We start from the raw sequence: 57,671 nt of genomic DNA, 5'->3' as shown, positions 1-57,671 counted from the left end.
TGAAAAAAAGCATTTAAGTCATGAGGAGGATTTAAAAATGGGATTTAATATTCCAAGGGGAACACAAGATATTCTCCCAGGAGAATCGGAACGCTGGCAATACGTCGAAAAGATTGCGAGAGAAACGTGTCATGCGTATCAATATAAAGAAATCCGGACGCCTATTTTTGAACATACAGAACTATTTTCCCGCGGGGTGGGAGAATCGACCGATATCGTGCAAAAGGAAATGTACACATTCGCAGACAAAAAAGGAAGAAGCCTGACGCTTCGTCCTGAAGGCACTGCATCTGCAGTACGCTCTTTTGTGGAAAACAAACTTTTTGCTAATCCGGTTCAGCCGACGAAACTTTACTACATCGGACCGATGTTCCGCTATGAAAGGCCGCAGACAGGCCGCTACCGCCAATTTTATCAATTCGGCATCGAAGCGATCGGTTCGAACGACCCGGCGATTGACGCGGAAGTCATTGCCTTGGCGATGAGCGTATACCGGAAAGCGGGTCTCAACAATCTGAAGCTGGTCATTAACAGCCTCGGCGACAAAGAGAGCCGAACCGCTCACAGAGAAGCGCTGATCCGCCACTTTGAGCCGAGGATCGACGAGTTTTGTTCAGACTGTCAAAAACGGCTCCGGCAAAATCCGCTGCGGATTCTCGACTGCAAAAAAGACAGGGATCATGAACTGCTGAAAACGGCTCCTTCGATTCTTGACTACTTAAATGAAGAATCCAAAGCCTATTTTGCGAAAGTGCAGCAATATCTGACCGACATCGGCATTGCGTTTGAGGTCGATCCGAATCTGGTGAGAGGGCTTGACTATTACAATCACACGGCTTTTGAAATCATGAGCAATGCCGAAGGCTTCGGAGCGATTACGACGCTTGCTGGCGGAGGGCGCTATGACGGCCTTACCGAGGAGTTCGGCGGACCGAAAGCGCCGGGCATCGGCTTTGCGATGAGCATCGAACGCCTTCTCGCCGCACTGGACGCGGAAAATGTGAAAGTCGGAGCGGATGAAGGCATTGACTGCTATATCGTGACACTTGGCGACAAAGCCAAAGACTATTCTGTATCCCTCCTTTATAAATTGAGAGAAGCAGGGATTTCCGCCGAAATCGACTATGAACAGAAAAAAATGAAAGGCCAGTTTAAATCCGCCGACCGTCTCAATGCGAAATATATCGCTGTTTTGGGCGAGGATGAACTGAGCCAAAATCAAATAAATGTCAAAGATGCGAAAACAGGAGATCAACAGGCCATCGGCCTTGATGAATTCATCCGTTTCTTGAAAACAAACACTGAAAGTTAAAGGAGAGGACCGCTTTGTTTGGACGAACATATTATTGTGGCGAAATAACGGAGAAGGCGATCGGAGAATCCATCGTTTTAAAAGGATGGGTTCAAAAAAGACGCGATCTCGGAGGCTTGATTTTTATTGACTTGAGAGACCGCACCGGCATTGTGCAGGTTGTATTTAACCCCGACGTTTCCAAAGACGCCCTTGAAACAGCTGAAAGCATCCGCAGCGAATATGTGCTTGACATTACAGGAAAAGTCGTTGCCCGTGAAGAAGCAACAGTCAATCCGAACTTGAAAACCGGAAGAATCGAAATCCAGGCGGAATCGGTCAATGTGCTGAGTGCGGCCAAAACGCCGCCTTTTGCGATCAGCGACCAGGCTTCAGAAGTGTCTGAAGACATCAGGTTGAAGCACCGCTATCTCGACTTGCGCCGTCCGGAGATGTTCAACACCTTAAAAATGCGGCATAATGTTACAAAAGCTGTCCGCAGCTTCCTTGACGACAACGGCTTTATCGATATTGAAACACCAGTGTTGACAAAAAAAACGCCTGAAGGAGCGCGCGACTATCTCGTACCGAGCCGCGTCCATGAAGGCGAATTTTACGCGCTGCCGCAGTCTCCGCAGCTTTTCAAGCAGCTGTTGATGGTATCCGGCTTTGACCGCTATTATCAAATCGCCCGCTGCTTCAGGGACGAAGATTTACGCGCCGACCGCCAGCCGGAATTTACGCAGATCGATATCGAAATGTCATTTATGAGCCAGGAAGACATCATGAAGCTCGCTGAAGAAATGATGGCGAAAGTCATGCTCGAAACGCACGGTGTGGACATTTCTCTGCCGCTGCCGAGAATGTCATATCAGGATGCGATGAACCTTTACGGATCCGACAAACCGGATACCCGCTTTGACATGCTGTTGACCGATGTATCAGAAAGCGTAAAGGATTCCGATTTTAAAGTGTTTGCGTCAGCTGTGGCAAACGGAGGCGCGGTTAAAGCGATAAACGTTAAAGGCGCTGCATCTAAATATTCGCGGAAAGACATTGACGCACTCGGCGAATTCGCCGCAAACTACGGGGCGAAAGGGCTGGCATGGCTGAAAGCTGAAGCGGACGGACTGAAAGGTCCGATTGCGAAGTTCTTCCAGGGCGAAAAACAGCAGGCGCTCATTGAAGCGCTTGACGCCAAGGAAGGGGACCTCATCCTCTTTGTCGCAGACCGGCTGGAAGTCGCCAATGACGCGCTCGGCGCGCTGCGCTTAAAGCTCGGAAAAGAATTGAATCTGATCGATGAAAGCTTGTTCAACTTTTTATGGGTCGTTGATTGGCCGCTTCTTGAGTATGATTCAGAAGAAGGACGTTTCTATGCGGCGCACCACCCGTTCACGATGCCTGTCCGGGAAGACCTTGATCTGGTCGACACGAATCCGGAAGACATGAAAGCGCAAGCCTATGATCTTGTCTTAAACGGCTATGAGCTGGGCGGCGGATCGATCCGTATTTTTGAAAAAGATGTTCAGGAGAAAATGTTTGCGCTTTTGGGCTTATCTGAGGAAGAGACGAAAGAACAGTTCGGCTTCCTGCTTGAAGCATTTGAATACGGGGCTCCCCCGCACGGCGGAATCGCGCTCGGCCTTGACCGGCTTGTGATGCTGCTCAGCGGCCGCACCAACCTGAGAGATACGATCGCATTCCCGAAAACGGCAAGCGCAAGCTGTCTGTTGATGGAAGCACCTAGCGAAGTGGACAGCGCCCAGCTCGATGAGCTGCACCTGTCAATCAACCGCAAAGTTCGACAGTAAATTGTAAAATATACGGCTGTACATCCCATTGAAAATCAAAGGGACGTATGATATCATTTTTAACAAATAAAGTCCTGATGTGTTTGTTGTACACCTAGTTTTGACCGAACATTTTTTTACTTGGGAGTTCGACGTTTCCAAATGGAGCAAATGCCTCTTCTCACTCGTGTGCTCAAGAGGACTTGCAAAGTTTGGAACAGAACACCCACCTGCCGAGAGCGGGATCAAAACGAAGGAATACGACAACGGCACAATCGGGACTTTTTTTGTGCTTGAAAAGGCCTTTTTCGGCCATACATAGGATAATCTATGAGGCGAAGCGAAAAAATATGACGGGAAAATGAAATAGACCGCTTGTTTAATCACCCGATTATGATAAGATACTATCGGTAACTGTTAATAAAGATGGAGTGAGATTCTTGTTACATCAGTTTTCGCGCAATGAATTAGCGATTGGAAAAGAAGGTTTAAATATTTTAAAAAACAGCACGGTCGCCGTTTTAGGCGTCGGCGGGGTCGGCTCTTTCGCCGCGGAAGCGCTCGCCCGTTCTGGTGTCGGCAGAATCGTGATGGTCGATAAAGATGATGTTGACATCACCAATGTCAACCGTCAGCTGCCGGCTTTACTTTCAACGGTCGGACAGCCGAAAGTTGACTTAATGAAAGCGAGAATCGCCGATATTAACCCGGAGTGCGATGTCATCGCTTTAAAAATGTTCTATACCGAAGAGACGTATGAACAGTTTTTTGCTTATGAACCGGATTATGTGATCGACGCGTCAGACACGATTCATTATAAAATTCACTTAATGAAAGAGTGCCTGAAGCGGGACATCAACATCATTTCAAGCATGGGAGCGGCCAATAAAACAGATCCGACAAGGTTCCAAGTGGCCGATATTTCTAAAACCCACACCGATCCGATTGCAAAAGTCATCCGGACGAGGCTTCGCAAGGAAGGCATTACGAAAGGCGTTAAAGTCGTCTTTTCTGACGAAAGCCCGATCGTGATCCGCGAAGACGTACGCCAAGTCGTTGGAAATGACGAGGCGAAAATCCGCAAAGCCCAGATGCCGCCGTCTTCAAACGCTTTTGTTCCGTCAGTCGCAGGCTTGATCATGGGCGGCCATGTGATCATGGAGCTTTTGAAAGATATTCCGATCAAAAGGGTGAAAGATAAGTAATACAAACGGCAAAGGTGCTGTCGTTTAAGATTGTTGACAAAATCCCAAAACTAAAAGCCGTTTTGGGATTTTGTCATTCTTTAAAGCTTAGCGTAAGGAAAAACAGCCTGTCCCCCATATGAAAAGGGAACAGGCTGTTTGTTATTTTTGTTTCATTAGCTTGTCATATACTTGTTTCAGCGCGAGCTCAAATTTTCCTGTCTGCTTCGGCTGATAGTAAACTTTGTTTTTCAGCGGATCAGGCAGGTACTGCTGTTTGACCCAGCCGTTCTCGTAATTGTGCGGATATTTGTATTCGATGCCTCTGCCAAGCTCTGCGGCTCCTTTATAATGGGCGTCTTTTAAATGGTTCGGCACATCGCCGATCTTTCCGGAGCGGACGTCTGACAGCGCTTCGTCAACCGCAAGGATCGCCGAGTTTGATTTAGGAGACAGGCAAAGCTCGATCACGGCGTTGGCGAGCGGAATCCTTGCCTCCGGAAATCCGATTCGTTCCGCCGTTTGAATAGCTTGAAGCGTTCTTCCTCCAGCCTGCGGACTCGCCAGGCCGACATCTTCATAGGCGATAACAAGCAGCCTCCGTGCAAGGCTTTCCAAATCCCCCGCTTCAATGAGCCTTGCCAGATAATGAAGTGCAGCATTGACATCAGAGCCTCTGATCGATTTTTGGAAAGCGGAAATGACATCATAATGCGCGTCTCCATCTTTGTCGTGGACAAAGCTTTTTTTCTGCAGGCATTCTTCTGCGATTTCCAATGTAATGCGGATGGTTCCTTCGCTGTTTTCCTTTGTGGACAATACGGCAAGCTCGAGTGCATTCAAAGCGGAGCGGACATCGCCGCCGCAGCCGCGGGCCATATGGTCAAGCGCTTCATCATCGAGGGCAACATCATACGAACCGAGGCCTCTGTGTTCATCCTCAAGCGCCCGTTTAATGGCCGCTTTGATTTGTTCAGAGTCTAATGGCTGCAGCTCGAAAATCTGCGTTCTGCTTCTGATCGCCGGATTGATCGCATGGTACGGGTTGGCTGTCGTCGCCCCGATCATGATAATCATGCCGTTTTCCAAATACGGAAGGAGAAAGTCCTGCTTGCCTTTGTCAAGCCGGTGCACCTCATCAAGGATTAAGATGACCTGCCCCGACATTTTGGCTTCGGCGGCAACGGCTTCCATGTCCTTTTTATTATTGATGACAGCGTTCAGCTTTCGGAAAGCGATGCTTGTGCTGCGGGCAATCGCCGTGGCGATCGACGTTTTGCCGATGCCCGGGGGGCCGTACAGAATCATAGATGAGAGGTGTTTGGCCTGCACCATCCGATGAATGATCTTTCCTTCTCCGACCAGATGATCCTGGCCGAGAACCTCTTCGATTTTTGTAGGGCGCATTCGAAATGCGAGTGGTTTCATGATTGATCTCTCCCGAATGTATTCTTTTTATAGAGTAACGGAAAAAAGACGATTAGAAAAGAAATGAATATGGCAAGCTGAATATAGGGCCGAAAATGAAAGTTTATATAAAGTGTGCTATAATAACCTGTAATCTATCAGAAGGGCAAGGCCGGAACCTTGCCCCAACCGAGTTTTTAATATATAACAGATGTTTGAAACCGACAGCCGGCTTGCACCGGTGTTTCATCTTGGAGAACGGCTAATGCCTTGATAGGATGTGCCGGGCGCCTTTGCGTCCGAACGGGACTCGGCTGCGCGCTTTTACCTCCTGCTAGGAACGCCGAGTGCTTCGTCTTGGTGAGAAAGGAGACTCGGCTAAAGGCTTTCGCGTCCTGCTAGGAACGCCGAGTGCTTCGTCTTGGTGAGAAAGGAGACTCGGCTAAAGGCTTTCGCGTCCTGCGAGGAACGCCGAGTAGCTTTGTTCTGGTGAGAAAGGAGACTCGGCTAAAGGCTTTCGGCTCCTGCGAGGAACACCGAGTAGCTTTGTTCTGGTGAGAAAAGGAGACTCGGCTAAGAGCTTTCGCGTCCTGCGAAAAACGCCGAGTACCTTCGTCCTGAAGGCATGATTTATTATAGGTTAGAGGTGTTTATTTTGAAAATATCAACTAAAGGCAGATACGGGCTGACGATTATGATTGAGCTTGCTAAAAAGCATGGGGAAGGCCCGACTTCTTTGAAAAGTATTGCTCAGACAAACGATTTATCGGAACATTATTTGGAACAGCTTGTTTCACCTTTGCGGAACGCAGGGCTTGTGAAAAGCATCCGCGGCGCGTACGGCGGCTATATTCTGGGTGACGAGCCTGAGGCGATTACGGCGGGCGATATCATTCGCGTTCTGGAAGGACCGATCAGCCCGGTGGAAGTGCTTGAAAATGAGGAGCCTGCAAAGCGCGAGCTGTGGATCAAGATTCGCGACGCTGTCAAGGAAGTGCTGGACTCCACGACGCTTGAAGACTTGGCCAGCTATACAGAGGGCGAGCAAGAAGCGTATATGTTTTACATTTAAGATCGAGGTGTAATGGCAGGATGGAACGGATTTACTTAGACCATGCAGCGACTTCTCCGACTGACCCCCGGGTAGTGGAAAAAATGCTGCCTTACTTAACGGAAAACTTCGGAAACCCTTCAAGCATTCATTCCTTTGGGAGGGAGAGCCGAAAATGGCTTGACGGCACGAGGGAGCTGATCGCTCGGGAAATCGGAGCGCATCCCAATGAAATCGTTTTTACGAGCGGGGGAACCGAAGCCGACAATATGGCGATTCTCGGAAACGCGCTGGCGAGAGAGCAGCAGGGCCGCCACATCATCACGACAAAGATCGAGCACCACGCCGTTCTGCATACGTGCAACAGGCTTGAAGAAATGGGATTTGACGTCACATATCTTGATGTCGACGAAAGCGGAAGAATCTCCGCCGAGCAGGTGAAAGACGCGCTGCGGGACGATACCATCCTGGTGACGGTAATGTATGGAAACAATGAAGTGGGAACGATTCAGCCGATAGATGAGATCGGCGATCTGCTAAAAGACCATCGGGCGCTGTTTCATACAGATGCGGTTCAAGCCTTCGGCTTTTTGCCGATTGATGTACGAAAAAACCGCATCGATATGATGTCAGTCTCCGGACATAAACTGAACGGGCCGAAGGGGACAGGCTTTTTATACGTCAACGAAAACGTGAAGCTCAGCCAGCTGCTTTTCGGAGGAGAGCAGGAACGCAAACGCCGGGCGGGAACGGAAAATGTCCCGGGAATCGCGGGACTCGGTGAAGCCGTTTTGCTCTCAGGTCAGGAAAGAGAAGAAAAATCGGCGCTTTACCGCCGGTTTAAAGACATCGTCATTCGTACGCTGGAAGCAGATGGCGTCTCCTTCGATGTGAACGGCAGCAGAGAGCACAGCCTGCCGCATATTTTGAATCTGTATTTTCCGGGAGTATCTGTTGAATCGCTGCTCGTCAATCTCGATATGGCGGGAATTGCAGTATCGAGCGGATCAGCGTGCACGGCCGGATCTGTGCTTCCGTCTCACGTTCTCTCCGCCATGTTTGGCGAGGAAGACGATCGGCTGACGTCATCCATTCGGATCAGCTTCGGCTTTGGCAATACAGAGGAGCAAGTGGAGCGGGCCGCGAAAGAACTTGCGGCAATTGTTCAGCGCCTGTCATAAATGTCGGGAAGCGACGCTCCGAGCTAAAGATTCGCCTCTTGCCCGATAATGATGATATGATCTGAAAGGACAAGTTTTTGAATTGATTTATTGGAGTTGATGAAAATGACGAAGCGGCCTGAAGATACACGGGTGGTCGTCGGAATGTCCGGAGGCGTTGATTCCTCTGTGGCGGCTTTGCTTTTGAAAGAGCAGGGCTATGATGTCATCGGAATTTTTATGAAAAACTGGGATGACACAGATGAGAACGGTTTTTGCACAGCGACGGAAGATTACGAAGATGTTATAAAGGTATGTAATCAAATCGGGATTCCGTATTATGCGGTGAATTTTGAAAAGCAGTATTGGGAAAAGGTTTTTCAATATTTCCTTGATGAATATAAAGCGGGCAGAACGCCGAACCCGGATGTGATGTGCAACAAAGAGATTAAATTCAAAGCCTTTTTGGAGCACGCTTTGTCACTTGGAGCCGATTATTTGGCCACCGGCCACTATGCGCGGGTCGACCGTACGGACGGGCGTGTTAAAATGCTCAGAGGGCTGGACGAAAATAAAGATCAGACCTATTTTCTAAACCAGCTGACAGAAGAGCAGTTAAGCAAAGTGCTGTTTCCGATCGGCGAGCTTCAAAAAAGCCGCGTCAGGGAAATCGCAAAAGAAGCGGGGCTTGCGACAGCTGCCAAAAAAGACAGCACAGGCATCTGCTTTATCGGAGAACGGAACTTCAAAACGTTTCTCAGCCAGTACCTTCCAGCACAGCCGGGAGAAATGCGGACGATGGAAGGCGAAGTCAAAGGCCGCCACGATGGTTTAATGTACTATACGATCGGACAAAGGCACGGCCTCGGCATCGGCGGAAGCGGAGACCCTTGGTTCGTCGTCGGAAAAGACCTCGAAAAAAACATCTTGTATGTTGACCAAGGATTCGACAATCCGCTTCTTTTCTCCGATAAGATCACGGCGACAAACGTAAGCTTTGTGCATGACGGCGTCTTCGGCGGCGAAGACGAGCTCACCTGCACGGCCAAATTCCGCTATCGCCAAGCCGATCACGAAGTCACTGTCAGAATGACCGGGACAGATGAAGCAGAGGTCGTCTTTAAAGAGCCGGTCCGCGCCGTTACGCCGGGACAAGCGGTTGTCTTTTACAGAGGCGAAGAATGCCTTGGCGGCGGAACGATTGATGATGTGTTTAAAGACGGACAACAACTTTGGTATGTATAAAACCGGGGCTCTGGATAACACCCCGGAGCTTCTCGAACGGCTGCCGGCAATGTCGGCGGCCTTTTTAAAATAGTTCGTGAAAGGGAGAGGGCTTTTGGATTACAATCAAATTGGAATAGATGCTATGCAAAAAGGCGACTTTGAAAAAGCCGCAGAAGCCTTTACAAAGGCAATTGATGAAAACAGCGGCGATCCGGTGCCTTATATCAACTTTGCTAACCTGCTTTCTGCAGTCGGCGAATTGGACAGGGCGCTTAAGTTTTACGACCGGGCGGCTGCTTTGGACGAGAAAGCGGGGGCAGCTTATTATGGAGCCGGGAATGTCTATGTCATGAAAGAGCGGTATCAAGAAGCGAAGGACATGTTTGAAAAAGCGCATTGGACGGGCATGGAAAACAGCGACTTATATTATATGCTCGGGACGACGCTTGTGAAGCTTGAGCAGCCGAAGCTCGCGATGCCGTATTTGCAAAGGGCCGCTGAGCTGAACGATGCGGATGTCGAAGCCCGTTTTCAATATGCGATGTGCCTTGCCAATGAAGGGATGCTGGACGAAGCGATCACGGAGTTTTCAAATGTAACTGAGCGCGACCCGTCCCATGCAGATGCTTTTTATAATTTAGGCGTTGCCTATGCGTTTAAGGAAGATCGGGAAACAGCGCTTGCCATGCTGAACAAAGCGCTGGACATTCAGCCGGACCATATGCTCAGCATTCGCGCCAAGCAGCTTTTGGAAGAAGCTTGATTATTCAAGGGCCGTCATGCCGGATTTTGAATGGAGAGGGGGATAACAGTGATGCAGCGCCATAACCCGGACCAAATCGAAATGGAAGAAGCTTCATTTGTAAAAGGAACGGTTGCGGCTGTCATTTATCATAATGAAACAAACCTGTATACCGTATTAAAAGTAAAAGTGGAAGAAACATCGGAGTCTTTTGAAGACAAAACCGTTTCTGTCACCGGTTACTTTCCTTTGATCCATGAAGACGATATCTACACTTTTTACGGAAAAACCGCCTCCCATCCGAAATTTGGCCTGCAATTTCAAGCGGATCATTTTAAAAAAGAAGTGCCGACAACGAAAGAAGGCGTGATCCAATACTTGGCCAGCGATTTATTTGAAGGAATCGGCAAGAAAACGGCCGAGGAAATTGTTAAAAAGCTTGGGGAAGGTGCGATCAACAAAATTTTAAGCGACGGCGCCGTCCTGTATGATGTTCCGAAGCTCTCCAAAAAAAAGGCGGATAAGCTTGCCGCTGCCCTGCAGCAGCATCAGGGGCTCGAGCAGATTATGATCTCCCTGAGCGAATTCGGTTTCGGCCCCCAGCTGTCCATGAAAATTTATCAGGCGTACGAAGCGGAAACGCTTGATAAAATCCGCGAAAATCCGTACCAGCTTGTCAAGGATGTCGAAGGAATCGGCTTTATCAAGGCGGACGAACTGGGCGGCAGAATGGGGATCTCAGGCAAACATGAAGAGCGGATCAAGGCGGCGATTTTATACACGGTTGAAGCGACATGCCTTCAAGAAGGGCATACGTACATAGACACGAGACAGCTCATCATCGAGACGCAAAAACTGTTAAATCAGTCTGCAGGTGATGAAAAAGTAACCGAGATGGATGTGGCGGACGCGATCATTTCTCTAGGGGAGCAAAAAGAGCTGTTCATTGAAGATGAAAGGTGTTACTATCCGTCCCTTTACTACGCTGAACAAAGCTTTGCCAAAAGGGTGCAGAAAATCGTCGGACAGACCGAATACGATGACCAGTTTCCCGAATCGGAATTCCTGCTCGCTTTAGGGGAGCTTGAAGAACGGATGAAAGTGCAGTACGCGCCAAGCCAAAAAGAAGCGATTCAAAAAGCGCTGATGTCGCCGATGCTGCTTTTGACAGGCGGACCGGGAACCGGGAAAACGACCGTCATCAGGGGAATCGTCGAGTTGTACAGCGAGCTGCACGGCTTAAGCTTAAATCCGGCTGATTACAAAAAGGATGAAACGTTTCCGTTTGTGCTGGCAGCACCGACCGGCCGGGCCGCTAAGCGGATGAGCGAGTCGACCGGGCTGCCGGCCGTGACGATTCACAGGCTTCTCGGCTGGAATGGAGCCGAAGGATTTACGCACGATGAAGACAATCCGATTGAAGGGCGGCTGCTCATCATTGATGAAACGAGCATGCTTGATATATGGCTCGCCAACCAATTGTTCAAGGCGATTCCCGACCGTATTCAGGTTATCATGGTTGGAGATGAAGACCAGCTTCCGTCCGTCGGTCCCGGACAGGTGCTAAGGGATCTTTTGGCATCGACTGTCATTCCTTCTGTCAGATTAACCGATATTTACAGGCAGGCTGAAGGCTCTTCAATCGTTGAACTGGCGCATGAAATGAAACAAGGAAAGCTTCCGGAAAACTTGACCGCGCCGACAAAAGACCGTTCTTTTATTCGCTGCCGCCAGCAGCAGATTAAAGAAGTCGTCGAAAAAGTCGTCAAAAACGCGCTGCAAAAAGGATATTCGGCCAGGGATATTCAGATTTTGGCTCCGATGTACAGGGGAGCGGCCGGCATCAATGAGTTAAACGCGCTTTTGCAGGGCATACTGAATCCCCCGAAGCCGAAAGGCAGGGAACTGAAGTACGGCGATGTCGTGTACCGTACCGGCGATAAAGTGCTCCAGCTCGTCAATCAACCGGAACACAACGTGTTTAACGGTGATATGGGTGAGATCGTCTCGATTTTTTATGCAAAAGAAAATACGGAAAAAGAAGATATGGCCGTCGTCTCTTTTGACGGGAATGAAATGACCTTTACAAAAAAAGATTTTAACCAATTTACGCACGCCTATTGCTGTTCGATCCACAAATCGCAGGGCAGCGAATTTCCGATCGTCATCCTTCCGGTCGTCAAAAGCTATTACCGGATGCTGAGAAGGAACTTGCTTTACACGGCCATCACAAGAAGCAAGAAATTCCTGATTCTGTGCGGGGAAGAAGAAGCCCTTGAATGGGGCGTGAAAAATAAGGAATCATCAGAAAGGCAGACATCGCTTAAAAGAAGGCTTCAGCAGGCGGCGCATGAAGAGGATGAAGAGCTCATGGCGCTGCAAAAAGAGCTGCCTTTCAGCGTCTATGACGCCAATATCGGGATGGAAGGCATTACACCTTTTGATTTTATGGAAAAGGAAGCAGAATAAGTGTTTTTCATGGAATCCATTTCATCGTATGAGTCGCGTCGCAACAGCAGATCATAAGAGTGTTCGTAAAAAGGTGGTTGATCACACTTTGAGAACATGCAATGAGCTGGAAGGACTCAATGTTTACGACAGACAATCTTTCCTCCCGCTTGGGGTGGTAACAGATATCTGTTTTTCTCACGAAGGGACATGTCTCGGATTGATTATGGAAGAGAAGCGGCGCTTTTACAATCCCCGTTCGCTTCTTCCGCTTCCCGCTGTCACCGAAATCGGACGTGACGGCGTATACGTTGATTTCACCGAATTCAAGCCGATGCAAGTTCCGAAGCAGAGTCTTTCTTATGACCAGATGAAACAAAAAATGGTCAAAAACGGAGCAGGAGACACGCTGGGCATGCTGGAAGATGTATACTTTTCTTCCGACACGGGCATAATCGTAGCATATGAACTATCAGACGGTTTTTTTGCCGATTTGTCAGGCGACAAAAAGCAGATTCACTCATCTGGGGAGCCGCTTGAAGTAGGCAGAAGCACAATCGTCTTGAACGAATAAGAGGTGTGTGTTCAAATGCTCGTTTGCCCGAATTGCAAAAGCAAAAACATCGGCAAAATCGGTGTAAATCAATATTACTGCTGGGGATGCTTTATTGAGCTGACCCTTTCAAAAGGAAAAATTTCGACTCATCAAGTCGAAGAGGACGGAACATTGAGCAGCCTGGACGATCTGTTTTCAGATGACGAACGAACGATTAACCTTTGAATGGAGGTTAGAAAGTTGAATCGTACAATGACTTCTCTCATTTCTTTAGGAGCCGGAGCTTTGATGTACTACATGGCGTCTCAGAACGATATGATGAACAAGCGAAACATGAGAAAGCTGAGAAGACGCGTCATGAAAATGTTTTAAGCAGAAGGGATACCCTTAAAAGGGTGTCCCTTTTTTCTTCGGGAATAATTACAAGCAGAAATCAAAAGCTAACAAGGGGTGAAAAAAATGCTGAAAAAACCGCTGCAGCTTTTAATGTGGGTCTCGATCTTCATGCTTTTGCTATTAACCGTCTATATCTTTTTGCAGCTGAGAATGATTTGGGAGCCTGTCTGCGTGCTGCTGAAGTCGATTCTGATCCCGCTTGTGATTGCGGTTTTTATCACCTATCTGCTTTTGCCTGTCGTTGAAAAGATACACCGGGCCGGCGTGCCGAGAACATTGAGTATTTTGCTGATTTATGTTCTGTTTTTTGCCGGTCTCGGCTACGCCTTTTACAAAGGGGTGCCGATTCTCATTAAACAGCTGACAGAGCTATCAGAGGGAATTCCGTTTCTTGCCGCATCTTACGAAAGCATGCTGGATCAGCTGCATCATCATACAGACGGCTGGCCCGACGGCATGCACGACAGGATCGACAGGTTCGTCAATCAGACGGAAGAATTCGTAGCAAGCTGGGTGGAACGGACGATCAGAAGCATCCGGTTCGTTTTTGATTATATGCTCGTGGCTGCGATTATTCCTTTTTTAGTATTCTACATGGTGAAAGATATTGATACGATGAAGAAGGCGGTATGGTATTTGACGCCTTCTTCATGGAGGGCGAGAGGCAGCGAATTCATCCGCGATGTTGATGATTCTCTTGGAGACTACATCAGAGGACAGCTTTTTGTCTGTCTTGTCATCGGCTTGGGAGCGAGCCTGTCATTTTGGTTTTTTGACCTGCCCTATCCGCTGATCCTCGGCCTTGTCATCGGCGCGACAAATGTCATCCCGTATTTCGGTCCCGTCATCGGCGCGATTCCCGCCGTCATGGTGGCTGCCGCTTTATCGACGAGGCTCGTTTTCGTGGTGATCATTACGATTTTGGTGCTGCAGTTTATCGAAGGCAATATTCTCGGCCCTCTTGTCGTCGGCAAAAGCCTGCATATGCATCCCGTCGTCATTATGCTTGGTTTGCTGGCGGGCGGGGAGCTTGCCGGCATCATCGGCATGATTCTCGCTGTGCCCGTCATGGCCGTTATCAAAGTGATGTTCGTCCATTTTTTAGCGGCAAGAAAAGCTTGAGCGGCAGAAGTTTGACATAACGGCTTCAGTTGTCTATAATTTCGAAATAGACATACATACGTATCTCGTTTGACGGATCCGAGTATACTGAAGCCCTGTTTGATAGAGAGAAGCTCCATTGCGGTGAAAGAGCTTTAACAGAAGATCAGTAGAAGCTAATCCTGAGTGCAGGCGAAAACCTGCCGTCTTCATCCGGCGTTATTCGGATATCAAGGTGATGGGCGTTTTGTTACGCGCATAATCAGGGTGGTACCGCGAGAGGAGCTCTCGTCCCTGTGTAAACGATGTTTGCATAGGGCGGGGGCTTTTTAATTTGCATGTGCATCATTAAAGGAGGAAAAAAAATAATGAAGACATTAACATCCGCACAAGTGCGCCAAATGTTTTTAGATTTTTTTAAAGAAAAAGGGCATGCCGTTGAACCGAGCGCCTCTCTTATTCCGCATGAAGATCCCTCCCTGCTTTGGATCAACAGCGGAGTCGCGACGCTGAAAAAATATTTTGACGGACGGGTTGTGCCGGAGAATCCGCGCATCTGCAACGCTCAAAAATCAATCAGGACGAACGATATTGAAAATGTCGGGAAAACAGCCCGCCACCATACGTTCTTTGAAATGCTCGGGAACTTTTCGATCGGCGATTATTTCAAAGAAGAAGCGATCGAGTGGGCCTGGGAATTTTTAACCGATCAAAAATGGATCGGCTTCGATCCCGAACGCCTGTCAGTCACGGTCCATCCGGAAGATGACGAAGCGTATGAATTATGGTCAAAAAAAATCGGCGTTCCTGAGGAACGGATCATCAGACTGGAAGGGAACTTCTGGGATATCGGTGAAGGCCCGAGCGGACCGAATACCGAAATTTTCTATGACCGCGGTGAAGATTATGGAAATGACCCGTCTGATCCGGAACTTTACCCGGGCGGGGAGAACGAGCGTTACCTTGAAGTATGGAACCTTGTGTTCTCCGAGTTCAACCACAATCCTGACGGAACATACACACCGCTTCCGAAGAAAAACATCGATACGGGGATGGGGCTTGAACGGATGGTATCTGTTATTCAAGACGCCAAGACGAACTATGATACGGATTTGTTTATGCCGATCATCAAGGCGACAGAAGCCATTTCAGGAGAAAAGTACGGAACATCTGCTGAAAAAGATACGGCATTTAAGGTTGTGGCCGACCATATCCGGACGGCTGCGTTTGCGGTCGGCGACGGAGCGCTTCCGTCAAACGAGGGGCGCGGCTATGTCATCAGAAGGCTGCTTCGCCGTGCTGTCCGCTATGCGAAGTCCATCAATATCAACCGTCCGTTTATGTATGAGCTCGTTCCGGTAGTTGCCGACATCATGGCCGCATTCTACGGCGAAGTCAAAGAAAAAGCGGACTTTATCGCGAAAGTCATCAAAACAGAGGAAGAACGCTTCCATGAAACATTGCACGAGGGCTTGGCGATTCTCTCAGAAGTGATTCAAAAGGAAAAAGCAAAAGGAAACCGCATCATTTCCGGGGAAGATGTCTTTAAACTGTATGATACGTATGGATTCCCTGTTGAACTGACCGAAGAATACGCCGAAGATGAAGGCATGGAAGTCGATCATGACGGATTTGAGCGCGAGATGGACAAGCAGCGCGAACGGGCCCGGCAGGCGCGCCAGGACGTCGGCAGCATGCAGGTTCAAGGCGGCGCTCTCCGCGATATCATGACAGAAAGCGAGTTCATCGGCTATTCCGATATCAAGACGGAAACGAAAATCGCCGAGCTTCTTCAAGACGGGGAACTTGCCGACCTCGTTCAAGAAGGCAAGAAGGTTCAGTTTATCCTGGAAAAAACCCCGTTCTATGCTGAAAGCGGCGGACAAATCGGTGATAAAGGCTGGGTTAAAAGCGGGGATGCCGCTATTCGCGTCACAGACGTTAAAAAAGCGCCGAAAGGCCAGCACCTCCATGAAGGGATCGTGGAAAGCGGCGCAATTAAAAGAGGCATGAGCGTGACCGCAGAAGTCACGGAGCGGCTCAGAAAAGACATCGTCAAAAACCATACCGCGACACACCTGCTTCATCAGGCGCTGAAAGATGTGCTCGGTACGCATGTCAACCAGGCCGGCTCGCTAGTCACTGACAGCCGTCTGCGCTTTGACTTCTCTCACTTTGGACAGGTGACTAAGGAAGAACTCGAACAAATTGAAACAAAAGTGAACGATAAAATTTGGGCATCGATTCCTGTGCAAATCGACTTAAAACCGATTGATGAAGCGAAAGCGATGGGAGCCATGGCGCTGTTTGGCGAAAAATACGGAGACATCGTCCGCGTCGTTCAGGTCGGCGACTACAGCATCGAGCTGTGCGGAGGCTGCCACGTGAGAAACACAGCTGAAATCGGCCTCTTTAAGATCGTGTCCGAATCAGGCATCGGGGCCGGCACCCGCAGGATCGAAGCGGTAACAGGGCAGGGCGCTTACGAAGAGATGAACGCCAAACTGGAGCTTCTCGAGCAGGCGGCAGAAGTCCTGAAAACCAACGTGAAGGAAGTTCCGAAACGGATCGAAGCGCTCCAGTCTGATCTGAGAGAAGCTCAGAGAGAAAACGAATCTTTATTGGCGAAACTGGGAAATAAAGAAGCCGGAGAGATTTTAGAAAAAGTAAAAGAAATTGACGGAATCAAACTGCTCGCAGAAAAAGTGAATGCCAAAGATATGAATCACCTGCGCACAATGGTTGACGATCTGAAGGCGAAACTGGGCTCAGCCGTCATCGTTCTCGGGGCGGTTCAAAACGAAAAAGTGAATATTTCCGCCGGAGTTACAAAAGATTTAATAGAGCGGGGTTTCCACGCAGGCAAGCTTGTCAAGCAAGTCGCAGAAGCATGCGGAGGCGGCGGAGGCGGCCGTCCGGACATGGCGCAGGCGGGAGGAAAACAGCCTGAGCGGCTTGCTGAAGCATTAGCATCTGCGGAAGAATGGGTAAAATCCGTTTTATAAATAGCCGTTGTGGTGTAGAATGGTGATTAGAAGGTAATCAGGCTGAAACTTTGCCTGCGAATTTGGGAAAGAGGTGCAAAACGGTGAGCTCATTTGATAAGACGATGAAATTTAACTTTTCCGACGATTCGATGGAAACCAATGTAAATGAAGTGCTGATAACCGTCCATGATGCGCTTCAGGAAAAAGGCTACAACCCGATCAACCAAATTGTCGGATATCTGCTATCAGGAGATCCCGCTTACATTCCAAGGCATCGAGATGCACGTAACCTGATTCGGAAAATAGAAAGAGACGAGATAATCGAAGAATTGGTTAAATCGTACTTAGAACAGCATAAAGAGGCGTAAACAAGCATGCGAATATTAGGTCTGGATTTAGGTTCGAAAACGCTCGGCGTAGCGCTGAGTGATGAAATGGGCTGGACGGCTCAAGGGATAGAAACGATTAAAATCGACGAGGCGGGCGGTGACTACGGCTTGAACCGCCTCGCCGAATTGACGAAAGACTATGTGATTGACAAGATTGTACTCGGTTTTCCCAAAAACATGAATGGAACCGTCGGCCCGAGGGGGGAAGCGAGCCAGAAGTTCGCGGAAGTGCTTGAAGAAACGTTTCAAGTTCCCGTCGTGCTTTGGGACGAGCGCCTCTCGACAATGGCGGCCGAAAGAATGCTGATTTCAGCAGATGTAAGCAGGCAGAAAAGAAAAAAAGTAATTGATAAAATGGCGGCCGTGATGATCCTTCAAGGATATCTCGACAGCCTAAACTTATGAGGTGATCAAGATGGAACACGGAGAAAAAAACATTACGATTGTAGACGACAAAGGAAACGAACAGCTGTGTGAAGTGCTCTTCACATTTGACAGCGATCAGTTTAACAAGTCATACGTGCTTTATTATCCGGTTGAAGCACAGGACGAGGAAGAGATCGAGATCCATGCTTCAAGCTTCGTACCGAATGAAGCCGGAGAAGACGGCGAACTGATGCCGATTGAAACAGAAGAAGAGTGGGATATGATCGAAGAGACGCTGAACACGTTTTTAGCGGATGAAGACGAAGAAGAATAAAGCAGCGGCTGAACCGCTTGGCAAAATCCTAAAACTTAAACCGTTTTAGGATTTTGTCATTTTTAAATGGGCATCTTGCAATCATTTGCGCCCTGCTGCCGACAGGCGGCTTTTTTTATTAAATCTTTTTGTAATAAATTGCCGAATGATAACGAATCATGTAGTATAGACCGTGGGAGGAGAGGAGGACACCAATGTTTGAAGATCAGACTAAGAAACCGTTTATAAAAAGACTCCTTAAACATAGAATAAAGTTTTGGCTGACTGTGGCCGCGGTTCTGCTGATTTTAACCACAGGCGCTGTTTCGCTCTACATCAAATCGGCGCTCGAACCGGTCGATAAAAATAATGCAAAAACGGTCAGCGTCTATATTCCGGAAGGATCGACCGTTACGTCGATCGCCGCCAAACTGAAAAAAGAGGACTTAATTAAAAACGAAAAAGTATTTATCGCTTATGTGAAATTTAAAAATGCCTCCGGCTTTCAAGCTGGGAATTTTCAGCTCAGCCAGGCGATGGATGCGGCCGGCATGGTCAAAAAGCTGACAAGCGCTTCGCATGTACCGGCATTTAAAATTACCGTTCCTGAAGGGAGGCAGCTCCAGGAAATCGCAGCTATCATCGCCGGACAAACCAACTACTCGGAAGCGGACATTATGAAAAAGCTGGATGACCGCGAATTCATCAGCCGATTAAAACAGAAGTATCCGAAATTGATCACCGACGACGTGCTAAACAAGAATATCAAGCATCCGCTTGAAGGATACCTGTATCCTGCGACATATCCGTTTTACGACCCTGAGACGAAGCTGGACGCAATCATCGAAGCGATGATCAAACAGACAGATCAGCTGGCTGAAAAGTATGAAAAGCAGATGAAAGACAAAAAGATGTCCGTCCACAAAGCCTTGACGATGGCTTCGTTAATTGAAGAAGAAGCTACCGAAAAAGCGGACCGGCACAAAATTTCAAGCGTCTTTTACAACCGCATCAGCAAAAACATGCCATTGCAAACGGATCCGACCGTTTTATATGCGCTGGGAGAACATAAAAACCGTGTCATGTACAAAGACCTTGAAGCGGATTCCCCGTATAATACGTACAAACATACCGGTCTTCCGCCCGGGCCGATTGCGAACGCGGGAGAAAGCTCCTGGGAAGCGGCCTTAAATCCGGAGCAAACAGACTATGTCTATTTCCTTGCAAAGAAAAATGGGGAAGTCGTCTTTACAAAAACGCTTGAAGAACACAATAAAGCAAAAGCCAAATACATTACGAACACGCAGGACGAGGAAAAAGGAGAGTAAAAATTACTCTCCTTTTATTCGCAAATACAAAGGTTTTATGATAAAATATATCGGGTTGTTTATTGAGAAAAGACAGTCGACTGCTTTAGGAGAGTGCTGCACATCTGACCTAAGGCTCTTTTTTATGAAAGGGAGGCCATCTGCCCGTGAAGATTGGACACGAAGAATTGACCGGCTATCTTGAAAAGCTGCTGAAGCAAAGGCCGGCTGATATTATGAAACTGGAGGCCTATGCCGAAGAGCATGGCGTGCCCATTATGGAACCGACAGGAATCGAAGTGCTCCTGCAGCTTCTTTCACTTAAAAATCCGAAAAAAATTCTTGAAATCGGTACCGCCATCGGTTATTCGGCGATTCGGATGGCACTTGCCCTTCCCGAAGCTGAAATCTTTACGATCGAGCGCGATGAAGACAGGTATCGGGAAGCGCTGAAAAACATCCGGTCATTCCAGCTTGAAAACAGAATTCACGTGTTCTTCGGCGATGCGCTCAGCGAATCGGACGCCGTTCAATCGATGGCTCCTTATGATGCGCTTTTTATCGATGCCGCAAAAGGCCAGTATCAGAAGTTTTTCAGTATATATGAAAAAATGCTCGCCGATGACGGCATCATTTTTACTGACAATGTCCTTTTCAAAGGCCTTGTCGCATCAGATTACAATCAGATCGAAAACAAGCGCATCAAAAAGCTTGTATCGAAAATAGATCATTACAATCATTGGCTGATGGAGCATCCTGACTACCACACGGCGATCATGCCTGTGGGCGACGGATTGGCCGTCAGCCAAAAAAGAGGTGAACGGATATGAAAAAACCTGAACTGCTTGTGACGCCGACGGCTGTTTCGGATATTAAGCCTTTGGCAGAGGCAGGCGCCGATGCGTTTATCATCGGTGAACAAAGGTTCGGTCTGCGTTTAGCCGGGGAGTTTTCCAGAGAGGAAGTAAAAGAAGCCATCATTCAGGCTCATCAAAAAGGCGCAAAAGTATATGTTGCGGTGAATGCGATTTTTCACAATGACCGGGTGCCAGAACTGAATGACTACCTTTCTTTCTTGGCAGAGGCAGGCGCCGATGCGGTTGTCTTCGGCGATCCCGCTGTACTTATGGCTGCACGGGAATCAGCGCCGAATATGAAACTTCACTGGAATACGGAAACGACCGCAACCAACCATTATTCCTGCAACTATTGGGGGCGAAAGGGCGCGAAGCGCGCGGTGCTCGCAAGAGAGCTCAACATGGACAGCATCGTTGAGATTAAAGAGAAAGCAGAAGTCGAGATCGAAATTCAGGTTCACGGCATGACATGTATGTTCCAGTCAAAGCGCTCCCTGATCGGCAACTATTTTGAATACCAGGGAAAAGTCATGGATATCGAAGGAAAGAAAAAAGAAAAAGGCATGTATCTTCATGATAAAGAACGCGGTAACAAATATCCGATTTTCGAAGACGAAAACGGCACGCACATCATGAGTCCGAATGACGTCTGCATCATTGATGAGCTTGAGGATTTAATCGATGCCGGCGTCGATTCATTTAAAATTGAAGGGATTTTAAAATCGGTCGAATACATGACTGAGGTAACGGCCATGTACCGCGAAGCCATCGACCTTTGCATCGCAGACAGAGAAGCATACGAAGACAAGAAAGAAGAATGGATCGAGCGGATTGAACAGCTGCAGCCTGCAAACCGCAGCATCGATACCGGATTCTTTTTCAAAGAAACAGTATACTAAAAGGAGGGATAGCCATGTCTGCAGTAAAAGATAAAATTTCCAAAATCGTTGATGGAAAACGCGTCATTACGAAAAAGCCAGAACTTCTTGCTCCGGCGGGAAATTTGGAAAAACTGAAAATCGCTGTCCACTATGGCGCAGACGCTGTATTTATCGGCGGACGTGAATATGGACTCCGCTCAAACGCAGATAACTTTTCAATTGAAGAAATGGCTGAAGGTGTCGAATTTGCGAAAAAATACGGCGCCAGAATTTATGTGACGACAAACATTTTTGCGCATGAAGAAAATATCGACGGGCTAGAAGACTATTTGCGCGACCTCGAGGGAGCAGGCGTGTCAGGCATTATCGTCGCTGATCCCCTGATCATTGAAACATGCCGCAGGGTCGCGCCGAAGCTGGAAGTGCATTTGAGCACCCAGCAGTCCCTTTCAAACTGGAAAGCCGTTCAGTTCTGGAAGGAAGAAGGCCTTGAGCGGGTCGTGCTCGCGCGCGAAACGAGCGCACTTGAGATCAGAGAAATGAAAGAAAAAGTGGATATTGAAATCGAAACATTCATACACGGTGCGATGTGCATCGCTTATTCCGGCCGCTGCGTGCTCAGCAACCATATGACGGCCAGAGACTCTAACCGCGGAGGCTGCTGCCAGTCATGCCGATGGGACTATGATTTGTATCAGACGGACGGGGCGAATGCACTGCCGCTATATGAAGAAGGCGATGCACCGTTTGCGATGAGCCCGAAAGATCTGAAGCTGATCGAATCGATTCCGCAAATGATTGAAATGGGTATTGACAGCCTGAAAATCGAAGGCCGGATGAAATCGATTCACTACATTGCGACAGTCGTCAGTGTGTACAGAAAAGTGATCGATTCTTATTGCGCTGACCCCGAAAATTTCGTCATCAAAGAAGAATGGCTGAAAGAACTGGACAAATGCGCCAATAGAGACACGGCGCCTGCTTTCTTTGAAGGAACGCCCGGATATGAAGAGCAAATGTTCGGCGTTCACGGCAAAAAGACAACATACGACTTTGCCGGACTTGTCCTTGATTATGATGAAGAGACAAAAATGGTCACGCTCCAGCAGCGGAACTTCTTTAAAACCGGAGATGAAGTCGAATTTTTCGGTCCGGAAATCGAAAATTTCACATGCAAAATTGACACGATATGGGACGAAAAAGGCAATGTGCTTGATGCAGCCCGCCATCCCCTGCAGATCGTCAAATTTAAAGTGGACAACAAGATATATCCTAGCAACATGATGAGAAAGGGGCAGTAATGGCATGGGGAAAAAACCGGTAGTTATCGGCATAGCGGGAGGCTCCGGATCTGGAAAAACGAGCGTCACCAGATCCATTTATGAACAGTTTAAAGGGCATTCGATCTTGATGCTGGAACAGGATTTATATTATAAAGATCAGAGCCATCTGCCGTTTGAAGAGCGGCTGAACACGAACTACGACCATCCGCTTGCATTTGATAATGACTATTTGATCGAGCATTTAAATGAATTGCTTGCCTACAAGCCGATCAAAAAGCCGATTTACGATTACAAGCTGCATACGCGTTCAGAGGAAGTCGTGCACGTCGATCCGAAAGATGTTATTATTTTGGAAGGAATCCTTGTCCTCGAGGATGAAAGGCTCCGCGACTTAATGGACATCAAGCTGTATGTCGATACGGATGCCGACCTGCGGATCATCAGAAGGATGGTCAGAGACATAAAAGAAAGAGGACGTTCGATCGATTCTGTCATCGAGCAGTACATCTCAGTCGTCAGACCGATGCATAACCAGTTTGTCGAACCGACGAAACGCTATGCCGATATCATTATTCCGGAGGGCGGACAAAACCGCGTCGCCATCGACCTGATGGTAACAAAAATACAAACTATTCTTGAACAAAACGCGATTTTATAATAACATAGCATAGACAAACACAACTCTGACCATATTATGTATAGAAATTGAAGGGTTCTCATCCTGAGCCCTTCTTTAACTGTATAAGCACCATTTACCGGAGCCTTCCATCCGGTTTATATGATACTTTACAAATATGGGAGAGAAGAAGGGGACAAGGGTTGTCCTCATTCTTGTATATTCAAGTCTATACCTCACATACAAGTGATGAGGAACCAACTAGAAGGAGTGAAGGAACATGGCACAAGAGAAAGTATTTCCTATGACAGAAACGGGAAAGAAAAAACTGGAAGAAGAACTTGAGTATTTGAAAACGGTTAAACGTAAAGAAGTTGTTGAACGTATTAAAGTGGCAAGAAGCTTCGGAGACCTCTCCGAAAACTCCGAATACGATTCAGCAAAAGAAGAACAAGCTTTTGTAGAAGGGCGCATCACAACCCTTGACAATATGATCCGCAACGCAAAGATCATCGAAGACGATGGTGCAAACTCAGATATCGTCGGCCTCGGAAAAACCGTTACATTTACGGAGCTTCCTGACGGTGAAGAAGAATCTTATACCATTGTGGGCAGCGCGGAAGCCGATCCGTTTGAAGGAAAAATCTCGAACGATTCCCCAATCGCGAAAAGCCTTCTCGGCAAACAGGTCGGGGACGAAGTGACCGTTCAAACACCGGGCGGCGAAATGCTTGTAAAGATTGTGAAAATTTCATAAAATTTGTTTAGCAAACGATGACCTCGTCCACAATGTGGATGAGGTGTTTTTATTATGAAATGGCAAAAGCGCATGAAGTGGGTGTCGATTATCATTTCGGCTGCCCTGTTATTTCTGCTGATCAGGCTCGCTGAAATTCAACTGTTTTTTACCGAATCCTTTTCTAAACGGAATGTGAACTTAATCCAGGAAAGCGTCAAACAGCGCACTGAGGAAGTTCGGATTTCAGACGGGAGAGGATCTTTTTTAGATCGGAACGGCGAACATTTGTCCGTCACCCAAAAACCGGCCATCGTCTTATTTCCTTTTTTAAAACATCAGCCATGGCCGGCCGAAGAAGCAGCCGAAATTTTAAACATGACAAAAGATGAGCTCGAGAATAAGCTTGAGCATGCGAAAAAACCTGTGATTCTTACAAAACATGAAGGAGCGTCCATTTCAAAGACGGCTCTCGAAAAAATCAATAAACTGAAATATCCCGGCGTTTACGGCGTATACATAGAAGAAACAGAAAAGAACAGGCTGGCTTCGCATACGCTCGGTATGACCAATCAAGACCCGGACCTTCTCCGACGAAAATATCCCGATAAAGAGGGCCTCTCCATCAGCACGAAAATCGGCACCTTCGGCATGGAGCGGACATTTGATGAATTCCTGCTGCCTGAACAAGATACAAAACTGTTGTATCATGTGGACGGATTGGGAAACCCTTTGTTCGGTATGGACGTCAAATATACGGCAGATGCAAATCCGTTTTACCCGCTGCAAGTCAAAACAACGATCGACAAAAAGGTTCAGCGGGCAATGGAAGATGTACTGGCTGACCATCAGCTTGATAAAGGCGGAGCGGTTCTGATTGACATCGAGACGAACGGCGTGGCGGCGATTGCGAGCAAGCCCGATCTCAACATGGCATTGCAAAAAACAAGGCAAAACTATATGCTGACACCGGTATATCCCGGCTCGGTTTTTAAAACCGTGATTGCTGCGGCAGCGATCGAAAACGGCTTGGACCATCCGTCAAAAACCTTTAACTGCAATTTGAACCTGTACGGTGAGGCCGGAGAAGACAAAGGGAAGCTCAGCTTGGAAGACAGTTTTGCGGAAAGCTGCAACTACACGTTTACAAATCTTGCTGGGCAGCTCGTTGAAAAAAACAGCTCCGTGATCGAAGATACCGCCGCAAAGCTTGGGCTGACCGGACGGGTCGGCTGGGAAGGGAAACTGTATCATGAAGATGAGTTCAGACAGTTTCATTATGAAACTGCCGGATCAATCTGGGGGGATGAAAAGGACAAAAAAGTCAAAAAAGCTGTAGCCCAGACCGCCATCGGCCAAAAAAATGTGAAGCTGACCCCGTTGGAAATCGCCAACATGATGGCGACCATTGCAAGAGGCGGAGAGAAAAAACAAGTCAAGATCGCAGACCAGATCGAATATAAAAACGGCACATTGATGACGGCTTTTAAAGATCACAAGCTCCCCGGAGAGAAAATCGATCAGTATACCGCGCAAAAGCTGCAGAAACTGCTCAGAAAAGTCGTCACGTCTGAAAAGGGGACAGGCCGGCGCTTCAGAGATCTTCCGTACGAAGTAGCGGGCAAATCGGGCACAGCTCAGACAGGCCGGACGGCAGATGACAAAAAATCGCTCTATCATAAATGGTTCGCAGGTTATTTTCCGGCGGACAAACCGAAATATGCGCTCGTCGTCGTCCATATGGATACGCCGGATAGCAAGGCTGCGACAAATGCCGTATTTTATGATATTGTTAAAAAAGTATATGAAATTGAAAAGAACCAGACATAGAAGAATGCCTCAGGTGATGATAAAATAGAAAGCGAGGCAAGAGGGAAAAAGGAGTGCAATGAACTTGAGCGAAACAAGGGAATCTCGTTTTGAAAATCGTGATAAGCGCAGGAAAGCGAATCTTGTGCTTAACATTTTAATAGGCATCGTATTGGTATTAATCGTTGTCGTCGCCAGCAGTCTGATGATGAACAGCCCGAAGGAGCAGGCGCAGCAAGATGCTTCGAAAAACGATTCTGAACAGACGACAGAAGCACCTGCTTCCGACAATAAGAAACAAACGTCTGACGAAGATGTAAAAGATGAGGACAAAGGAAAAAGCGATTCTGCCGACAAAGAAGACAGCGATTCCGACTCGGACAAGGATAAAGACTCTGTTTCAGACGAGGACAAATCAACATCAGATGATCCGTTTGAAGGAGCCGAAGTGAAAGAAGGCGGTTCAAGCGCCAATGTTGAAAAAACGATCATCAATCCTGACTGGAAGCCTGTCGGCACACAACAGAGCGGACAGCATACCGCAACATATGATTCGTCTTCACAAGACTGGAAAGAAATGCTTGAAGCCATTTCATATGCGACAGGGGTTTCCCAGGATAACATGACGTTGATCTGGCTCGGAAACAACGGCAGCCCGCAAGATGCGAAAGGAACCATTCAGGCGAAGGACACCGGCGTCAAATACCAGGTAGCCATTACTTGGGTTGACGGGAAAGGCTGGAAGCCGACAAAAGTTGAACAGTTGAAATAAAGAAAAAAGCGTCCGGTTTTAACAACCGGGCGCTTTTTTTTATGATTCGGCTTTAAAATGCACGACTGCGCTGTAGTGGATCCGTCCGTCAATGACCGCCGTCTGATGGGAAACCGAATGGACCCTCAGCAAAAGCGCCTGGTTGTTTTCAATCTGCTGACTGATCTTTTTTTCAAGCTCCTCTAAGCTCAGCGCCTCAAAAAACTCAATTTTATCTTTGATCAGATCGAGCCCGAAGTTCATAAACCAATCCTCCATTCGTTTCAAGTCATTTTTTATTAAAGCAAAGAAGCGTCCGGGTGACAAGGGAAATATAACCAAGCCTTTTTTGTACCCAAAACGAATGACTTGTGGTAGGATAAGAACTAATCAACCAAATAAATCATACTATACTTATAGGAATTGTAAAAATAGATGGAGAGTGACGATAAAATGGGAAGAGAGTTCATTCCTTTATTTGAGAACTGGGCAAATTCTTATGATGATACAGTAGTTGGCCGCGATCTTCAGTACAAAGAAGTGTTTCGCAACTACGACGGCATTCTGGATGATGTCGTCAGCCGCTCCGGGCATAAAGTTCTTGAATTCGGCGTCGGCACTGGCAATCTGACTGCAAAATTGCTGGCAGCCGGAAAGGGAGTCACAGGTGTAGAACCTTCAAAAGCAATGAGGGAAATTGCCGAGGCAAAGCTAGCGGAGAATGCAGTGATCGTTGACGGAGACTTTCTCGACTTTCCGGAACCGCCGTTTTCTCCCGACACGATTGTCAGTTCCTATGCGTTTCACCACCTGACAAACGAAGAGAAACGGGAGGCTGTGAAGCGATATGGAAAAATGCTCGGAAAGCATGGTAAAATAGTGTTTGCTGATACCGTCTTCAAGGATCGGGAAGCCTTCTCTGCCGCTGTTAAAAAAGCGAAGGAAAAAGGGTTCCTGCAATTGGCGGAAGACCTTGAAACGGAACATTATCCGACGCTTTCGGAAATGGAAATGATCTTTACCTCAGAACAATTCAGTATCGCCTTTCAAAAGCATAATGATTTTGTCTGGGTAATGGAAGCGGCAAAATTGTAATTTGAAGGGAAGTTTTAAGATATGAAAATCGCAGTTATCGGAGCAATGGAAGAAGAAGTCACGATTTTGCGAAGCAAGCTCGAACAGACGAACCAAGAAGTCATCGCAAACTGTGAATTTACCAGCGGATTTTATGAAGGAAAAGAAGTCGTACTTTTAAAGTCCGGCATCGGCAAAGTCAATGCAGCCATGAGCACGACGATTCTGCTCGACCGCTTTAAACCGGACGTTGTCATCAACACCGGATCAGCCGGCGGCTTCCATCATTCGCTTAATGTCGGAGACATCGTCATCTCGACCGAAGTCCGCCATCATGATGTCGATGTCACGGCATTTGATTATGAATATGGACAGGTTCCGAATCTGCCGGCCGCATACAAGGCCGACAGTACATTGATCCAAGCGGCGGAAGCCGAAGCGTCTGAACTGGGACACATTCAGGTTGTCAAAGGAACGATTGCAACAGGCGACTCCTTTATGAGCGATCCTGACCGCGTGGCATTCATCCGCGGCAAGTTTGCAGATCTTTACGCGGTTGAAATGGAAGCGGCTGCTGTCGCACAGGTTTCCTATCAATTTAATACGCCGTTCGTTGTCATCAGGGCGCTTTCAGACATCGCCGGAAAAGAGTCTGAAATTTCATTTGACCAATTTTTGGAGCAGGCTGCCAAGCATTCGACAGATCTTGTGCTCCGCATGATCAAAAGAATCAATTAAAAACAGGGGGGAGCCCCCCTCTGTTTTGCACCTCTTGAAGGAGGAAGGAACATGAATGTGATCAAGGACATCACCCAATTGATCGGTAAAACGCCGCTTCTGCAGATTTTGAATTTTCATATCCCCAGCGGTGTTAACATATATGCAAAGCTTGAAATGATGAATCCGGGAGGCAGCATTAAAGACCGGCTCGGAGAAGTGATGATTGCTGAAGCCGTCGATTCGGGAAAGCTGAAACCCGGTGGAACGGTCATTGAGGCGACAGCAGGCAATACGGGAATCGGCCTTGCCCTCGCCGCCAGAAAGCACAGGATTAGACCCGTTTTTTGCGTGCCCGAGCATTTCAGCATGGAAAAACAGTCGATCATGAAAGCGCTCGGCGCTCGAATTGTTCATACCCCCAGAAGTGCCGGAATGAAGGGTGCGATTGAAAAGGCACTTGAACTTGAGAAGGAGATTCCTGATTCTTATTGCATTTTGCAGTTTAAAAACCCAGTAAATCCATTGGCTTACTATAAAACGATCGCCCCGGAAATATGGGATGATCTTGAGGGCCGGATTGACGTCTTCGTCGCCGGTGCGGGATCAGGCGGGACATTTGCGGGAACCGCCAAGTTTCTAAAAGAAAAAAATCCGTCCATTAAAACGGTTATTGTTGAACCTGAAGGCTCGATTTTAAACGGAGGAGAACCGCACGGACATAAAACCGAAGGAATCGGAATGGAATTCATTCCGGAATATATGGACGAAAGCCATTTCGATGAGATTTACACCGTGCTTGACGAAGAGGCGTTCCGGCTTGTAAAAGAAGCCGCTGAAAAGGAAGGGCTTCTGATCGGAAGCTCATCAGGCGCCGCGTTGTTTGCCGCGTTGAAAGAAGCCGAAAAAGCGAAAGCCGGCACAAACATTGTGACAATTTTCCCCGACAGCAGCGACCGCTATTTAAGCAAAAAAATTTACGAAGGAGGAATATGAGATGAAGCCAAAAACGAAAATGATCCACGGCGGCATTACAGGAGACGAAAAAACAGGAGCGGTATCGGTTCCTATTTACCAAGTCAGCACGTACAAACAGCCGCGCGCCGGACAGCATACAGGATACGAATATTCCCGGACGGGAAATCCGACAAGAACGGCGCTCGAATCCTTGATCGCGGATGTTGAAGGCGGTGAAGCAGGCTACGCGTTCGGCTCTGGGATGGCAGCGATCACAGCGGTCATGATGCTTTTTAAAAGCGGCGATCACATCGTGTTGACAGATGATGTATACGGCGGCACATACCGCGTGATGACAAAGGTGATGAATCGCATCGGCATTGAAGCGACCTTCAGTGATACGAGCAGCATTGAAGACATCGAAAAAGCGATCAAGCCGAATACAAAAGCGATTTATGTTGAGACGCCGACAAATCCTTTATTGAAAATCACGGACATCAAGAAAGCCGCTGAAACAGCGAAAAAGCACGGCCTGTTGCTGATTGTCGACAACACCTTCTACACACCGTATTTTCAAAACCCAATCTCGTTGGGAGCCGATATCGTCCTTCACAGCGCGACGAAGTACTTGGGCGGACACAGCGATGTCGTCGGCGGACTGGTTGTGACAGCCTCGAAGGAACTCGCAGAAGAGATCCATTTCATCCAAAATTCTACAGGCGGGATTCTCGGGCCTCAGGATTCCTGGCTCTTAATGAGGGGGATGAAAACCCTTGGCTTGAGAATGGAAGCGCATGAGCAAAATGCCAGGAAAATCGCAGCTTTTTTAGATGATCATCCGGCCGTCAAAAAGGTTTATTATCCAGGGCTGCCGTCCCATCCGGGACATGAGCTTGCCAAGCGGCAAAGCACGGGCTTCGGCGGCATGATCTCGTTTGATATCGGAAAAGAAGAGAACGTGGACATTGTCCTTGGCCGTCTGAAATGGTTTACGATTGCCGAAAGCCTTGGCGCGGTTGAAAGCCTGATTTCAGTGCCGGCGCGGATGACTCACGCTTCGATCCCGCGTGAACGCCGGCTGGAGCTTGGCATTACAGACGGATTGATCCGCATTTCCGCCGGGGTAGAAGATATTGACGATCTGTTGGAAGACTTGCAGCAAGCGCTGGCCCCGATTTCTTAAAATGGCTGAATTTACATGTCTGGTCATCTGTCAATCTATGTTATCCTGAATCATATCCATTATGAAACAAAAGCAGGTGATCATGACATGCAGAAGAAAAAAGTCAAATCGCTGATGGAAGACTATAAGCAGTTTGCTTTTACGCTTCTCAGCGTAAGCGCATTTTTATATATCGGATCGGTCATTCCCGGACAAGGTTTGGAAACCGGCCAAAAGATGACAATGATGCTCGCGACATGCGGCTTTTTGGGAGGAGCCTTCTATTGTGTGAAGCGCTCGCTTAAATATAAAAGACAATTAGATGAGATGGAAGAATCGTAAGCGGAGAGACTCAGAGAGGGGCTCTCCGCTTTTTTTGTTTGATCAATCCGTCCATTTATTAAAAAAACGGTTTACAAACAGGAATTTGATGGATATACTTACAAAGTAAACAAAAAGCAAAGGAGGTTGATGAACATGAAACCAGCACTGACTACATACATTAGACTTTGTGAACGCCAATATCATGATTCATCAAACCTGTGGGAGAGATTGTGCACTTCCTTAACCGATGCTTTTTCAGCACAGCCGGTCCGTTAGGAAGTTAGGCATAATCATACGCTGCTCCTCCCGCAAGATAAAGACTCGATTCGTTTTTATCTGGCGGTTTTTGTTTGCGCCCGCAGGTTTGTCAGATAATCTGCGGGCTGTTTTTGTTTTTAGCGAACTTGAAAGGAGGTGAGCGATGTGACAATAAATCTATTCTTCTTAACACTAACCATTCAGAGACGATTTAAAAGTCCGGAAGAGTACGAGCGAGAATACGAAATCGAACAAATGTACAATGAAATGAAAGACCTGCAGCTGAAATATCTTTACATGAACAGCCAGCGCTAGCTTAAAGCGCGAAAAAAAATAAAGGAGGAGATCAAGATGATGCATAGAAGGGAACTGTTGGCACATTACACTCGGGAGAAGGACCAGGTTTAGCCGGGGCTGATACGAGTTCCGCATCTCCGCTTTTCTGCATAATATGAAGCAAGCAATTCAATGAATGCGGGTGAAAAGCATGCAGAAAAACGGCAGAATGCCTTTTATCGGCCACGGGTATACATCAATGCCTCATTCTTTCAAGCACGGATACGGTAATCCGTACCGGCGCCAAAGAATGGAGATGGCGCGCCAATTCGGGTATTGGCCGCATTATTGGTATTATTGAGAAAGAGCAGAAAACGTTTGTTTTCTGCTCTTTTTCATGTGGACAAACTGAATGGCAAAATAAAAAGGGGGGATTTAAAGCCCCCCTCCTGTTCATTTAGCAGACGTAACAAGCGCCGATGATAATTAACAGAATGAATAGAACCACAACAAGCGCGAATCCGCCTCCATAGCCGTATCCGCCGCCGTATCCACCGCCGTATCCGCCAGGGTAGCCACCCCAGCCGCCGCAGCATCCGCCGCCGTAACCAAAGCCCATAAATAGCACCACCTTTTAGTGAAAATTCCATATATACTATGCATGGGTTTGAGTTGTGGAAAGGGCGGATAGACCAATTCATTAAAAAAACAGTTTTCTTAAAGCGAAACATTTTCAAAGCTGAAGCCGTCTAGTTATGGAATGTAACAAAAGAATGCAGTTATTTTTGCTAATGCTTTTAATATTCGGTTTATTGACCGATATGATTGGTGAAAGGCCCGTTTGAACGATTTGCAACCTGAAAAACCGGGCTAATTAGTTATTAAAGCAGGTGTTATAACGTGTTTGAACAATGGCTTGGAAAACAATTGCGGAGCCCGAGAGGCATTTTGTCGAAATGGGTCGCGTCATATATGGAAAACGGAAATCATGATATAAACGAATGGACCATCAATTTAATGGATGTCTGTCCGCATGAGCGCATCCTTGAAATCGGAACGGGAAGCGGAGCGGCGCTTTATCAGATCGCGGAGATGCTTGAAAGCGGCAAAGCCTGCGGCATAGACGCTTCAAAAAGCATGGTCAAGCAAGGGATGCGGCGAATCCGTCATATGAAAGAAGAAGGAAAAGCCGAATTGAAGCTCGGCCATGCCGAAAACATTCCTTATCCGGACCGTTCTTTTCATAAAGTATATTCAGTCCACACCCTTTATTTTTGGACGGATTTCAAACAAGCATTAAAAGAAATTTACCGTGTTTTACAGGTTGACGGCACGCTGTTTCTCGCCGTCCATCTGGAAGGGCAATTGAAAAAATCGAAAAAAACAAAAGGCTTTTCCTTATACTCAGAAGAGCAAATCAAGCAACTGCTTGAAGAAAGCCATTTCAGAGACATCACGGTACATATGAACGAAAATGACTGCTGCATTTCTGCGGTAAAATCGTGAGCTTTGTACGATCATCCCTTTCATACGAGAGGGATTTTTTATGTTTGATAGAGTTGAAACCAGATCTTAAATATCATATTTTTGATTTTTAAAGAAAAGTATTCCAATAACATAGCAAACATGGTTTAATATCAAAGTGAACGTTTTTACTATATTTTCCGGAGGTATTTATGAACAAAAGGATCGTGAAAAGTTCAATTGCTTTCTTTCTCCTTGTTGCATTGATTTTTGGCCAGCTGCCTCTACCGAAGACTATGGCGGCCGAAGACAGTGTTCCGATTAACGAAACCACACTGACCGGCGCGTCCCCAGTTGAAGCGTCATTTCAAAGCGATGATGAGGCGCATTGGTATAAAATCAATCCTTCAAATCAGGAAATCGCAAACCACACGCATTTCCGCGTTAAACTGAAATCAGATGCAGAGCTGAACATTTCCGTTTACTCCAGCCTGGAAAACGCAGCTGATCACCAAACGTTTGACAGATACAACGGCTACTCCTATGAAAATAATCCCGCTTTAATCGATTTTCCGATTGCCTGGAAAGGTCCTTACTACATAAAAGTAGAAAATCACCATGATGAGGAAAACGAAACCACTTCAATTACAGATATTTCTTACACCATCAGCTATGAAGGCGTCACCCTGCCTCCGGCAAACCAGGAGGCGGAAGAAGAGTGTCCGGCAGAATTAAGCGTCTCCGAAAGGGAAACCGGCAAGGGCATATTAAAACAGTTAAGAACGATCAGGGATGAAGTTCTTTCAAAAACTGAAAAAGGAAAAGAGCTGTCTTCCCTTTACTATAAAGCAGCTCCATTCATCAGCGCAAAAATGCTCTTTAACAAATCGATGAGAGACAGTGTCTACAAAGATTTGGTGCAGCTGAAGCCGCTGTTTGCCGATGTCGCAAAAAACGGACAAGAGAGCGCATACACCATGACGAATGATGATCAAAAAGCGATCAGCAGCCTGTACGAAACAGCACGCGCGTCCGTTCCCGAATCGCTGAAAAAACAGCTGGATCAAGTCGCAAAAGACATCGGCATCGAACAATTAACAGGCAGCAAAGTATCGGCTGTGCTGGAGAAAGCGGGGATGGCGACAGCTTCATCAAGCGCGCCCGAAAAACGCTATATTGTAAAATTGAAAGACGGCAAAAAACTGAGTTCTTTCAAATCTAAAGCCCAATCTTCCGGCGTCAAGGCATTAGAACCCCTTGGTAAAAATAAAACGGAATTTAAAGATATGTATGTTGTGGAAATGAAGGAAAGCCGTTCTGCCGGATTCAAAGCGGCGGCAAAGCAATATCAGACGGCAGCTGCCAAGATCGCCAAGATGCCTGAAGTGGAATTCGTCGAACAGGTTCAGCAATATGAAGCACTGTCAGCGGACACCCAGTATCCATATCAATGGTCGCTCAAAAATAACGGCAAAAACCGTGCTGCGAATGCAGATATACAATTTGAACAGCTTCAAAAGCTGATGAAAGGCAAAAAGCTGAGAGATACAGTAATCGCCGTTGTCGATACGGGTGTTGATCATACGCTTGCCGATTTAAGCGGCAGCGTCAAAAAAGACGAAGGCTATAACTATATCGGCCGCACCGCGGACGCGATGGATGACAATGGCCACGGCACACACGTCTCAGGCATCATCGCAGCTGCGCAAGACAACCATTTTTCAATGGCGGGAATCAATGCCTATGCCAAAATCCTGCCTGTCAAAGTGCTGGATTCTTCAGGAAGCGGAGATACGGAACAGATTGCCAACGGCATCATCTATGCTGCCGACCACGGTGCAAAAGTCATTAATTTAAGCCTTGGCGGACCATACAGCAGGGTGATGGAATATGCGCTCAAATACGCGGCGTCCAAAAATGTGACGATCGTTGCCGCCACCGGCAATGACGGAGTGTCGGAGATTTCGTACCCGGCATCTTCGAAATATACGCTTTCAGTCGGGGCGACCAATAACCTCGATCTCGTCTCGGACTATTCCAATTATGGAAAAGGTCTCGATATGGTGGCGCCGGGAACCGATATTCCAAGCCTCGTTCCGGACGGAAATGTCACTTATATGAGCGGAACATCCATGGCGGCGCCGCATGTTGCAGCTGCAGCAGGACTTCTTTTGTCACAGAATCCATCTTTGAAACCAAAGCAAGTCGCAAAGCTATTGACCGAGACGACAGCAGATGTGGCATTTGAAGAACAGGATAATCCCAACCCGGACTATGATCTGGATGTAGAACCGGCTGCTCAAATCCCTGGTTATGATTTCGTTTCCGGGTGGGGGAGGCTGAATGTTTATCACGCAGCCAGCGTTTTTGAGCTGAACATGAAGGTTCATCCCGTTTTAAACCGCCATACGGCAGTGACAGGCACAGCCAAAAGCGGTGTGGCGGTCAAAATCTTGCGAGGGAAGCAAGTATTGGGCACGGGAACAGCCGGAAAATCAGGCGCGTTTTCAGTGAAAATTCCGGCCCAGAAGGCGGGGCAAGTTCTTCATGTCGCGGCATCGGGTTATCAGGCGGAAGCCTCGCTCAGAACCGTCGTGGAAAAAGCGCCGAAAAACCCTTCCGTCAAACGCATCACGAACAAAGATACTGCCGTAACGGGGAAAACGGCAGCCGGCTACACGATCAAAGTGAAAAACGCGTCCAAAAAAGTGATCGCGCAAGGCAAAGCGGATGCATCCGGAGCGTTTAAAGTGAACATCAATAAGCAAAAAGAATATGCCGTTTTGTATGTCTCCGCATCTGCTGATGACTACAGAGAAAGCGGCGATGTTAAAATGACGGTTGCTGATGTCATCCCGCCAGGCGCCCCGAAAGTTTATCCGGTTTCCGATAAAAGTACGGTGATTCAGGGAAAAACAGAAGCAAACGCGCAAGTCAGCGCAAAAGTAAAAGGAAAGACGATCGCTTCCGGTAAAGCGACCGGAAAAGGTGAATACAAGCTGAAAATCAGCAGGCAAAAAGCCGGAACGGTCATCAGTGTAACAGCAAAGGATAAAGCCGGGAATGTCAGCAAAGCGAAAGCCGTCACTGTGCTTGACAAAACTCCCCCGCCCACGCCAAAAGTGAATACGGTAACAAACAAGAGCACGGCCGTTAAGGGGAAAGCAGAGGCAAACGCCGCCATCACCGTCAAAGCAGGAAAGAAAACGCTTGGAACCGGCAAGGCCGATAAAAAAGGCGCGTTTTCCGTTAAAATAAAAAAACAAAAGGCAAACACTGTTTTAGCGGTCACTGCAAAAGATAAAGCCGGCAATACGAGCAAAGCGAGCATATTAAAAGTCAAAAAAGCAAAATAATCCGATGGCAGAGGGAACTGATGACATATCAGTTCCTCTTTTTTAATCGAAATTAATATATAAGAATACTATTAAACAGCCGCACTGCCTCCATTCGATTTATGAATTTCAACTCATGTCAACAGTTGGGTCTATTCTCCCTTTTTTTGTTTTCCTTTAAAAAATTTTATATTAAAAAAGGAATTTTCGAGTGTTCTGTCAAAAAGTGAATGTATTGGAAAAGCGGAATGAACGTTCATTCCGCTGGCTTGGAGGGCAAAATCAATGGAATCGGAAAGCAAATATCAGAAGATTATCGAGGCTTCGCTCGTCCTTTTCGCAGACCGTGGCTTTGACGCCGCAACCATTCCGATGATTGCCGAGAAGGCAAACGTCGGTGCAGGCACCATCTACCGCTACTTTGACAGCAAGGAAGACCTTGTGAACGTCTTGTTCCAAGACAGTGTGAAGAGATTTAAAGAAAAGATTGAGGAGGACTATCCTGAAGATTCAGCAGGGATAAAAAAACAATTTCAGCATATTTTCCGCTGCCTTTTCGAGTTTTCTCAGGAAAATGTCCATGCGCTTTATTTTTTGGAAATTGACAAAACCTCTCATTACCTGACAGAGAAAAGCCGTGAAGTCTTAAACGAACTGCTGGATTTCGTCTATTTATTTTTTGAAAAAGGGAAAGCGGCCGGCGTGATTCGCCCCTTGCCTTCTCACATCTTGTCGGCTGTGGTATTCGGGGCGTTCGTTCATATTCAGAAATTGGTAAGGGCCGGGGAAATCGAAGATCCTACCGGACTGATCAAAGAGATTGAAGAATGTTCCTGGCATGCTGTCAAATATCATGGATGAAAGCTTTTTTCAAAACAGAAAGGATGATTTTCATGAACATGTTAAATGGAATTCCAATCCCTAAAACTTACGGGCCGCTCGGCAACCTGCCTTTGCTTGACAAAAACAAGGTCTCCCAGTCTCTTTGGAAAATCGCGGACGAGATGGGGCCTATCTTTCAATTTAAGTTTGCGGATGCGATTGGGATATTTGTGTCCAGCCATGAACTGGTGAAAGAAGTCTCTGACGAGTCCCGGTTTGACAAAAACATGGGGAAGGGGCTATTGAAGGTTCGCGAGTTCAGCGGAGACGGGCTGTTTACGAGCTGGACGAAGGAACCCAATTGGCGGAAAGCCCACAATATCCTTCTGCCGAGCTTCAGCCAAAAAGCGATGAAGGGATACCATCCCATGATGCAGGACATCGCCGTCCAGCTCATCCAAAAGTGGTCCCGTCTCAATCAGGATGAAAGCATTGATGTACCGGATGATATGACGCGGCTGACGCTGGATACGATCGGTTTATGCGGATTTAACTACCGCTTTAACAGCTTTTACCGCGAAGGACAGCATCCGTTTATCGAGAGCATGGTCCGGGGGTTGAGTGAAGCGATGAGACAGACGAAACGCTTTCCGCTGCAGGATAAGCTGATGGTCCAAACGAAGCGTCAGTTTGACAGCGATGTTGAGTCGATGTTTTCTCTTGTTGACCGGATCATCGCTGACCGGAAGCAGGCCGGCGGCGAAAGTGGAAATGACCTTTTATCGCTTATGCTTCATGCGAAAGACCCTGAGACCGGCGAAAAACTGGATGATGAGAATATCCGCTATCAAATCATTACGTTTTTGATCGCCGGGCACGAGACGACGAGCGGTTTATTATCGTTTGCGATCTATCTGCTCCTGAAGCATCCAGATAAGCTTAAAAAAGCGTATGAAGAAGCAGACCGCGTGCTGACTGATCCCGTTCCTTCTTACAAACAGGTTCAGCAGCTGAAATACATCCGAATGATTTTGAATGAATCGATAAGGCTTTGGCCGACGGCGCCGGCTTTCTCTCTTTACGCAAAAGACGAAACGGTTATCGGGGGAAAATACTTGATTCCGAAAGGCCAGAGCGTCACAGTGCTCATCCCAAAACTGCACAGGGATCAAAGCGTCTGGGGAGAAGATGCCGAGGGGTTCCGGCCTGAACGGTTCGAGCAGATGGACAGCATTCCGGCGCACGCATACAAACCGTTTGGCAACGGCCAAAGGGCATGCATCGGCATGCAGTTCGCCCTTCACGAAGCGACGCTTGTGCTCGGCATGATTCTTCAGTACTTTGATCTTGAAGATCATGCAAACTACCAATTGAAGATCAAAGAATCGCTGACATTAAAACCGGATGGCTTCACAATCAGGGTAAGGCCGAGGAAAAAAGAAGCAATGATGGTGACACCGGGTGCTCAACCTGAAGAGAACATGCGGCAGGAAGAAAAGCCTTCCGCACCGGCTGCGGAAAATACGCACGGAACTCCTCTCCTTGTGCTTTACGGTTCAAATCTCGGCACAGCCGAAGAGGTTGCAAAGGAGCTTGCTGAAGAAGCGCGTGAGCAAGGATACCGAAGCCGGACGGCGGAGCTTGATCAATATCCAGGCGCCCTCCCGGCAGAAGGGGCTGTTATCATTGTGACGGCTTCCTATAACGGAAACCCGCCCGATTGCGCAAGGGAATTTGTCAATTGGCTTGAGCATGATCAGACAGGCGATTTGCACGGTGTCAAATATGCGGTATTCGGCTGCGGTAACCGGAGCTGGGCCAGCACCTACCAGCGGATTCCGCGCCTGATTGACAGCGCATTGGAAAATAGAGGCGCCCAAAGGCTGCACAAGCTCGGAGAAGGGGACGCAGGCGATGATTTTGAAGGACAGTTTGAATCATGGAAAAACGATCTGTGGCCGCTTTTAAGAACCGAATTTTCATTGTCCGAACCCGATCCGAATCAAACAGAAACAGACAGGCAAGCCATATCTGTCGAGTTTGTAAGCGCACCTGCGGCTGCGCCGCTGGCTAAAGCTTATCAGGTGTTTACAGCGAAAATATCGGCAAACCGGGAACTGCAGTGTGAAGAGAGCGGAAGAAGCACGAGGCATATTGAAATATCGCTTCCTGAAGGTACCGCATATCAGGAGGGAGACCATCTCGGGGTGCTTCCGCAAAACAGCGGGGTGCTGATTGAACGTGTTTTTCAGCGGTTTGGGCTGAACGGAGATGAACAAATTTTGATCAGCGGCCGGAATCAAGCATCACATTTGCCTTTGGAGCGGCCTGTTCATGTCAAGGATCTTTTTCAACATTGCGTCGAGCTCCAGGAACCGGCCGCAAGGGCCCAGATTCGCGAGTTGGCGGCACATACTGTTTGTCCGCCTCATCAGCGCGAGCTTGAAGACCTGCTGAAAGATGACGTCTATAAGAATCAAGTGTTGAAAAAACGGCTGACAATGCTTGACCTGCTTGAACAATACCCGGCCTGTGAACTGCCGTTCGCCCGCTTTCTGGCGCTTCTGCCTCCGCTAAAACCGAGGTATTACTCGATTTCCAGTTCGCCGCAGCTTAACCCGCGGCAAACAAGCATCACCGTCTCTGTCGTAAGCGGCCCGGCATTGAGCGGCCGCGGGCAATATAAGGGGGTCGCATCGAACTATCTCGCAGGCCTTGCGCCGAAAGACGCGATTTCTTGTTTCATCAGGGAGCCCCAGTCAGGCTTCAGGCTTCCTGAAGATCCTGAAACACCGGTGATCATGGTCGGACCGGGCACCGGAATCGCACCTTACCGCGGATTTCTTCAGGCGCGCCGCATCCAGCGCGATGCCGGGATAAAGCTCGGGGAAGCGCATTTGTACTTCGGCTGCCGCCGTCCGGACGAAGATTTTCTGTATCGAGACGAATTGGAGCAAGCGGAAAAGGACGGAATCGTCCATTTGCATACAGCGTTTTCCAGGCTTGAAGGCCGTCCGAAAACATATGTGCAAGATTTGCTCAGAGAGGATGCAGACATGCTGATTCACTTGTTGAACGAAGGCGGCCGCCTGTATGTGTGCGGAGACGGAAGCCGCATGGCTCCCGCTGTTGAACAAGCTTTGTGTGAGGCGTACCGCATTGTACAGGGAGCGAGTCAGGAAGAGTCGGAAAGCTGGCTGTCCGGACTTTTGGAAGAAGGGCGCTATGCAAAGGATGTGTGGGACGGCGGCGTTTCCCAACATGACGTGAATGCGGACAGCATCGCAAGAACATAAAACAAAAAGAGGCATTCTGAATGGATCAGGATGCCTCTTTTTTAGAGCTTGTGATTTTTTCATTGATATAGATGAAAAGGTTTGATCCCAAGAACAAAACGAGCAAAATATACACCCATTTTGCCGGCGTCTCCCAGCCCTCGAAAAAAGGCAGAGAAGCAATGAATGTTTGCCCTTTCATGATGACAAACACCAATAACGCCACAGAGATGACGAGAACGATTCCTTGTAAAATGAGCGTTTTTGCACTATGTTTTTTCAAATCGCTCCATACGTACATCAGCCCGAACACCAGGGAGGCCATTGAGATAATATCATTCGCTGTGCCGTTGATCTTGAGCCCTGCCCGGAGAAAAAGATTCAAACCTACAGATGCCAAAATTCCGTAAAATCCGATTGTTTTAAGCAAGATGATTCCCCCTCAAACCATTATAGAGGGAGATAAAGGAAAAGCCAACATGACAGGCTGCATTTATTCATTCTAAAAACGGCTGATCTTCAGGAGGAATCGTCATGCTGGCTTTGATTTAAATATCGGCATGTGGTGAAGAAAGTTTAGCTTTTATTTCGGATCTGTGTATCGTCTTGCCGCTTGTTCCTTTTGGCTTCGGCAAAGAAAATTGCCGGATAAGCGGCCAAAAGCAACAAGGTAATGAAGGCGACGATTCCCGGCCATTTAAAATGAGTCCAGAAGAAGCCTCCGAAAGACCCCGCTAAGCTTGAGCCGAGATAATAGCTCAGCAAATAAAGAGAGGAAGCTTGAACGCGCTGTTCGCCGGCCGTCTGCCCGACCCAGGAGCTTGCGATCGAATGCGAGCCGAAAAATCCGAATGTAAAGACAGCGATTCCGGCGATTTTCAGAGAAAGCTGAGGCAGAAGCGTAAGCAATGCGCCTCCCGCGATAATGGCAATCCCGATTTTCAGCATCAGCGGGCTGCCAAAACGGTCGGCTTTCTTTCCCATATAAACGGAACTAATTGCCCCTGCCAAATAAACGATAAAGATGAACCCGATGACAGTTTGAGAGAGTCTGTACGGAGGTCCCATCAATTGAAATCCGATATAATTGAACAGCGTAACAAAGCTTCCCATTAATAGAAATCCGAGTGAAATAATCGACAGCAGCCGTTTGTTCATCAAGACGGCAGAGTAGGCGAGGCTCGCCTTTTTCATGCTCGTTTTTCGCTTAGCGGAGTGCTGTGGCCGGGGCAGCAAAATCCAAAACAAATAGCTTAATAGCACTGATAATCCCCCGATGATTCCAAGCGCTGCACGCCAGCTGAACAAGTCTGTCAAAAGGCCGGTCAAAAGCCTTCCGCTCATTCCTCCAAGGCTTGTGCCGCTAATGTATAACCCCATCATTTTCCCGAGCCCTCGCGGATCAAATTCCTCTCCGACATAAGTCATGGCGATCGCGGGTACGCCTGCAAGGAAAAAGCCAAGCAGCCCTCTCATCACCAAGAGCCCCGCGAAGTTCGGACTAAAGGCGGTCAAGAGGCCGAGCACAGATGTCGCAAACAGGGATATTGCCATAATCGTCTTCCGGCCGAATCCGTCAGATAAAGCTGCTGCCGTGAGTAATGCAAAAGCCAATATACCTGTTGAAATGGATAAAGTTAAGCTTGCAGCTGCCGCCGATATGCCGAATTCCTCCGCAAACAGAGGCATGAGCGGCTGTGTGGTGTAAAGCGTGGCAAATGTCACAAAACCGCTGATGAATAAAGCGATGCTTGCTTTTTGATAATCTTTCGTATGCGGCTGTATGTAAGTCATGGTAGCTCCTCTTTTCCAGAATGACAATCTATGTTTCATGGTACGCTTTCATTTGTGATGTGTCTAATTTATAATATCTATCAACATCATGCATTCTAGTTATGAAGGAGCGGATGAGCATTGGAACTCTATCAAATTGACCATTTTATTGCCGTGAGCAGGCATAAACACTTTACAAAAGCCGCCCTGGAACAAAGGATTTCCCAGCCGGCTTTGAGCAGGTCGATCAAAAAGCTTGAAGAAGAATTGGGCGTCCCGCTGTTTATTCGAAAAACAAAATCGATCCGCCTGACAAAGTACGGCGAGCAGTTCCTCATCAAAGCGAAACAGGCCCGCCTTGCTCTTGACGAAGGCGTCCAGCAAATCAGGGAAAGCGTCAATCCGAATGCCGGGGAAATCTCGGTATCTTTTTTGCATACGCTTGGTTCACGCCTGATGCCGCAGCTGATTGCCGGTTTTAAAAAGAAATACCCGAATGTTGCGTTCCGTCTGTATCAGGCCGCAAATGAACATCTTCAGCATATGGTGGAGACGGGCGAGGCTGATATATGTCTCAGCTCACCACCCCTTCCAAACGAACTTCTTGAATGGACGGTGCTGGATACTGAACCGCTTTACCTGGTGCTTCCCGCCGACCACCCGCTCGCAGATCGGAAAGAAGTCGCGATCAGATCCATTGCCCATGAGGACTTTGTCGGTTTTAAGCCGGGTTATGGTCTTCGATATGTGTTTGATCAAATGTGCCGGGAACTGTCCATCAGCCCGAAGCTTGCGTTTGAAGGGGAAGAAGTGTCGACGATTTTGGGCCTTGTGTCAGCAGGGCTCGGTGCGGCGATCCTGCCGAAAACGGCGGAACATATCCATTCTCCGGTGGCATTTTGCCGAGTGTCAGACTACCGTTCTGAGAGGACGATCGGTCTCGCCGTTTTGAAAGACTATTATTTATCGCCGGCGGCACGCAACTTTAAAGAATTTGTCATCGAATACTATCGACGGAATGAGCGGCCTGATCAGCCGTAAAGCAAATAAAGACTTCTCATGGTGACAATTATCCTGTATATTGATAATGATAATTATTATCAATTGGAGGGTTGAACATGACGAAAAAGCAGTATTCTTATATATTGACCGTTTTACTCGCATTTTCTGTTTTTCTTTCAGGCTGTCAAAGCGGCCAAAAACAGACGGCATCAAAGAACGAAGCGAAAACAAGAGTGGTGAAAACAATCAACGGAAATGTCACTGTACCGGCCAATCCGAAGCGCGTCGTTACGATAGGATATGCCGGGACAATGCTTGCATTCGGAATCAAGCCGCTTGGAGAAACAGGGAAATATCTTGAAAGTCCCTATATTAAAGATCATATTTCAGAAATAAAGAATATCGGGGGAAAAGACGGTTTTTCAGTATCTGTGGAAAAGATTCTTAAGCTTAAACCCGATTTGATCGTATCGATGACAAACGATAAAAAAGAATATGAAAAGCTCTCAAAAATCGCTCCGACTGTCGTTTATCCGTTCGGCACGTTTAAAGATGCACGCGATGAAATGAAAACGTTTGGCAAGCTGCTCGGCAAGGAAAAGGAGGCTCGGGAGTGGACGAAAACGTTTAATCAAAAAATGAAAGCCGCCCGCGCGAAAATCAAAGATGCATCTGTACAAGGTGAAACGTTCTCTTTAATCGGCGCATATGCAAAATCTGTGTATGTCTACGGGGCCTACGGGTATCGGGGCGGAGAAGCGATCTATACGCAGCTGGGACTGACGCCGCCTGAATCTGTTAAAAAGGATGCCATTGATACAGCTGACGGATATAAAGCCATATCTTTCGAAGTTCTGCCGAAATATGCCGGAGACTACATATTTGTCGATGAATCATACAACGGAAAGCTTGATCAGGACAATCCGGTTTGGAAGTCGCTTGACGCGGTGAAAAAAGGCAAGGTCTTTTTCCTCGATCCGGACAGGTTCTGGCCGTATGATCCAAACGCTGTTCAGGCGCAGGCCGAAGAAATCGCGGACATGATATCCAAGAAAGCGAAAAACGAATAGAAAAGCGGGGAGCCGAAAAGAATGATCCGGCTTCCCGCTTTTTCATTTTTCATAATGCTGAAATTGAATATCCAGTGTCCGGAGGTATGTTTGCAGGCCCGCATCTTGGATGGGGATGATATAGGCCGCTTCACCTGACTCATTATGGTGGGAATGCCATAATCCCGGCGGTGTAATGAAGGCTTTTCCGGTTACCCAGTCAATCCGTTTCGGATCGATGATTTCCTTTGTGGCCGGATCGATTTTGCTTCCGACTAATGTGTACGTCCCTGGTGCGGCATAGGCGACAAAATCGAGAGCCACCGACTTGTGGCTGTGGGGCGCTTGATTGGAGCCGGGAGGCACGATGCCGAACATCGCCCACAATACATGGGTGATCGTCAGCGTTTGATCGAATATATCATTGTTTAAAAGAACGGAAATACGGTTTCGGAAACGGGCGTCAGGAGCGGCGGCCGCTTCAGCCAATTTTGCTTTTGCCTGTTCAGCGGTGTAGATGGTTGGTTGAAAGCGGGATTCCGACGGCTTTACGCCCAAATAATGCAGGAGAGGTGAATCGGTGATGTAATAAATGGCTGCATCTTCTGCTGCGGTATGCTGGCTGCTTGAACCGGCAGGCAAAGTCAAAAAATCGCCTTTCTGCCAGTGAATCGTATCTTCGCCCGCTTCGGTACGCCCTGCGCCGCTGACAATGTAATATAGTTCGCTTGTCGCGCGGGGGGCGGTGTGAATGGTGTCGCCCGAACGAATCTTGATGAAGTGGGCGAGAAGGGAAGGGCTTGAAGCGGGATATTCCGTCTTCAGTTCTTCTGAGATGTCCAGCGGGATGATCCGCGTTTCACCTGTTTCATACAATTCAGGTCCGAACTCTTTCACAGGAATCGGACTGATTATTCCGCTTCCAATCGGGTCAGAGGCAGTGGTATACTCGAAAAAACGGGCATGTTTCGTCAAATGCTCGGCTCGGGTTTCAAATTGAGAATGCATTGAAAAACCTCCTGTTATTTTTTGATAATTCAATCATATCTCATTTGGAAGATGATAGTAAACCATTACATTGATAGAAACAGATACGGAAAAGAGGGATTGGATTGGGAAAAGGATTGAACGGCAGAAGAATTGCCATCGGAGCATCGCGAAAAACGGATGAAATGAGCACATTAATCAAAAAGCAAGGCGGGGTTCCCGTCGTACGTTCCCTTCAGGGTACCGTGTTTTTGGCCGAAAAAGAAGTAGGTCCTGATTTGCGAGCCTTTGTTGAAACGGGAGCCGACTGGGTGATTTTTACGACAGGAATCGGGACGGAGACGCTTGTCAACCTAGCTGATAAACTGGGGATCGGTGAGCGCTATTTACAAGCGATCCGCGGGGCGAAGGCGGCATCGAGAGGCTACAAAACAATCGCCGCATTAAAAAAGCTCGGCATTACGCCGGTTGCGGCGGATGAAGACGGCACCACCAAAGGACTGATCGACTCGCTTCAATCCCATGATTTTTCCGGGAAACGGGTGATGGTACAGCTTCACGGCGAAAACGCACCGTCACTGCTTCAGTTTTTGGAAGAGAAAGGTGCAGCTGTTTTTCCGCTTCTGCCGTATCGCCATGTTGCACCGGACCGGGAAACCGTCGCCTTATTGTGCAGCGAGGTCATCAACCGTGAAGTGGATGCGGTTTCCTTTACAACAGCCGTCCAAGTCCGCTCGCTTTTTCATTTTGCGAAAGAAAACGGCTATGCGGAGAAAATTGTCCAATCTTTTCAAGACAGCGTGTTGGCAGCCGCTGTCGGAAAAGTGACGGCAGAAGCTTTAAGAGAAGAAGGAGTTGAACGCCTGCTCGCTCCCGGCCTCGAACGAATGGGAGCGATGATTGTGGAGCTGGCCCGGTTTTATGAAACGGAAGAGGAAATCAAAACACAGTAAGTGCGAAGGAAATCAGCAGATTGGGGCGTGAGAGTCTCCTTGAGAGGCGCTGTCATGTATGCAGACCCAAAAGGAAAAAAGCCGCAGACACAGCTTGCCGTGCGGCTATCATTTTCTGGGCCGTGATACTTTTTGTGCATCATGCTTTTGAATATGTTGATCGTGAGCCGTTGATGTCAAATTTTTCTGTTTTGCTGGGTTTGAGTCTCACCGTGTTTTTTCTGACGGAAAGCCTGGTCAAACGGCTTGCAGCCGCAAAAACAAGAAAAACGCTTCGCCGATGAGCCGAAGCGTTTTTTGCTTTATAAAACAAATTGATCTGAAACGAATACCGCGCCGTCTTCATTAAAAATCCGGGCAGGCTTTGTTCCGATGACCCGGATGTCTGAAATGCTTGCGGCGATTCCCGTTTCTTCCGGCAAGGCGATGACGGGAGTGTCAAAGGCATGCCTATACCTTTTAATCAGCGGATCATGTTCAACCTTGTAGTGACACCAAACCGCATAGTCTCCCAGAAGCTTTAATCCGTTAAAATCGCGCAATCCGCAAGCATTGCGGTCCATATAAGAGCAAGTCATGATGTTCTTTCCGAGAATGACGGCGCCTGCGCTTCCGCCGTAAATGACGCCGCCGCTTTCGGCATAGCGCTTTAACACCTCGATAAAATGTGATTCAATGAATTGTTTGAGCAGACGAAACGTATTTCCTCCGCCAATATATACGGCAGAAAATGCGTCTAAATCGTGCACGGTTTTGCCTTTGACATCCGTCCACATCACGATATTTTTAACGCCGAGCGGGTGAAAGAGCCGGCTGATCCAATCGAAGCCTTCATCATACCTGTCGGCGTCCATGGCAATCGGAATATACAACAAAGGCTTATGCGGGCAGAGGCTCCCGGCAAAATGCCGATCCAGCCGTTCAGTTTGGTGCGCATCTCCGCCTCCGGAAAGAAACCATTTTCCCATCCTGACCTCCATCTATTTATTATGTTTCCTTTAATTGTTCATTCAGCACGCTGTCCTCCAAAACGGCAAATTTGTCTCCATACACTTTCGTAATATGTGTTTCACCCCAGGCGCACAATGAATCCAATATGTCTTTAAGCGTCCATCCGTATTCGCTGAGTTCGTATTCGACCTTCGGCGGCACCTGCTGGTACACGAGCCGATTGATGACGCCGTCCTCCTCCAGTTCGCGCAGCTGCTGGGTCAGCATTTTCTGCGTAATGTTCGGCATCAGCCGCTTCAGCTCGCTCGTGCGTTTTTTGCCGTGCGTCAAATGGCACAAAATCACACATTTCCATTTACCTCCAATTACTTCAAGTGTAGCTTCGACAGATATATTGTACTTTTTCGGCTTCATGTTCTCCTCCAAACCATAGGAACCGAAAAGTACCTATCTAACTTTTTGGTTCCTATCGCACTTAAAAGTGCGTACTTTTTTTTATGGATGATATGTACCATAATATCATTTGCCGGCAGACATTTGCTATACATTAAAAACGAAAGGGGGAAAAAGAATGACTTCTGTTCATGATAAAAAACGCAGTATATTAGCGCTTTTAGCCTTGGCGGCCAGCGCATTTGCCATCGGGACAACCGAATTCATCAGCGTGGGGCTTCTGCCTTTAATTGCTGATGACATGAACATTTCAGTGACGACCGCGGGGCTGACTGTATCGTTATACGCTTTGGGCGTGACAGTCGGCGCACCCGTATTGACGTCTGTCACATCGAGTATGCCGAGAAAAGCGCTGTTGCTTGTGATTATGATTATTTTTATGATCGGAAACGGGCTTGCGGCATGTGCCGGAAGCATCGGTGTTTTATTAACCGCCCGCGTGATTTCCGCGTTTTCTCATGGCGTATTTATGTCAATCGGTTCAACGATTGCGGCAAGCCTGGTCCCGGCGGATAAAAGAGCCGGAGCGATATCAATTATGTTTACCGGTCTGACGATTGCGATGATTACCGGAGTTCCCATCGGCACGTTCCTCGGTCAGCTGTTCGGCTGGCGGATTGCTTTTGCGGCGATTGTCGCTGTCGGCGCACTGGCGTTTATCGCCAACAGCTTTCTTGTTCCGGCCGATTTGCCGAAAGGCGTCCGAACGTCTTTCAAGAGCCAATTGAAACTTGTAACCAATGGCCGTCTGCTGCTTTTATTCATCATTACGGCGCTTGGTTATGGAGGAACATTTGTTGTCTTTACGTATTTATCCCCGCTGCTTCAGCATGTGACAGGTTTTAAACAGGAAGCTGTTGCCGTCATTTTGCTTGCTTACGGCATTGCCGTCGCGCTCGGAAATATCATCGGAGGTAAAGCGGCCAACCAAAAACCGCTTACTGCATTATTCTATATGTTCATCGCCCAAGCGGTTGTGCTTCTCATCTTAACGGCGGCTGCTCCTTATCAGGCAGCGGGCTTTATCGTCATCATGCTGATGGGATTTTTAGCATTTATGAATGTCCCCGGGCTCCAGTCCTATGTGGTAATTCTGGCTGAACGGTTTGTTCCGGGGGCGGTAGATGTCGCATCAGCTGTCAATATCGCTGCATTCAACGCCGGGATCGCGATCGGATCTTATACAGGAGGCGCCATCACACAGTCGATCGGTTTGATTCACACTCCATGGGCCGGAGCTTTGATGGTGCTCGGCGCCGTCGCGCTGACGGGCTGGAGCAGGGCGCTGGAACGAAATGACCAAAAACAAAATCAAGCTTTAAAGAAAAACTGCGCATGATGTATACAAAAATATGAGGAGGCCAATTAGATGACGGCAAAAAATCTGCAAGATCGAATCACATTGAATAACGGGACGGACATGCCCTGGTTTGGACTAGGCGTGTTTAAAGTAGAGGAAGGGCCCGAACTGGTGCAAGCCGTAAAAACGGCAATCAAGCACGGCTACCGCAGTATCGATACGGCAGCCATCTACGGAAATGAAGAAGGGGTTGGCCAAGGAATTCGCGAAGGGTTGAAAGAAGCCGGAATTTCTAGAGAAGACTTGTTTGTAACGTCAAAGGTCTGGAATGACGATTTAGGCTATGACGAAACGATTGCAGCCTACGAAGCGAGTCTCGAAAAGCTCGGGCTCGATTACCTGGATTTATACCTGATCCACTGGCCTGTTGAAGGGCGCTATAAAGCGGCGTGGAAAGCCCTTGAAACTCTTTATGAACAAGGACGCGTAAAAGCAATCGGCGTCAGCAATTTTCACGTTCACCATCTGGAAGACTTGCTGAAAGATGCCGCCGTCAAACCGGTGATCGACCAGGTCGAGTATCACCCGCGGCTCACGCAGAAAGAGCTGCAAGCGTTTTGCCGTTCGCACAGCATCCAGCTTCAAGCATGGTCGCCGCTGATGCAAGGCCAATTGCTCAGCCACCCGCTGCTGAAAGATATCGCGGACAAGCACGGCAAGACACCTGCTCAAGTCATTTTACGCTGGGATTTGCAAAACGGAGTCATCACCATTCCAAAGTCGACAAAAGCGGAGCGAATTGCCCAAAACGCGGAGGTATTTGATTTTGAACTGACCCTCGAGGAAATGAAGCAAATTGACGGGCTGAATGAAAACACCCGTGTCGGTCCTGATCCTGATAACTTTGACTTTTAACAAAAAACGGCCCCGTTCGAATTTCCGAGCGGGGCTTCGACACATTTTTTATCCGCCGTTTTTCACAGGTAAAAGCCATAACATGAAAGAGAAAACAAGATATTAAGAGAAAATAGAAGGTAATAAGTCATAAACTGTGTAAAAAAGGTTATAAAATTGATAAACGAGGAAATTTGATCATTTATGAAACTTTACACGATGATTGAACGGGCGTAATATAAATCTCATCAAAAAACTGAATAAAATTTCCAATTAACGTAACCGCTGAATTCCAATTGGAAGCGGGGGAACCAATTTTTTGTGGCGCTGCCACTTGGGGTGAATCCTTTTCAAGGTAAGGTGACTCTTTGCACCTGAATCCGACAGCTAACCTCGCAAGCGTTTAAAGAGAACCAAAAAACGTGCATAAAGCACGGTTTCTTAACTGTGCCCAAAAAAGCCGTAAGAGGTTTGTTCTCTTGCGGCTTTTTTTCGTGCAAAAAACATGAAAGGAGGTGAGCGGAGTGCTGGATATCGTGATGCTGGCCATTGTCGCATTTTTAGCGGGGATGATGTTTCTGTTGCTGAGATGGGCGGGGAAAACCGCTGATCAATCATAAATGTGAAAGGAGTGATTGCCATGGCGCTATTGGCAGCGGGAGCAGCCGCCATGTTTGTCTATTTGACTTATGCTTTATTGAATCCTGAGAAATTTTAATTGTACACAAATTGGGGGTATTGAAATGACGTCGCTCATATCCATCTGTTTTATCCTGCTTGCCGCATTGCTGGCAGCCAAACCAATGGGGCTTTACATAGCGAAGGTATTTGACGGCGCCCCGTCCAAAATCGACCGGTTTTTCCTTCCGGCGGAACGCTTGCTGCTTGAGCTGGGCGGAGTAAAAGGAGAAAACCAATCGTGGAAGAAATACGCCGCCGCGCTGGTACTCACGAATACGGCGATGATTTTCATCGTTTATCTCGTTTTTCGTCTGCAGGGTGTACTGCTTTTAAATCCTGAAAAGGTCGCGGGAATGGAACCCACACTGGCTTTTAATACGGCAGTCAGTTTTATGACGAATACAAATTTGCAGCATTACAGCGGCGAAAGCGGTCTGTCCATGCTTTCGCAGATGATTGCGATCACCTTTTTAATGTTTGCCGCTCCCGCTACGGCGCTGGCCGCCGCGGTTGCGATGATTCGGGGGCTCGCCGGGAAACCGTTCGGCAACTTTTTTGTCGATTTGGTCCGTTCGATCACGCGGATTTTACTGCCGATCACAGTTGTGGTGTCGCTTGTTTTCGTCGCCCTAGGCGTACCGCAGACGCTTGACGGTTCCGTGACAGCCCATACGGTGAGCGGAGGGGAGCAGTCCATTGTTCGGGGGCCGGTGGCGTCCTTTTTATCCATCAAAGAACTGGGGAACAACGGCGGGGGGTATTTTGGCGTCAACTCTTCTCATCCATTTGAAAATCCGAATGGATGGAGCAATGCGATTCAAATTTTATTAATGCTCTTGATTACCATCTCACTGCCGTTTACGTATGGGAAAATGGTTGGGAATCTGAAGCAAGGCCGCATTCTTTTTGTATCCGCAGGTCTTTTGTTTTTGCTTTCAGCCGGGGCAGCTTTCATGGCGGAATCGCAAGGCAATCCCGTCATCAATCAGCTCGGAATCGAGCACACAGAAGGCAGCATGGAAGGTAAGGAAGTGCGTTTTGGAACATTGAATTCAGCTTTTTATGCGATGGTTACCACCGCGAGCGAGACAGGAGCTGTCAATACGATGCACGACACGCTCACGCCACTAACGGGTCTTTTGGCATTGCTTAATATGATGCTGAACACGGTGTTTGGCGGAATAGGCGCCGGATTGATGAACATGCTTCTATACGCGATGGTTGCGGTTTTTCTGTCGGGCTTAATGGTCGGAAGAACGCCTGAGTTTTTAGGCAAAAAAATTGAAGGAAATGAAATGAAGCTTTTAGCCGTTACTCTGCTGATTCATCCTTTGTTAATCTTAGGGGCGTCAGCGCTTGCCGTCATGACGCAAGCGGGTCAGGCTGCAATTTCAAATCCCGGATTTCACGGGATCAGCCAGATTTTATACGAATATACGTCTTCAGCCGCGAATAACGGTTCAGGATTTGAAGGGCTCGGAGACGCGTCGCCTTTTTGGAATATAACAACGGGAATTGTGATGTTTATCGGCCGTTATTTCTCAATTGTCACACTGCTCGCAGTTGCGGGGTCACTTTTGAAAAAGCAAACCGTTCCGGAAACAATCGGAACATTTCGCACCGATTCAAGCCTGTTCAGCGGGATTTTTATCGCTTCGATCCTGATCGTCGGGGCTTTAACATTCTTTCCGGTGCTTGTGTTGGGACCGGCCGCAGAATATTTAACATTACGATAAGGGGGCTTTACTCATGAACGATTTGCATCATTCCAGTCAACAGGCCACACCGGATGCCGTTCACACAACAAAGCAAACGATGAACGACACGATCATCAAAGATGCGGTCAAACATGCCTTTTTAAAATTAGATCCGCGAACTATGATCAAAAATCCGATTATGTTTGTCGTAGAAGTTGGATTTTTCATAACGGTTCTGCTTTCCGTGTTTCCCCGGTTTTTCGGCAGTACGGCGGCTCCCTGGTTCAATCCGGCGGTTTCTTTCATTTTGCTGATCACCGTGTTATTCGCGAATTTCGCCGAAGCGCTGGCTGAAGGAAGAGGAAAGGCACAGGCCGATTCTTTAAAACAGACGAAAAAAGGGGTTTCGGCCAATAAAGTAATGGATGACCGCATTGAGAAGGTAGCGCCTGCCGAGCTTAGAAAGGGGGACATCGTCATCGTCTCCCAGGGAGAAATGATACCTGGCGACGGTGAAGTCATCGCGGGTCTCGCATCAGTAGACGAATCGGCCATCACGGGAGAGTCTGCTCCGGTCATAAAGGAAGCAGGCGGTGATTTCAGCTCTGTTACGGGAGGCACCCGGGTCGTCAGCGATTCGATTAAAGTCAAGATCACGAGTGATCCGGGTGAAACGTTCCTCGATCAGATGATCGCTTTAGTCGAAGGGGCTGAAAGGCAAAAAACGCCGAATGAAATCGCGTTGAATACGGTTTTAACGAGCTTAACGCTGATTTTTCTGATCGTTGTTGCGACACTCCCGTTTTTTACGTCCTATCTCGGTTTTCAAATTGATCCCGCCGTCTTGATTGCCCTGCTTGTCTGTCTTATACCGACGACGATCGGCGGGCTCCTGTCAGCCATCGGGATTGCGGGAATGGATCGCGTGACCCGCTTCAACGTTCTGGCGATGTCGGGGAAAGCTGTCGAGGCTGCGGGCGACATTAACACGATTGTTCTTGATAAAACAGGGACGATCACTTTTGGAAACCGGATGGCCGGGGAATTTGTCCCTGTCGGCGATGAATCGCTTCAAACCGTTGGTGAATATGCGGCGCTTGGCTCCATCCATGACGAAACACCGGAAGGACGCTCAGTCATCGAACTCGCTGATAAACTCTCGATTCACTATGACTCGTCCGTTGCTGAAGCAGGAGAACCGATTGAATTCAAGGCGGAAACGAGAATGAGCGGCGTGAACCTGCCCGACGGAAGGCACATTCGCAAAGGCGCTGTCGATGCCGTGAAAAAGTGGGTGATCAACAATGGCGGAACGATACCTTCGAATCTCGATCTGGAAAGCGAACGGATTTCAAAAGAAGGCGGCACACCGCTGGCAGTAGCGGCAGACGGAACAATCTTCGGTTTGATCTATTTAAAAGACACCGTTAAACCGGGCATGAAAGAGCGCTTTGCCGAGCTTCGCAAAATGGGGATCAAAACGGTGATGTGCACAGGCGACAATCCGTTAACGGCCGCTACGATCGCAAGGGAAGCGGGCGTTGATGACTTTATTGCCGAAAGCAAGCCCGAAGACAAGATTAATGTGATCAAGCGCGAACAATCTGAAGGAAAGCTTGTCGCCATGACGGGCGACGGAACCAATGACGCGCCCGCACTTGCGCAGGCTGATGTCGGGCTTGCCATGAACAGCGGCACAACAGCTGCCAAGGAAGCAGCGAATATGGTGGACCTTGATTCGAATCCGACAAAAATCATTGAAGTCGTCTCGATCGGAAAGCAGCTGCTTATGACGCGCGGCGCTTTGACTACGTTCAGCATCGCAAACGATATCGCCAAATATTTTGCCATCATCCCGGCGATGTTTATGCTGGCGATTCCCGAGATGAACGCGCTGAACATCATGAGGCTTGGTTCGCCGATTTCAGCGATCTTATCTGCGCTGATATTTAACGCGCTGATCATCCCGCTTCTTGTGCCTTTAGCCATGAAAGGAATTGCTTATAAACCGATGAGCTCAAATGCTTTGCTGGCCCGCAATTTATTGATCTATGGCCTCGGCGGCGTCATCGTCCCTTTCATCGGAATCAAGCTGATCGATATGCTGCTTCAGATTATGTTGTAAGGAGGAATCGTCATGAAAGAAATCGGAGTAATCTTCAGAATCAGCCTGCTATTAATGCTGGTTTGCGGGCTTGGATATCCGCTCGCGCTGACAGGGATTTCACAGGCCGCCATGCCTGGAAAGTCAAATGGAAGTCTTGTGTATGACCGGCAGGGGAATGTGATCGGCTCTGAACTCATTGGCCAGCGGTTTAGAGACCCGCGGCTCTTTCAAGGAAGGGAATCCAGCATCAAGTATGATGCCGCAGGATCTGGATCGCCAAACGAAGCGCCGTCAAATCCCGATTTGCTGAAACGGATGAAAGCATCGATTGAAAAGTGGAAGGAGGAAAACCCTGATGTTCCGATCAGTAAACTGCCGGTCGATTTAGTCACGAACTCCGCTTCGGGATTAGACCCTGATATCAGTCCCGACGGGGCGATGGCGCAAATTCCGAGAATCAGCCGTCTGACAGGACTGCCGGAGAAAGAGCTTGTGCAGCTTGTTCATCAGCATACCAAAAGCGACTTCTTAAGTGAACCGCGCGTCAACGTGCTGCTTCTCAATATCGATTTAAAAGAAAAACTGAAGTAGAATGCTGCCCGGTGTCTGATCATACGACACCGGGAAAAACAAACTTGATGAGAAAACGGAGATGCTGCAATGCGGACAAAAAACACCCGTGATTATCGAAGGAAGACGCCGGGAGAGCTGCTGGCCGAAATTGAACAGCTGAAAAGAGGGCATTGGACCATTTATATCGGTTCTGCGCCGGGAGTCGGAAAAACGTATCGGATGCTCCAGGAAGCGCACGATTTAAAGCGGGAAGGGATCGATGCCGTGATCGGCCTTGTCGAAACGCATCATCGAAAAGACACGGCCGCACTCGTCAAAGGTTTAGAAGTCATTCCAAAACGAAACATTTCATATAAAGGGATAACGATGGGAGAAATGGATGTCGATGCGATTATTAACCGGAAGCCAGACCTTGTGCTTGTCGATGAACTGGCTCACACCAATGTGCCAGGTTCGAAAAATGAAAAGCGGTACATGGACGTTGAAGATATTTTACAGGAAGGCATCAACGTGCTGTCCGCCGTCAATATCCAGCATATCGAAAGCGTCCATGATATCGTTCAACACGTCACCGGGGTGAAAGTGAGAGAACGGATCCCGGACCGCGTGTTGGAATTGGCGAATGAAGTCATCTTGATTGACGTCACTCCGGAAACATTGCAAAAGCGGCTTCAGGAAGGAAAGGTATATGAAAAACATAAGATACAACAGGCTTTAACCCATTTTTTTACGAAAAATAATTTAGCTGCGTTGAGAGAGCTCGCCTTGCGAGAAGTTGCAGATGATGTGGATGATCGTCTGGAGCGGACGAACGGCAGCCTCCGGCCGAGGGGAACGAATGAAAAGATTTTGGTGTGCGTCCAGCACGGAAAAAATGCCGAAAAACTGATACGGCGCGGATGGAGAATCGCAAGCCGGCTGAAGGCCGATCTGCTCGTTTTAAACGTGTCGCGCACGTCAAAGGAGCAGCTGGCCCCGACAGAACGGGATAAAATCGGGCAATGGGAGGCGCTCTGTGCACAGTTCGGCGCCGAATTCATTTTTAAACACTCAAACAAAAGGCGCATTTCTGAAACGATCACTGATACAGCGAAACAGCACGGCATTACACAAATTGTGCTCGGCCAATCCGCCCGATCGCGATGGGAAGAAATCAGAAAAGGCTCGATTGTCAACAGCATTATGAGGCATACAGACGGAATCGACCTTCACATTGTCTCGGATGAGAAAGCTTGAGATCGGGATGCCGTTGTTAAAGGATGTTCAGCGGCGCCTGCGGCCTCCAGTATCAGCAGTTCTTTTTTCATCTCCAATCCGCCCCGGTATCCCGTGAGCTGTCCGTTTTTGCCGATAACCCGATGGCACGGCACTACTATTAACAGCGGATTTGCGCCGATCGCCGTACCTACGGCCCGGACAGCGTTCCGCTTTTGTATATGCCCGGCGATATCGGAATAGGAACGCGTGCTGCCGAAAGGAATTTCGGAGAGCGCCTGCCACACGGCTAGCTGAAAAGGCGTTCCGGCAAGGTCGACAGGAAAGCTGAAATGAGTCCGCTTGCCATCTAAATACGCCTGAATCTGCTCGGCGTATTCTGCCAATCCTTTGTCATCCCGAATGAAAACTGGCTGTGCGTACCTTTTTTCAGCCCAAGCGGCCAGCTCACCGAATCCTTGATTCCATGCCCCTGTAAAACAGAGCCCGCGGGTAGTCGCCGCAATGTGAATCTGCGAGCGGCGGCAAGTCAGCGTACGCCAGTATACGATTTGATCTTCCATATGTTTACCTCCGTTTCATTTGCCGGTATGACGTCGGTGATTGCCCTGTTTTCTTTTTAAACAAAGCGGCAAAATAATCCGCATTCCCGATGCCTACCATTGAGGCGATTTCTGCGATCGTTCGTTCAGAATGGGCAAGCAAAACGAATGCTTTCTCAATCCTTTTCTGCAGGATGTATTCTGCCGGCGAGACGCCTTTGATTCGTTTAAACGTCCGCTGCAGATGAAAAGGGCTGATATGGCACCTGTCAGCCAAAGCTTGCAGAGACAGCGGATCGCGATAAGATTCCTCGATGATTTGCACCGCCCGCTGTGCCAGCTCTTCATCCGGCAGCAGCATCCCGGCCGGATTGCAGCGTTTGCAGGGGCGGTACCCTTCTGATAAAGCATCTTTTGCATTGAAAAAGATTTGCACATTTTCGATTTGCGGAACTCTCGATTTGCAGGAAGGGCGGCAAAATATCCCGGTCGTTTTGACCGCGTAATAAAAAACTCCGTCATAGGCGGAATCGTTTTCCGTAATCGCCCGCCACCTTTCAGGCGTCAATCGTGATTTGCTGTTCATATCTTCACCCCGATCTATGTCAGTATAACCTAAATGACAGCCGGAGGTGGAGAGGCGGGGAATGGCACAGCAAGAAGACAAAGAAGAAGAGGGACGGTTGCCTGCGTCTCCGAAACGCGCTACAATTCATTTGCAATACAGGATGAGGTGAGAATATTGCCGAAATCAGAGAAGCAGGCCTCCTAAAATAAAAAAGCTATATTTTAGGAGGTAAAACATGAATTTTCAAACAATCGATCTCGACACTTGGTATAGAAAATCTTATTTTGACCATTACATGAAGGAAGCGAAATGTTCTTTCAGTATAACGACAAACGTCAATGTGACCAATTTGCTTGCCGTGCTCAAGAAAAAGAAGATCAAGCTGTACCCGGTTTTTATTTATATCGTATCAAGGGCCATTCATTCGCGTCCTGAGTTTAGAACAACTTTTAACGACAAAGGACAGCTGGGATATTGGGAACAAATGCACCCGTGCTATACGATTTTTCATCAGGACGACCAAACGTTTTCCGCCCTCTGGACAGAATACTCAAATGATTTCTCGCGGTTTTATCGTCAATATCTTCAGGATGCCGAGCGCTTTGGAGACA

The 57,671-nt window shown here is 47.9% G+C and carries 56 protein-coding genes, 1 other RNA gene and 1 riboswitch (1 of these 58 only partly in view); of the genes, 47 read left to right on the top strand and 10 right to left on the bottom strand.

Annotation, left to right across the window (positions count from 1 at the left end; all coding sequences use genetic code 11):
- Positions 1 to 37 precede the first annotated feature (37 nt).
- The 4 genes from hisS (at position 38) to ACH97_RS12935 (ending at position 4,289) form a co-directional block, all read left to right on the top strand.
- Complete coding sequence (hisS, locus tag ACH97_RS12945) at positions 38 to 1,312, top strand: histidine--tRNA ligase (protein WP_020452407.1); 1,275 nt, start codon at positions 38 to 40, stop codon at positions 1,310 to 1,312.
- Between the two features lie 14 nt (positions 1,313 to 1,326).
- Positions 1,327 to 3,105, top strand: coding sequence for an aspartate--tRNA ligase (gene aspS, locus ACH97_RS12940; RefSeq protein WP_057957844.1), 1,779 nt, complete (start codon positions 1,327 to 1,329; stop codon positions 3,103 to 3,105).
- Between the two features lie 68 nt (positions 3,106 to 3,173).
- Positions 3,174 to 3,370: non-coding RNA, 6S RNA (gene ssrS, locus ACH97_RS22950), on the top strand.
- A gap of 154 nt (positions 3,371 to 3,524) precedes the next feature.
- Positions 3,525 to 4,289 (top strand): tRNA threonylcarbamoyladenosine dehydratase, encoded by a 765-nt coding sequence (locus ACH97_RS12935; RefSeq protein ID WP_020452405.1) that lies wholly within the window; start codon positions 3,525 to 3,527, stop codon positions 4,287 to 4,289.
- Positions 4,290 to 4,430: 141 nt separating this feature from the next.
- Here ACH97_RS12935 and ACH97_RS12930 read toward each other — a convergent pair whose 3' ends face one another.
- The gene (locus tag ACH97_RS12930; RefSeq protein ID WP_048350766.1) at positions 4,431 to 5,696 is read right to left on the bottom strand and encodes a replication-associated recombination protein A; all 1,266 of its coding nucleotides are present in this window, start codon (positions 5,694 to 5,696) and stop codon (positions 4,431 to 4,433) included.
- Between the two features lie 634 nt (positions 5,697 to 6,330).
- Here ACH97_RS12930 and cymR point away from each other — a divergent pair.
- The 21 genes from cymR (at position 6,331) to ACH97_RS12830 (ending at position 26,672) form a co-directional block, all read left to right on the top strand.
- Positions 6,331 to 6,747, top strand: coding sequence for a cysteine metabolism transcriptional regulator CymR (gene cymR / locus ACH97_RS12925; protein WP_023855382.1), 417 nt, complete (start codon positions 6,331 to 6,333; stop codon positions 6,745 to 6,747).
- A gap of 20 nt (positions 6,748 to 6,767) precedes the next feature.
- Positions 6,768 to 7,907 (top strand): cysteine desulfurase family protein, encoded by a 1,140-nt coding sequence (locus ACH97_RS12920; RefSeq protein WP_020452402.1) that lies wholly within the window; start codon positions 6,768 to 6,770, stop codon positions 7,905 to 7,907.
- Between the two features lie 105 nt (positions 7,908 to 8,012).
- Entirely contained in the window at positions 8,013 to 9,131 is a 1,119-nt protein-coding gene (gene mnmA, locus ACH97_RS12915; RefSeq protein WP_020452401.1) for a tRNA 2-thiouridine(34) synthase MnmA, read from the top strand.
- Positions 9,132 to 9,225: 94 nt separating this feature from the next.
- Positions 9,226 to 9,876, top strand: coding sequence for a tetratricopeptide repeat protein (locus ACH97_RS12910; protein WP_020452400.1), 651 nt, complete (start codon positions 9,226 to 9,228; stop codon positions 9,874 to 9,876).
- Positions 9,877 to 9,927: 51 nt separating this feature from the next.
- Positions 9,928 to 12,324: an SF1B family DNA helicase RecD2 gene (recD2, locus tag ACH97_RS12905; RefSeq protein WP_020452399.1), complete on the top strand. Its 2,397-nt coding sequence runs from the start codon at positions 9,928 to 9,930 to the stop codon at positions 12,322 to 12,324.
- Positions 12,325 to 12,412: 88 nt separating this feature from the next.
- Positions 12,413 to 12,877, top strand: coding sequence for a PRC-barrel domain-containing protein (locus tag ACH97_RS12900; protein ID WP_020452398.1), 465 nt, complete (start codon positions 12,413 to 12,415; stop codon positions 12,875 to 12,877).
- 15 nt (positions 12,878 to 12,892) lie between these two features.
- The gene (locus ACH97_RS12895) at positions 12,893 to 13,084 is read left to right on the top strand and encodes a hypothetical protein (RefSeq protein WP_016885531.1); all 192 of its coding nucleotides are present in this window, start codon (positions 12,893 to 12,895) and stop codon (positions 13,082 to 13,084) included.
- 15 nt (positions 13,085 to 13,099) lie between these two features.
- A complete protein-coding gene (locus ACH97_RS22945) occupies positions 13,100 to 13,231 on the top strand; it encodes a YrzQ family protein (protein WP_003183926.1) in 132 nt (43 codons plus the stop codon).
- 87 nt (positions 13,232 to 13,318) lie between these two features.
- Positions 13,319 to 14,377, top strand: coding sequence for an AI-2E family transporter (locus ACH97_RS12890; RefSeq protein WP_020452397.1), 1,059 nt, complete (start codon positions 13,319 to 13,321; stop codon positions 14,375 to 14,377).
- Between the two features lie 347 nt (positions 14,378 to 14,724).
- A complete protein-coding gene (gene alaS, locus ACH97_RS12885; protein ID WP_020452396.1) occupies positions 14,725 to 17,361 on the top strand; it encodes an alanine--tRNA ligase in 2,637 nt (878 codons plus the stop codon).
- 83 nt (positions 17,362 to 17,444) lie between these two features.
- Positions 17,445 to 17,711: an IreB family regulatory phosphoprotein gene (locus ACH97_RS12880; RefSeq protein WP_003183920.1), complete on the top strand. Its 267-nt coding sequence runs from the start codon at positions 17,445 to 17,447 to the stop codon at positions 17,709 to 17,711.
- 6 nt (positions 17,712 to 17,717) lie between these two features.
- Positions 17,718 to 18,137 carry a Holliday junction resolvase RuvX gene (ruvX, locus tag ACH97_RS12875; RefSeq protein WP_020452395.1) on the top strand — a complete coding sequence of 140 codons (420 nt, stop codon included), beginning with the start codon at positions 17,718 to 17,720 and terminating at the stop codon, positions 18,135 to 18,137.
- Positions 18,138 to 18,147: 10 nt separating this feature from the next.
- Entirely contained in the window at positions 18,148 to 18,432 is a 285-nt protein-coding gene (locus ACH97_RS12870; RefSeq protein WP_016885528.1) for a DUF1292 domain-containing protein, read from the top strand.
- 194 nt (positions 18,433 to 18,626) lie between these two features.
- A complete protein-coding gene (gene mltG, locus ACH97_RS12865; RefSeq protein ID WP_020452394.1) occupies positions 18,627 to 19,739 on the top strand; it encodes an endolytic transglycosylase MltG in 1,113 nt (370 codons plus the stop codon).
- Positions 19,740 to 19,885: 146 nt separating this feature from the next.
- Entirely contained in the window at positions 19,886 to 20,548 is a 663-nt protein-coding gene (locus ACH97_RS12860; protein ID WP_048350719.1) for an O-methyltransferase, read from the top strand.
- Positions 20,545 to 21,474 carry a peptidase U32 family protein gene (locus tag ACH97_RS12855; protein WP_023855373.1) on the top strand — a complete coding sequence of 310 codons (930 nt, stop codon included), beginning with the start codon at positions 20,545 to 20,547 and terminating at the stop codon, positions 21,472 to 21,474. The genes ACH97_RS12860 and ACH97_RS12855 overlap by 4 nt, the downstream gene beginning before the upstream one ends.
- Positions 21,475 to 21,488: 14 nt before the next feature.
- Positions 21,489 to 22,757, top strand: a complete 1,269-nt coding sequence (locus tag ACH97_RS12850) for a peptidase U32 family protein (RefSeq protein WP_020452391.1) — start codon at positions 21,489 to 21,491, stop codon at positions 22,755 to 22,757.
- Positions 22,758 to 22,761: 4 nt separating this feature from the next.
- The gene (gene udk, locus ACH97_RS12845; RefSeq protein ID WP_020452390.1) at positions 22,762 to 23,397 is read left to right on the top strand and encodes a uridine kinase; all 636 of its coding nucleotides are present in this window, start codon (positions 22,762 to 22,764) and stop codon (positions 23,395 to 23,397) included.
- A gap of 238 nt (positions 23,398 to 23,635) precedes the next feature.
- Complete coding sequence (gene greA, locus ACH97_RS12840) at positions 23,636 to 24,112, top strand: transcription elongation factor GreA (protein WP_020452389.1); 477 nt, start codon at positions 23,636 to 23,638, stop codon at positions 24,110 to 24,112.
- A gap of 54 nt (positions 24,113 to 24,166) precedes the next feature.
- Complete coding sequence (locus ACH97_RS12835; protein ID WP_048350534.1) at positions 24,167 to 25,921, top strand: peptidoglycan D,D-transpeptidase FtsI family protein; 1,755 nt, start codon at positions 24,167 to 24,169, stop codon at positions 25,919 to 25,921.
- Between the two features lie 58 nt (positions 25,922 to 25,979).
- On the top strand, positions 25,980 to 26,672 hold the full coding sequence (locus tag ACH97_RS12830; protein ID WP_048350535.1) for a YrrS family protein: 693 nt from the start codon (positions 25,980 to 25,982) through the stop codon (positions 26,670 to 26,672).
- A gap of 39 nt (positions 26,673 to 26,711) precedes the next feature.
- Here ACH97_RS12830 and ACH97_RS12825 read toward each other — a convergent pair whose 3' ends face one another.
- Positions 26,712 to 26,915 (bottom strand): YrzA family protein, encoded by a 204-nt coding sequence (locus tag ACH97_RS12825; RefSeq protein ID WP_023855370.1) that lies wholly within the window; start codon positions 26,913 to 26,915, stop codon positions 26,712 to 26,714.
- Between the two features lie 189 nt (positions 26,916 to 27,104).
- Between ACH97_RS12825 and ACH97_RS12820 the strand changes: the two genes are divergently transcribed.
- The 7 genes from ACH97_RS12820 to ACH97_RS23815 all read left to right on the top strand — a co-directional run bounded on the left by ACH97_RS12820 (position 27,105) and on the right by ACH97_RS23815 (position 31,780).
- Entirely contained in the window at positions 27,105 to 27,746 is a 642-nt protein-coding gene (locus ACH97_RS12820) for a class I SAM-dependent DNA methyltransferase (protein ID WP_023855369.1), read from the top strand.
- Positions 27,747 to 27,767: 21 nt separating this feature from the next.
- Positions 27,768 to 28,463, top strand: a complete 696-nt coding sequence (gene mtnN, locus ACH97_RS12815; protein ID WP_020452384.1) for a 5'-methylthioadenosine/S-adenosylhomocysteine nucleosidase — start codon at positions 27,768 to 27,770, stop codon at positions 28,461 to 28,463.
- Between the two features lie 51 nt (positions 28,464 to 28,514).
- Positions 28,515 to 29,438: a PLP-dependent cysteine synthase family protein gene (locus tag ACH97_RS12810; RefSeq protein WP_020452383.1), complete on the top strand. Its 924-nt coding sequence runs from the start codon at positions 28,515 to 28,517 to the stop codon at positions 29,436 to 29,438.
- A 1-nt stretch (position 29,439) separates the two neighbouring features.
- Positions 29,440 to 30,582, top strand: a complete 1,143-nt coding sequence (locus tag ACH97_RS12805) for a bifunctional cystathionine gamma-lyase/homocysteine desulfhydrase (RefSeq protein WP_020452382.1) — start codon at positions 29,440 to 29,442, stop codon at positions 30,580 to 30,582.
- Positions 30,583 to 30,669: 87 nt separating this feature from the next.
- Positions 30,670 to 30,903: a YrhC family protein gene (locus ACH97_RS12800; protein WP_011198155.1), complete on the top strand. Its 234-nt coding sequence runs from the start codon at positions 30,670 to 30,672 to the stop codon at positions 30,901 to 30,903.
- A 405-nt stretch (positions 30,904 to 31,308) separates the two neighbouring features.
- Positions 31,309 to 31,458, top strand: a complete 150-nt coding sequence (locus ACH97_RS22940) for a YrzI family small protein (protein ID WP_020452381.1) — start codon at positions 31,309 to 31,311, stop codon at positions 31,456 to 31,458.
- 172 nt (positions 31,459 to 31,630) lie between these two features.
- Positions 31,631 to 31,780 carry a hypothetical protein gene (locus ACH97_RS23815; protein WP_164468297.1) on the top strand — a complete coding sequence of 50 codons (150 nt, stop codon included), beginning with the start codon at positions 31,631 to 31,633 and terminating at the stop codon, positions 31,778 to 31,780.
- 96 nt (positions 31,781 to 31,876) lie between these two features.
- Here the strand turns inward: ACH97_RS23815 and ACH97_RS12795 are convergent, their stop codons facing one another.
- Positions 31,877 to 32,038 carry a YjcZ family sporulation protein gene (locus ACH97_RS12795; protein WP_020452380.1) on the bottom strand — a complete coding sequence of 54 codons (162 nt, stop codon included), beginning with the start codon at positions 32,036 to 32,038 and terminating at the stop codon, positions 31,877 to 31,879.
- Positions 32,039 to 32,319: 281 nt separating this feature from the next.
- Here ACH97_RS12795 and ACH97_RS12790 point away from each other — a divergent pair, with 281 nt between their 5' ends.
- The 4 genes from ACH97_RS12790 to ACH97_RS12775 all read left to right on the top strand — a co-directional run bounded on the left by ACH97_RS12790 (position 32,320) and on the right by ACH97_RS12775 (position 40,336).
- Complete coding sequence (locus ACH97_RS12790) at positions 32,320 to 32,925, top strand: class I SAM-dependent methyltransferase (RefSeq protein ID WP_020452379.1); 606 nt, start codon at positions 32,320 to 32,322, stop codon at positions 32,923 to 32,925.
- 170 nt (positions 32,926 to 33,095) lie between these two features.
- Positions 33,096 to 36,239 carry a S8 family peptidase gene (locus tag ACH97_RS12785; RefSeq protein WP_020452378.1) on the top strand — a complete coding sequence of 1,048 codons (3,144 nt, stop codon included), beginning with the start codon at positions 33,096 to 33,098 and terminating at the stop codon, positions 36,237 to 36,239.
- Between the two features lie 264 nt (positions 36,240 to 36,503).
- Positions 36,504 to 37,079, top strand: coding sequence for a TetR/AcrR family transcriptional regulator (locus ACH97_RS12780; protein WP_020452377.1), 576 nt, complete (start codon positions 36,504 to 36,506; stop codon positions 37,077 to 37,079).
- Between the two features lie 32 nt (positions 37,080 to 37,111).
- Positions 37,112 to 40,336: a bifunctional cytochrome P450/NADPH--P450 reductase gene (locus tag ACH97_RS12775; protein ID WP_020452376.1), complete on the top strand. Its 3,225-nt coding sequence runs from the start codon at positions 37,112 to 37,114 to the stop codon at positions 40,334 to 40,336.
- Between the two features lie 25 nt (positions 40,337 to 40,361).
- On the opposite strand, the gene ACH97_RS12770 is transcribed toward ACH97_RS12775, so the two are convergent.
- A complete protein-coding gene (locus ACH97_RS12770) occupies positions 40,362 to 40,745 on the bottom strand; it encodes a YoqO family protein (RefSeq protein ID WP_020452375.1) in 384 nt (127 codons plus the stop codon).
- A 146-nt stretch (positions 40,746 to 40,891) separates the two neighbouring features.
- The gene (locus ACH97_RS12765) at positions 40,892 to 42,109 is read right to left on the bottom strand and encodes an MFS transporter (RefSeq protein ID WP_020452374.1); all 1,218 of its coding nucleotides are present in this window, start codon (positions 42,107 to 42,109) and stop codon (positions 40,892 to 40,894) included.
- 120 nt (positions 42,110 to 42,229) lie between these two features.
- Here ACH97_RS12765 and ACH97_RS12760 point away from each other — a divergent pair, with 120 nt between their 5' ends.
- Positions 42,230 to 43,129: a LysR family transcriptional regulator gene (locus tag ACH97_RS12760; protein ID WP_020452373.1), complete on the top strand. Its 900-nt coding sequence runs from the start codon at positions 42,230 to 42,232 to the stop codon at positions 43,127 to 43,129.
- 77 nt (positions 43,130 to 43,206) lie between these two features.
- On the top strand, positions 43,207 to 44,160 hold the full coding sequence (locus ACH97_RS12755) for an iron-hydroxamate ABC transporter substrate-binding protein (protein ID WP_020452372.1): 954 nt from the start codon (positions 43,207 to 43,209) through the stop codon (positions 44,158 to 44,160).
- Between the two features lie 42 nt (positions 44,161 to 44,202).
- On the opposite strand, the gene ACH97_RS12750 is transcribed toward ACH97_RS12755, so the two are convergent.
- Entirely contained in the window at positions 44,203 to 45,147 is a 945-nt protein-coding gene (locus ACH97_RS12750; RefSeq protein ID WP_020452371.1) for a cupin domain-containing protein, read from the bottom strand.
- A gap of 104 nt (positions 45,148 to 45,251) precedes the next feature.
- On the opposite strand from ACH97_RS12750, the gene ACH97_RS12745 reads away from it, so the two are divergent.
- Positions 45,252 to 46,079, top strand: a complete 828-nt coding sequence (locus ACH97_RS12745) for a uroporphyrinogen-III synthase (protein ID WP_020452370.1) — start codon at positions 45,252 to 45,254, stop codon at positions 46,077 to 46,079.
- A 302-nt stretch (positions 46,080 to 46,381) separates the two neighbouring features.
- Here the strand turns inward: ACH97_RS12745 and ACH97_RS12735 are convergent, their stop codons facing one another.
- Positions 46,382 to 47,047 (bottom strand): peptidase E, encoded by a 666-nt coding sequence (locus ACH97_RS12735; protein ID WP_020452369.1) that lies wholly within the window; start codon positions 47,045 to 47,047, stop codon positions 46,382 to 46,384.
- A gap of 19 nt (positions 47,048 to 47,066) precedes the next feature.
- Positions 47,067 to 47,444: a winged helix-turn-helix transcriptional regulator gene (locus ACH97_RS12730; protein WP_020452368.1), complete on the bottom strand. Its 378-nt coding sequence runs from the start codon at positions 47,442 to 47,444 to the stop codon at positions 47,067 to 47,069.
- A gap of 157 nt (positions 47,445 to 47,601) precedes the next feature.
- Between ACH97_RS12730 and ACH97_RS12725 the strand changes: the two genes are divergently transcribed.
- The 7 genes from ACH97_RS12725 to kdpDN all read left to right on the top strand — a co-directional run bounded on the left by ACH97_RS12725 (position 47,602) and on the right by kdpDN (position 55,971).
- Complete coding sequence (locus tag ACH97_RS12725; protein ID WP_043054418.1) at positions 47,602 to 48,822, top strand: MFS transporter; 1,221 nt, start codon at positions 47,602 to 47,604, stop codon at positions 48,820 to 48,822.
- Positions 48,823 to 48,852: 30 nt separating this feature from the next.
- Positions 48,853 to 49,698 carry an aldo/keto reductase gene (locus ACH97_RS12720; protein ID WP_020452366.1) on the top strand — a complete coding sequence of 282 codons (846 nt, stop codon included), beginning with the start codon at positions 48,853 to 48,855 and terminating at the stop codon, positions 49,696 to 49,698.
- Positions 49,699 to 49,950: 252 nt separating this feature from the next.
- A riboswitch (cyclic di-AMP (ydaO/yuaA leader) is annotated at positions 49,951 to 50,093 on the top strand.
- 224 nt (positions 50,094 to 50,317) lie between these two features.
- The gene (kdpF, locus tag ACH97_RS24495; protein ID WP_075213487.1) at positions 50,318 to 50,395 is read left to right on the top strand and encodes a K(+)-transporting ATPase subunit F; all 78 of its coding nucleotides are present in this window, start codon (positions 50,318 to 50,320) and stop codon (positions 50,393 to 50,395) included.
- A gap of 25 nt (positions 50,396 to 50,420) precedes the next feature.
- On the top strand, positions 50,421 to 52,094 hold the full coding sequence (kdpA, locus tag ACH97_RS12715) for a potassium-transporting ATPase subunit KdpA (RefSeq protein WP_048350537.1): 1,674 nt from the start codon (positions 50,421 to 50,423) through the stop codon (positions 52,092 to 52,094).
- A gap of 79 nt (positions 52,095 to 52,173) precedes the next feature.
- Positions 52,174 to 54,180 (top strand): potassium-transporting ATPase subunit KdpB, encoded by a 2,007-nt coding sequence (gene kdpB / locus ACH97_RS12710; protein ID WP_228119639.1) that lies wholly within the window; start codon positions 52,174 to 52,176, stop codon positions 54,178 to 54,180.
- 12 nt (positions 54,181 to 54,192) lie between these two features.
- Entirely contained in the window at positions 54,193 to 54,753 is a 561-nt protein-coding gene (kdpC, locus tag ACH97_RS12705) for a potassium-transporting ATPase subunit KdpC (RefSeq protein ID WP_020452363.1), read from the top strand.
- A 69-nt stretch (positions 54,754 to 54,822) separates the two neighbouring features.
- Positions 54,823 to 55,971, top strand: a complete 1,149-nt coding sequence (gene kdpDN / locus ACH97_RS12700) for a KdpD-like non-kinase potassium sensor (protein WP_020452362.1) — start codon at positions 54,823 to 54,825, stop codon at positions 55,969 to 55,971.
- Here kdpDN and ACH97_RS12695 read toward each other — a convergent pair.
- Positions 55,944 to 56,513 carry a methylated-DNA--[protein]-cysteine S-methyltransferase gene (locus ACH97_RS12695; protein WP_020452361.1) on the bottom strand — a complete coding sequence of 190 codons (570 nt, stop codon included), beginning with the start codon at positions 56,511 to 56,513 and terminating at the stop codon, positions 55,944 to 55,946. The genes kdpDN and ACH97_RS12695 overlap by 28 nt on opposite strands.
- Positions 56,514 to 56,517: 4 nt before the next feature.
- Positions 56,518 to 57,078 (bottom strand): bifunctional transcriptional activator/DNA repair enzyme AdaA, encoded by a 561-nt coding sequence (locus tag ACH97_RS12690; RefSeq protein WP_020452360.1) that lies wholly within the window; start codon positions 57,076 to 57,078, stop codon positions 56,518 to 56,520.
- 217 nt (positions 57,079 to 57,295) lie between these two features.
- Here ACH97_RS12690 and catA point away from each other — a divergent pair, with 217 nt between their 5' ends.
- On the top strand, positions 57,296 to 57,671 hold the 5' portion of the coding sequence (catA, locus tag ACH97_RS12685; protein WP_020452359.1) for a type A chloramphenicol O-acetyltransferase. 275 nt of this gene lie beyond the right edge of the window; the window shows 376 of its 651 coding nt (coding positions 1-376); the start codon lies at positions 57,296 to 57,298; the stop codon falls past the right edge of the window.

Origin of the sequence: Bacillus paralicheniformis (genome assembly GCF_001042485.2) — a bacterium.
In the GTDB taxonomy this organism is placed as follows: Bacteria; Bacillota; Bacilli; order Bacillales; family Bacillaceae; genus Bacillus; species Bacillus paralicheniformis.
The sequence above is the reverse complement of the archived record's forward strand: the minus strand, read 5'-3'. Positions and strand labels throughout refer to the sequence as shown.

Coding starts and splice junctions, on each gene's coding strand:
- ACH97_RS12810 (WP_020452383.1), top strand. CDS start 28,515: ATGAATGTGATCAAGGACATCACCCAATTGATCGGTAAAACGCCGCTT.
- ACH97_RS12830 (WP_048350535.1), top strand. CDS start 25,980: ATGAACTTGAGCGAAACAAGGGAATCTCGTTTTGAAAATCGTGATAAG.
- ACH97_RS12805 (WP_020452382.1), top strand. CDS start 29,440: ATGAAGCCAAAAACGAAAATGATCCACGGCGGCATTACAGGAGACGAA.
- ACH97_RS12800 (WP_011198155.1), top strand. CDS start 30,670: ATGCAGAAGAAAAAAGTCAAATCGCTGATGGAAGACTATAAGCAGTTT.
- greA (WP_020452389.1), top strand. CDS start 23,636: ATGGCACAAGAGAAAGTATTTCCTATGACAGAAACGGGAAAGAAAAAA.
- ACH97_RS12690 (WP_020452360.1), bottom strand. CDS start 57,078: ATGAACAGCAAATCACGATTGACGCCTGAAAGGTGGCGGGCGATTACG.
- ACH97_RS12775 (WP_020452376.1), top strand. CDS start 37,112: ATGAACATGTTAAATGGAATTCCAATCCCTAAAACTTACGGGCCGCTC.
- ACH97_RS12795 (WP_020452380.1), bottom strand. CDS start 32,038: ATGGGCTTTGGTTACGGCGGCGGATGCTGCGGCGGCTGGGGTGGCTAC.
- ACH97_RS12730 (WP_020452368.1), bottom strand. CDS start 47,444: ATGAAGCCGAAAAAGTACAATATATCTGTCGAAGCTACACTTGAAGTA.
- kdpDN (WP_020452362.1), top strand. CDS start 54,823: ATGCGGACAAAAAACACCCGTGATTATCGAAGGAAGACGCCGGGAGAG.
- ACH97_RS12895 (WP_016885531.1), top strand. CDS start 12,893: ATGCTCGTTTGCCCGAATTGCAAAAGCAAAAACATCGGCAAAATCGGT.
- ACH97_RS12720 (WP_020452366.1), top strand. CDS start 48,853: ATGACGGCAAAAAATCTGCAAGATCGAATCACATTGAATAACGGGACG.
- ACH97_RS12930 (WP_048350766.1), bottom strand. CDS start 5,696: ATGAAACCACTCGCATTTCGAATGCGCCCTACAAAAATCGAAGAGGTT.
- ACH97_RS12820 (WP_023855369.1), top strand. CDS start 27,105: ATGGGAAGAGAGTTCATTCCTTTATTTGAGAACTGGGCAAATTCTTAT.
- ACH97_RS12855 (WP_023855373.1), top strand. CDS start 20,545: ATGAAAAAACCTGAACTGCTTGTGACGCCGACGGCTGTTTCGGATATT.
- ACH97_RS12695 (WP_020452361.1), bottom strand. CDS start 56,513: ATGGAAGATCAAATCGTATACTGGCGTACGCTGACTTGCCGCCGCTCG.
- ACH97_RS12890 (WP_020452397.1), top strand. CDS start 13,319: ATGCTGAAAAAACCGCTGCAGCTTTTAATGTGGGTCTCGATCTTCATG.
- ACH97_RS12850 (WP_020452391.1), top strand. CDS start 21,489: ATGTCTGCAGTAAAAGATAAAATTTCCAAAATCGTTGATGGAAAACGC.
- mnmA (WP_020452401.1), top strand. CDS start 8,013: ATGACGAAGCGGCCTGAAGATACACGGGTGGTCGTCGGAATGTCCGGA.
- ACH97_RS12735 (WP_020452369.1), bottom strand. CDS start 47,047: ATGGGAAAATGGTTTCTTTCCGGAGGCGGAGATGCGCACCAAACTGAA.
- alaS (WP_020452396.1), top strand. CDS start 14,725: ATGAAGACATTAACATCCGCACAAGTGCGCCAAATGTTTTTAGATTTT.
- ACH97_RS12780 (WP_020452377.1), top strand. CDS start 36,504: ATGGAATCGGAAAGCAAATATCAGAAGATTATCGAGGCTTCGCTCGTC.
- ACH97_RS23815 (WP_164468297.1), top strand. CDS start 31,631: ATGCAGAAAAACGGCAGAATGCCTTTTATCGGCCACGGGTATACATCA.
- ACH97_RS12755 (WP_020452372.1), top strand. CDS start 43,207: ATGACGAAAAAGCAGTATTCTTATATATTGACCGTTTTACTCGCATTT.
- ACH97_RS12785 (WP_020452378.1), top strand. CDS start 33,096: ATGAACAAAAGGATCGTGAAAAGTTCAATTGCTTTCTTTCTCCTTGTT.
- mltG (WP_020452394.1), top strand. CDS start 18,627: ATGTTTGAAGATCAGACTAAGAAACCGTTTATAAAAAGACTCCTTAAA.
- mtnN (WP_020452384.1), top strand. CDS start 27,768: ATGAAAATCGCAGTTATCGGAGCAATGGAAGAAGAAGTCACGATTTTG.
- ACH97_RS12870 (WP_016885528.1), top strand. CDS start 18,148: ATGGAACACGGAGAAAAAAACATTACGATTGTAGACGACAAAGGAAAC.
- ACH97_RS12765 (WP_020452374.1), bottom strand. CDS start 42,109: ATGACTTACATACAGCCGCATACGAAAGATTATCAAAAAGCAAGCATC.
- ACH97_RS12825 (WP_023855370.1), bottom strand. CDS start 26,915: ATGAACTTCGGGCTCGATCTGATCAAAGATAAAATTGAGTTTTTTGAG.
- kdpF (WP_075213487.1), top strand. CDS start 50,318: ATGGCGCTATTGGCAGCGGGAGCAGCCGCCATGTTTGTCTATTTGACT.
- ACH97_RS12920 (WP_020452402.1), top strand. CDS start 6,768: ATGGAACGGATTTACTTAGACCATGCAGCGACTTCTCCGACTGACCCC.
- kdpC (WP_020452363.1), top strand. CDS start 54,193: ATGAAAGAAATCGGAGTAATCTTCAGAATCAGCCTGCTATTAATGCTG.
- ruvX (WP_020452395.1), top strand. CDS start 17,718: ATGCGAATATTAGGTCTGGATTTAGGTTCGAAAACGCTCGGCGTAGCG.
- kdpA (WP_048350537.1), top strand. CDS start 50,421: ATGACGTCGCTCATATCCATCTGTTTTATCCTGCTTGCCGCATTGCTG.
- ACH97_RS12835 (WP_048350534.1), top strand. CDS start 24,167: ATGAAATGGCAAAAGCGCATGAAGTGGGTGTCGATTATCATTTCGGCT.
- hisS (WP_020452407.1), top strand. CDS start 38: ATGGGATTTAATATTCCAAGGGGAACACAAGATATTCTCCCAGGAGAA.
- ACH97_RS12725 (WP_043054418.1), top strand. CDS start 47,602: ATGACTTCTGTTCATGATAAAAAACGCAGTATATTAGCGCTTTTAGCC.
- kdpB (WP_228119639.1), top strand. CDS start 52,174: ATGAACGACACGATCATCAAAGATGCGGTCAAACATGCCTTTTTAAAA.
- udk (WP_020452390.1), top strand. CDS start 22,762: ATGGGGAAAAAACCGGTAGTTATCGGCATAGCGGGAGGCTCCGGATCT.
- recD2 (WP_020452399.1), top strand. CDS start 9,928: ATGCAGCGCCATAACCCGGACCAAATCGAAATGGAAGAAGCTTCATTT.
- ACH97_RS12750 (WP_020452371.1), bottom strand. CDS start 45,147: ATGCATTCTCAATTTGAAACCCGAGCCGAGCATTTGACGAAACATGCC.